Below are 56,035 nucleotides of genomic sequence, written 5' to 3'. Positions count from 1 at the left end.
CGTTGAGCGTGAGCCATGGCTTAATCCCTGCCCAATCCATTATCCCCTGTGTACCCGCAAGCTTAGTTATGCGCAGCGGCATTAGCTTACTCTCGCGAAAAATAGAGATAATCTCTTACCCACGGTGCTGGGTCTTCACTGCGCATCTTGATGGTATATCCCACCGATTCCAGCTTGGCACGCACCTCGTCACGCGTACGAAGTTCGTCCGGTCCACCTAGATCGGCAATAAAATCATGGCACGAAAAACACCCGCGTTTGAGGTCGGCGAACAACCTGTTCATTCCCAACACGGCCAAACGCTCGGCACCCTCAATGTTCATCTTGACGAAGCTTACACCGTCCAATCCTAATTCGTGGATCAACGAATCCAGCGACGACGCCGCCACCGCTATATTTCCGCTCAACATAATAGAACTCGCGACATGGTGCTCGGCGGTGCCAATCAACGCCTCTCCATCGGTATCAATGATCGCTCGCTGAACCGCGGTAACATTTTTCAGGCCGCTTCGATCTATCGTGCCTTCAAGACAAGCGAACGTCTCGGGGTGGGCTTCAATCGCGATCACACGTCCGGTCTCTCCAACCAATCGCGAAAAAATGACCGCATCGTCGCCAACCCCTGCTCCGACATCGATGATCGTGTCACCTTCTTTTGGCAGGTAATCCCAACACCATAGGTCCATTACGCGCCTCTCAACCGTCTCAAAACTCTCCAAATGGATCGACGAGTTGACAAAAGTTGCCTCGGGCTGAATGTTCAACCACCTGCCCGCCCCATCCACACGAAAGGTTTTATCCGGATGAAGCCAGGTGGCAAACTTAGCGAGATGAGGACGGAGCGTCGGACTATCCATCCGCGACAAAAGGTTGAAAGCCTTGACCAGTATCATCAGTGAATAACTCTCTTGCGATAAGGCGGCCTGCCTCAGTTAAGTTCGAATCTGCGAGCTGAAACGGCCCGATTTCGGTATGCCCGTTCATCACGCATAAAAGTTCGTATCATTTAGGAATCTAGCAGGTGGAACCTCCAGCGAAATTGCGCGGCAGCGTGCTCTCGATCAACGGATGTTCGACGCGAGGTGTGCGAAGATTATATTCGGACTTAAGGGGATGGAAAAGATTAAGTAGATCTACTTTTTTTTCTGAGAATAAATGGTCATATATCGAGCCAAATAAGTATTGGGTGGAATATAGCGAATGGTATTTTACAACAAAGTCTCGTGACGCCATGCCCAGCCTCTTGCGAAGCTGTGGGTTTTCTACCATAACGCGGATATTTTCTCTAATGTTTTCTGGCGTTGTCGACAAGATCGGGCACTCGTCAAGAAATCCATATCGACGAAACACTCGAGTGTAATATTCCTCGCTCATATTGGCTAAAACTGGAAGACCCGATGCCATACCCTCCATCGAATTCAATGCGTAGCCGGTCATAATGCATTGGTCGAGCAAGAAGTCTACGCCCTTCATGACCTCCCGGACTTGGCTGTTCGGAATTCCTTCAAGCAAGACAAGCTCTACCTTGAGCCCTTGGGCCTTAAGCTCCTCAACGGCTTGGATGATGAATTCCGTTCCCTTGAATCCGCGATGGTTTGGCGCGTGAAGGAGACGCACGACGCCGTTCGTCCCGTCGTGATCGGAATAGTCGGATTTCGGCGTCCAGTGATCTGTGTCGACTGCATAAACGCTGTGCGTCGTGACATCCCATCGTCCAATGCCATCCATCATGTAGCCACAAAGAATGATGTCAGCGTTGCGGACCCAGTAGCGTATGCGGGTGACGGTTTTTTCCTCTTCAAGCGCAAAGTGCGGATAGGACGCCAACAAACCATACCTCAGAGACGGGTCTGAGACCTTCGAATACAGATAAATGTCACCGCCGAATCCAATAACGACAAATTTCGTTCCACTGAGGCGAAAGAAAAAGCTTTCGATCCACCATAGGCCCGAAAGACCCAGTGAAAAGCCCCAAAAAGATCCGTGAACAACCTTCCCGCGCCGAAGTGCATAAATGAAGGCCAAGCATGATCCAAGTGCCCATCGCAGTGATTTGGGCAGCGGCAACGGAACGAAATCTACATAATACTTGTCGAAGTCTTCAGGCGCATTGATCGCATACCGATCGGACATCAAGGAAACGCTTTTATGCCCGGCCTGCTTCATCGCCTTGGACCAGTATTTGTTTCCAATCCCCGGCTCCGGACCCCAAATAAGCAGGTCATGCCGACGGCCTGGGAATATCGCAGCGATTAGAAATACTGGAACAAAGGCGATAATAATAAGGTTCCAGAACAGCCTTTTATACCAACTAATTCTCATTTTACGAACAGCCTTTTTAGATGGATTCAGGGCACAGACATCGCGACAAGGCCATTTCTGATTGCCCGCACGAATAACTCTCCCTAGTAAGATTTGTGCCTAACGTGTTGATTCGATAGATTATATATGATTATCGGGCGGTGACACGACTAGCCATCGGCGAGCCACTGCTCGACGTTGAGCAAGGACCATATCAACAGGCGGCGGTTTTGCACACCGTCCAAGTGTTCGGTGACCAGGCCCTGCACTGCGTTGCGATCGAGGAGATCATAGATCCGCGCGTTTTTGTTGAAGAGCGCCGATTTGACGAAATCGATACTCTCTCCCTTGAACCAGCTTGCATCGGGGGCAGAGAAGCCTTTTTTCTCAGCCTGGGTGACGTCGTCGGGGATGAAATTCTTCATCGTGTCACGGAGTACCTGTTTGCCGTCCTTGGTCTTCTGGAAGAACTTGCCCTGCTTGTTGCCGGGTTCGTTTTCGTTGATGCGTACGACCTCTTTCAGGTTATTGAGCTTCAGATGCACCGGGCAGCGCATCGCGAAATCAACCAGGTCATTGTCGAGGAACGGCACGCGTGTTTCGAGGCTGTGCGCCATGCTGAGCTTATCTTCGACAACGAGCAGGCCATGCAGGAAGGTCTTGCATTCGAAATAGAGCGAATGGTTTATATAGCGCTCGGGGGTCGCCAGTCGATCGTCGTGGTGTTTGAAAACGTTGCGGAATATATCGCGCGTCGACACATCCTTAACATCGCCCCAGACCGGAGCGAAGATCTTCTTGATGTCGTTGTTGGGGATCAATCGCTGCCAAAACAGATAATATTTATCGATATAATCTTCGAAATCGTCGTTCACGACCGCGCGGTAGTAACGCCACGGATAACCGCCGAACAATTCATCGCCGCCTGCGCCGCTCAGCACCACCTTGACGAACTTGCTAGCAAGTTGCGCGGCATAGAAATTGGGATAGCTCTGGCCGACGCGCGGCTCTTCGAGGTGCCGGGCGATCTTGCCCATCGCGCGTTCCATGTCCCCCGCCTTCAGGACCATCTCGTAATGTTCGGTCTTGAAGTGATAACTCATTGCCTCGGCCTTGGTGCGCTCGTCGAAGCCCAGTTCGATGCCAGAGGCCGAGCTCAGGTCGAAACCACAGGTAAAGGTCTTGAGATAGGGGAATGACTGCGCCGCGACCGCGGTGATCGATCCCGAATCCATACCGCCGCTCAGATAGCTTCCGAGTTCGACGTCGGACACCAGCTGGCGCGTGACCGCCTGGCGAAACAGCCGGTCAAGCTCCTCGCGATATTCGGCATCCGAAGCAGGTTTGTCGGGTTCGGAGAAGTCGAAGTCCCAATATTGCGTGACCTTGAGCTGCGCGTCTTTGCGCGAGCAGTCGAGCGTCGCGAAATGCCCCGGCGGGAGTAGCTGAATTCCCTCGACCAATGTCCGGTCAGTAAAGATGTTCTGGAAGGTGAAATATTCGAGCAACGCCTTGTGATCGACCCGCCGCTCGATCCGGCGATCGGTCAGGATCGCTTTCTGTTCCGAGCCGAAGGCAAACAGGCCGCCCTGGTTGTAAACATAGAGCGGCTTGATCCCGTAACGGTCGCGCGCCAACGTAAGGCGCTTTTCGCGGCGATCGTAGATCGCGAAAGCAAACATGCCATTGAAGCGATCGAGCGCTTCCGTACCCCATTCAGCGAACGCATTGAGCAAGACTTCGCTGTCGGTTTGCGAGCGAAACCAGTAACCCTTCGCCTCTAGTTCGGCGCGCAGCTCGCGAAAATTGTATATTTCTCCGTTATACGTGAGAACGAACCGATGGTCGGCGCTGACCATTGGCTGGTGCCCCGCGGGCGACAGGTCGATGATCGCGAGACGACGATGCCCTACGCCAACGCCGCCCTCGATCCACTGGCCCTCACCGTCGGGACCGCGATGGGCAATGGCATTGGTCATGCGCCGAAGCGTTTCGGGCGAAACCGCCTGGCCATCGAGATTTACAATCCCAGCGATACCGCACATCGATTTATACCTTCATATCAAACGCGATATCGTCGATCGAACCCCAAACCGCTGGTAATGGTCAACCGTCGCAATTAGCGTCGTCGAAAAAGTTCAAACGACAATTGCCGCCGTTAGCGGAACCGCCCCGAATGGCAGGCCTCTTCGCTGTGTACGAACAGGTCGCGGAAGCCAGCCTCTTCGATCATCGCAAGAAATTCGTCACGGGTATAGCGGAATGCCGTACTTGGCGCATACCAGTCGTAATTGATCATCTTCGATGCTTCGAAACCGTGTTGTGGGTTCCAAAAGCATTTCAGGAAATTCCAGTAGAAGAAGCGCTGGATATCCTGGCGCCCCCCCTGGATGCCGAGCACCGGCATTGCGGGGACATCGATTTCTATCTCGAGTTCCGACAAGGTCTTGCCAAGCTGCGTCAGCTGGTCACTCAATTCCCAGACCTGCTTGGCACTCAACTGCTTGGTATACTCGCGCAGGTGCTCGTCGAGCAGCTCGCGCGGCAAGGCCTTGGTCGCATAAACATACGTGTTCAGCTGGCCGCCGGGAGCGATGATGCGACGGAACTCGCGTGCCGTGGCCGGCGGGTCGATCGTATGATGGAGTACCTGATCGCAGCTGACGAGGCTGATCGTGTCATCCTTGAAAGGCGTATTGGCAATATCGCCGCGCACGAAGATCATGTTGGCCCGATCGCCATAGCGATCGGCCGCACGAAAAATCGATTCCGACAAGTCCATCGCGATCACGGTCGATTCAGGTGCCAGTCGCGCAAACCAAGCCGCCTTGTACCCCGGACCGCAACCGGCATCGACGATCACGCTGTGCTTGCGCAGGTCGGCGGCCAGCTCGGCCTCGTCGGCATAGCCGTAACACCGTAAATACCAGTCGAACTGAAACTGCTTCCAGCCTTCGGAATCGACATCATCCTGCGCAAGGCTAGTCCATTTGTCGGAGAAGGCCGCGCTCGTCTGCCGATCATTTTCGGACGAACCGAATTCGTGCGCGACATAAACGCCGTTCGAAAGCTCGGGAACATCGCGGAAAATCGACCTTGCGATTTCGGTGATCGTCATCGGATCAATCCTTCGCCCGGATCAAATCTCGACGCCCGACTTGGCTCGCCGATCCTCGACCTCGGCCTTGTGCGACGCGCGCCAGTCAATCAGGCGCTTGAGCCCTTCGCGAAGGTCTACCTCGGCGGTGAAGCCGATCTGTTCGATCGCCTTGGCCGGATCGCCGATGCGGTTGCGGACCAAGGTCGCAGTGCTTCGCGGCGCATAATTGATCTCGCCATCGGTGCCGGTCAGTTCAATCAGCATTTCGGCCAGTTCCTTGAGGCTGGTGCGCTTGCCCGTGCCGACATTGTAGAATTCGTCGGTCGCATCGGCCTGCATCGCGCGCACGTTGGCGAGTGCGCAATCCTCAACTGCGACGAAGTCGAACGCTTCCGAACCGTCGCCGAGGATCGTCGGGTTGTCGCCGCGATCGATCGCGTCGAGCATCTTCATGATCACCGCTATATAAGCACCCTTATAATCCTGCCGCGGGCCATAGACGTTCATGTAGCGCAGGCCGACAAAGTCCAGATCATAGCGATGATGGAAGGCGCGCAGCATGGCCTCGCCGGCGATCTTGGTCGCGCCGTAGAAGTTCTGGTTGTTGAACGGATGCTCTTCGCTCATCGGTTCGGTCACCGCATCGCCATAGACCGAAGCCGAGGACGAATAGACGAGACGCTTGACGTTCTTTTTGACGCACGCTTCCATGACGTTGAACGTCCCGCGCACGTTGACGTCGAACGCCGAACGCGGATAGTCGTGACATTGCAGCAGCCAAAGCGCAGCAAAGTGAAACACGCCGTCGGCGCCGTCAAAAGCGCTTTCAAGAATGTCGGTATGCATGATGTCACCACCGACGTCGTAAACGCGCAAACGCTTATCGGCGATTGAATCGCTTAGGTTTTCCATCCGGCCGCGGACGAAGTTGTCATAGACTATGACTTCGCCGACGTCTTCGCGTAGCAAACGATCAACAGTGTGCGACCCGATCAACCCACCGCCGCCTACTAGGACGAGTTTTTTGTCTTTGAAATTCATCGGTTTTCTCACGTAATATTGGCAAAGTCCGCTAGTCGGCGGGCAAGTGGGAAGGCGCTCGTAAAGGCCGGAGAAATGGCGTTAAGCACATGCGTTGAATGAGGTCCAGCCTCGACGAGAAAGTCGGTAACCAGCTCGCCACTGCGTTTATCCAGCATTTGCGCGCGAATGCCGACCTTGTCGCACGGCAGCAGATGCTCTGGACGCAGTCGCGGCAAGATCTTGCGCGCTGCCTCGGCGAACCACGGCTTGAAATAGCGCCGCCCTTCCTGCCACGCGAGGCGACGGAAACCGTTGCGGCCCGCAATATATTGCCCGGCAAGGTGGCTCAGTATTCGAACCAGCTCCACCGGCCTGACATCGTCGAGCCCATGATAATTTTCGCGCCCGAAGCCGGGCACCGACGTCGGACCGATATAGACGGTCCCGTCGATCGCGGTCGTCGTGTGAACGCCGAGAAAGGGCACGCGCAGGTCGGGCACGGGGTAGATCAGGTGATTGATCGTAAACCCCGCCGCCGGGTCGAGCTTCCAGTAGAGGCCCTTGAACGGCAGCAAGGTGAAATTTTTGCCGACCCCGAAGCGGTGCGCAACGGTATCGGCATGAAGCCCCGCGGTATTGAAGACATGGTCATAGGCGATTGTCGTGCTGCCCCACACGATCGTCCGCGCTCGGGCATCGACCGCCTCAATCGTCCCGCCGCAGCGGATCTCGATCCCGGCATTGCGGACATCATCGACGATGCTGGCGAGCACCGCTTGCGAACTGACGACCGAAGTCTGCGCGACGAGCAGTGCTTCGCCGGTGGCAGATCCCGCTTCGGGTTCAAGCCGTGCAAGTTCAGCACGATCGAGCCGCCGGACCGTAACGCCGTTCTGCGGTCCGCGCTGTTCGAGCATGTCGAGCTGGGCTCCATCGCCATCATTGACGGGAACGAGGATCTTGCCGATCGGGTTGAGCGGCAGGCCGCGTTCCTGGCAATAGGCAGCCATCTCCCGCGCGCCTTGGCCACAGACCTGTGCCTTGATCGAGGCGGGAGGGTAATAGATGCCGCTGTGCAGGACGCCGCTGTTGCGCCCGCTCGAATGTCGGCCCGGCTCGGGCTCTTTTTCGAGAATGACGATGCGCGCGTCGGGTCGGCGGCGCTTGATCTCGAGCGCCAGCGTGAGGCCGACGATTCCCGCGCCGATAACCAGGAAATCGTATCTCTCGGCCATCAATTCGTGCCGCGCAGCGCCTCCACCAGCGCCGCAACCACGCGGTCCTGGTCTTCGACGCAAAGATAAGGGTGCATCGGCAGGCTCATGACGGTGGCCGCCGCGGATTCAGAGCGCGGCGTAGCACCGCCGCCCGAGATATTGCTGTAGGCCGGTTGGCGGTTGAGCGGCAGCGGGTAATGGACCGCAGTTGGCACACCGGCTATCTTGAGCGCATCCTGCACCGCCGCACGATTGCGGACGAACACAGTGTATTGCGCGTAAACGCTGGTCCGGTCGTCGCGCTGCACGACGCGCCCGATACCTGCCGCGTCGAGCAGGTCGTTATAGCGCGCGCCGATCGCGAGACGCTGCTCGATTTCCCAATCGAAGCGACTTAGCTTGCCCAAGATAACCGCACATTGCAGCGTGTCCATCCGCCCGCCGACACCGACGCGGGTATGGACATAGCGTTCAGACTGGCCATGGACGCGAATTTCGCGGCACGCCTGCGCAAGCGCATCATCGGCAGTGAAGATCGCGCCACCATCGCCATAGCAGCCGAGGGGTTTCGACGGGAAAAAGCTGGTGCAACTGATCGTCGCCAGGCTGCAGCTCTTGCGCCCCTTATAGTCGGCGCCGAAACTCTGTGCGGCATCGTCGATCACCGCAATATTGTGTGCCTTCGCGAGCTGGGCGATCTCGTCCATGTCGGCGGGCTGGCCATAGAGCGAAACCGGGATGATCGCGCGCGTTCTGGGGGTGATCTTGTCGGCGATCAGCCGCGCGTCGATGTTGCACGTGTCGCTCTCGATATCGACGAAGACGGGCGTAGCACCGGCCAGGACGATCATCTCGGCAGTCGCGGCAAAGGTGAAGGGCGTTGTGATCACTTCGTCGCCACACCCGATGCCGAGCGCCATCATCGCGATCAGCAGCGCTTCGGTACCGCTCGATACCGATATGCAATTCCCGCCACCGGTATAATCGGCAAGCGCGGCCTCCATTTCGGTGACTTCGGGCCCCATGATATATCGACCGTGATCGAGCACGCGCTGGATGCCCGCGTCGATGTCGGCGCGAGTGTCGCGATATTGCGCGGCTAGGTCGATAAAGGGCATCATTTCGTGAGACATGCCAGCCGTCCGCCGGAGAGAGTGTAACGATCGCCGGTGTGTGGGCATGTCGCCTCGCCGTCGCCTTCGAGCGGCAGATCGAGACGCTCGCCAAAGCGGCTCATCCAGCCGATCTGGCGTGCCGGGACTCCCGCAACGAGTGCGTAATCGGCAACATCGCGATTGACCACGGCGCCGGCACCGACAAAAGCAAATTCGCCGACTGTCACGCCGCAGACCAATGTGCAGTTCGCGCCCAGGCTGGCCCCACGCCGCACCAACGTATCGCGATATTCGTCCTTGCGTTCGACCAGCGAGCGCGGATTGACGACATTGGTGAAGACCATGCTCGGCCCGCAGAAGACGCCGTCCTCGATTGTAACATTGTCATAGACCGAAACGTTGTTCTGGATCTTGCAGTCGTCGCCGATCACCACGCGATTGCCGACGAATACGTTCTGGCCGAGAGAGACGCGCTTGCCGATCCGCGCACCGCCGCAGACGTGGACAAAATGCCAGACGCGCGATCCCTCGCCGATCGTCGCGCCGTCATCGACAATGGCACTGTCGTGGCAGGCATAGCTCATGATGCGCGCGCAAGCGCCGCGGCGACAAATGGATGCACCTCGCCATGCGTACGATCGGGCGAAGCGCCGCGAATATGCGCAACGGTCTCGATGGCACCGCGACTGGCATTGGCGCCAAACCCCTTGCCTTCTAGGATCAGTTCATAGCTGCGCGTATGTAGGTCGGCAAAACCACCGGAAAACTCGATCTCGTCGCCGTCGATGGTGATCGATCGATACGTCCGCTGACCCTCGGCACGACACGTATCGGGCAAGGCCCGCGCGTCGATCGAGAGGAACCAGCGCACCCGGGCATTTTCATATTCCAGGTAGCCAGCCGCCTCGGTTTCGGTCGCGAGGTGGACGCGGTTGTCCTGAAGGTCGCCGAATAGGTAGTTGAGCATGTCGAAGAAATGGACGCCGATATTGGTCGCCACGCCGCCTGATTTATGGCCGTCACCCTTCCACGAATGGAGATACCACTGACCACGCGAGGTGATGTAGGTGAGATCGACTTCGTATTTCCCGTCCTTGCTTTCGGTCGCGACGCGGTCGCGCAACGCGACGATCGAAGGGTGGACGCGCAACTGGAGGATCGTGTTGACCTTGCGGCCCGACGACTGCTCGAGGTCGGCAAGCGCATCAACATTCCACGGATTGAGCACGAGCGGTTTTTCGCAGATCGCGTCGGCATCGTTGCGCAACGCAAAGCGGATATGCGAATCGTGCAGGTAATTGGGCGAACAGATCGACACGAAATCAACCTTTTCGCCGCTATCCGCACGGCGCAGCTTGTCGATATGCCGGTCAAAGCGCTCGAACTCGGTAAAAAAGCTGGCTTCGGGAAAATAGCTGTCGATGATCCCGACGGAATCGCTCGGGTCAAGCGCCGCGAGAAGCGTGTTTCCCGTTGCCTTGATCGCTTGCATATGGCGCGGAGCAATATAGCCGGCGGCGCCAATCATCGCGAAATTGTGCGTCATGCTGGTGCGCTTTCCCCATCGTCACTGGCCGGGGGGCTCCCGTTCCAGCTTCGGGTGTTTCGCCCTTGGCACTTCAAACGCATCCATTATTCCTCGACGTCAGGGTCTCGACCCAAGTTGCTGGCTCTTTAGGAAATAGCCCTTCGCGCCGCAACGGAAACCTTGCCGACGCAAGCTTGCGAAATTCGGCGATTTTCCAGCCTTTCCCTTGCCTGATATGGCAATGTCGCTTAGGGCGCTGGCCTTGGCCGGATTTGTTAACTCATGGGAAATTGGGCACCAACCGTGAATCTGACCACGTACGAATACAAGCGCGCCCAGGAAGGCCTGTCCAGCTCCCCCTGGTTCCGCTTGCAGACACTTACCGGTCTCTTCATCTGTGCCGGTCTTCCCTACATTGTTTCCATCGTGATCCGGCGGCTTCCGTACGATCGTGATCCGCCCAGTCTCAACACGCTGATCGGCGCCACGCTCGCGGTGATGCTTGGCATCTATTTCTCGCGTCGCCTGACCTATTTCCCGGGTACGCGACAGCGCGAAAGCGTGCTTCCTGCTTTTCTCCTGTCGTTCGGCGTCGTGGCGGTCGCGCTGCTGTTGTGGCGGCTCGATTACAGCCGCATCCAGCTGGCAACCAGTGCGATCATGTCGATACTTTTCTTCAGCCTGCCCAATATCTTCGGGCGGCAGTGGGAACAGACCACCTTCCACGTCGTGCCGGTCGGGGCCGTTGGCCGCCTCAAGCGGATGGCGGGCGTGTCTTTCGTCACGATGGCGGAACCGGCTCTGCCCGATCGAGCAAATGCCGCGATTGTCGCCGACTTTCGCGCCAGTATTCCCCCAGAATGGGAACGCACGCTCGCTCAGGCCGCGTTGCAAGGCTATCCCGTCTACCATGTGAAGCAGCTCGTTGAATCGCTGAGCGGACAGGTCAAGATCGAGCATCTGTCCGAAAACAGCCTCGGCTCGCTCATTCCCAATCTCGGCTATCGCAAGATCAAGTCGCTGGTCGATGTCATCGCCGCCCTCGTTGTGTTGCCTTTCGTCCTCGTCATTCTCGTCCCCTGCGCCATCGCAATCCGGCTCGATTCTCCCGGGCCGGTCTTTTTTCGTCAGAAGCGCATGGGCTTTCGCGGCAAGGTGTTCACCGTCATCAAGTTCCGGACGATGGCCTGGCATCCTGAACCTACGGCCGATGACGCGCGCAATGCTGCCGTTACGCAGGACGGCGACACCAGGATTACCCGCGTCGGAAGCATCTTGCGCAAGTTCCGCCTCGATGAATTGCCGCAGATATTCAATATCTTGCGCGGCGAAATGAGCTGGATCGGCCCGCGCCCCGAGGCGGTCCAGCTATCGCAATGGTATGAGGACGAACTGCCCTTCTATTCATACCGGCACATCGTCCTGCCTGGCATTACCGGCTGGGCGCAGGTCAACCAAGGCCATGTCGCCGATCTCGAAGCGGTCGGCACGAAGCTGCAGTTCGACTTTTATTACATCAAGTATTTTTCGGCCTGGCTCGATATCCTGATCACGCTGAAGACCGTGCGTACGATGCTGACGGGGTTTGGCGCCAAATAGGCCCGGTCGCCTCTCGGCATCCGCCCAGCCATCGCGCACTCGCTTCGTCGCGCGCCAGATTCTATGGAACCCGTGATGACCCAATCGATCGACACAATGCTGGCTCGCCTCCTTGGCCCGCGCGGCTTTACCACCGACGCCGACACGGTGACGCCGTGGCTCACCGACTGGCGGGGGCGCTATCATGGTGCGGCCCGCGCGATGCTGAGCCCTGCCGACACGAGCGAACTCGCCGAAACGGTCCGCCTGTGCGCAGCGCATCAAATTGCGCTGGTTCCGCAAGGCGGCAATACCGGCATGGCGGCGGGCGCGACCCCGGACTCCAAGGGCGACGCGATGCTGCTGTCACTGCGCCGGCTCGACACGATCGATACCAGCCGCATCGCCGACGGCTTCGTCGAATGCGGCGCCGGTGTTATCCTTGAGCGACTGCACACTGTCCTGGCGGACCAAGGTGCGCGCTTCCCCCTCAGCCTTGGTGCCAAGGGATCGGCCACGATCGGCGGGCTCGTCGCGACCAATGCCGGGGGCACACAGGTGCTTCGCCACGGCAACATGCGCGCGCTCGTCGCGGGGATCGAGGCGGTGATGGCCGACGGGACGGTGCTCGACGAACGTGCCCCGCTCAAGAAGGACAATCGCGGCTATGCGCTGCGCGATCTGATCGTCGGCTCCGAAGGGACATTGGCGATCGTATCGCGCGTCGTCCTGCGAACCTCCCCGGCGATCATCGACCGCGCGACAGCCTGGGTCGGCGTCGCCAGCGCAGACGCGGCCTATCGCCTGCTCCGCGCGCTCGACGGACAGCGCGAACAGCTCGAGCAGTTCGAAATCATCCCCGATCTCGCGCTCGAGAGCGTCCTCGGCCATGTCGCGGGTACGCGCGCGCCGCTTGCCGGGCGGCATGCCTGGCATGTCATCGTCGAACTCGTGCGCGAACGGCCCGATCAACGCGAGCCGCGTGAGCAGCTCGAAAACGCGTTGGCAAAGTCGATCGAAGCGGGCTTGGTCGAGAACGCGGCGATCGCCTCCAGCGGCCGCGAAGAAGCCGAATTCTGGCGGATCCGCGAGTCGATTTCCGAGACCGAACGCGCCCATGGCCCCGCCTTGCAGCACGACGTCAGCGTCCCGGTCGCCGACATGCCGCGCTTCATCGCGGAAACTTCCGCCCGCGTCGAAGACCAGTTTCCGGGGACCACCGCCCTCGCCTTCGGCCATCTCGGCGACGGCAACGTCCACTTTCACGTTCGCGCGCCCGAAGACGCCGTCGCCGAGCGCTGGCACGACGAGTGCGGGGAGGCGATCAGCGACATGGTCTATGACATGGTCGATTCCTTTGCCGGCTCGATCTCGGCCGAACACGGCATCGGCCGGGCCAAGCTGCGCGACCTGTCGCGCCACGCATCGCCCGCGCGCCTCGCCAGCCTGACGGCGATCAAGCGCGCGCTTGATCCGCACAATATCTTGAACCCCGGCGCACTGATCCCCGCCGAAGGAAGCAACACCTAATGACCGGCATCGGCACCCATCTACTCGAACTTGGCACGCGCATAATCGGCAGCAAGGACGCGCTTGAACTGCTTGTCGATCTTTCGCCCGACGCGCTGCACATTCACATGTCGCTGCTCGTGCTGTTCGCCATCGCGCTGATCCTGCGGCGGCGGCCCGACGACTGGCGTCCGTGGCTGGTCCTGCTGGTCCTCGAGATGATCAACGAGACCAACGACATCCTCCACCATTCGATGCGCGTGCCGCTCGACGACCGCGCCGCCGCACTCCACGATCTCCTCAACACGATGTTCTGGCCGACTCTGATCCTGATCTTCGGACGACTGCTGTTTCCGCCACCAGTCCCGATGATTATCGAACCGGATCCAGATACGCGCGATGACGACGCGACCGACCCCTCACTGACTATCATCGAGCACAGATAGAACGCGCTCGACGCGCCCGGTGACAGCCGCATCGCCTTGCATTGGATGCACGCGCCACCTACCAATCCGCGACATGCCAACTGACGGACTGCAATTATGAAGATTACGATGATCGGTGCGGGCTATGTCGGCCTCGTTTCGGGCGCCTGCTTTGCCGATTTCGGCCACGAAGTGACCTGCGTCGACAAGGACCCGACGAAGATCGACGCGCTGCTCGGCGGAATCATGCCGATCTACGAGCCCGGGCTCGAAGCGCTCGTCGCGAGCAACGTCGCGGCCGGTCGACTGTCGTTTTCGACCGACGTGACGGCAGGGGTCGCCGGGGCTGATGCGGTGTTCATCGCGGTCGGCACACCCTCGCGACGCGGCGACGGCCATGCCGATCTCAGCTACGTCCACGCCGCTGCCAAGGAAGTCGGCGCAGCGATTGCGGGCGATTGCGTCATCGTCAACAAGTCGACCGTTCCTGTCGGCACCGGTGACGAGGTCGAACGCATCGTCCGCGAAGCCGTCGGCGACACGCACCGCGTCGCGGTCGTATCGAACCCAGAATTCCTGCGCGAAGGCGCGGCGATCGGCGATTTCAAGCGCCCCGACCGAATCGTTATCGGGTCCGAAGACGACTGGGCGAGCGACGTCATGCGGCAAGTCTATCGCCCGCTATTCCTCAACGAAGCCCCAATCCTGTTTACCGGCCGGCGCACCGCCGAACTGATCAAATACGCCGCCAACGCCTTCCTCGCGACCAAGATCACCTTCATCAACGAGATCGCCGACCTGTGCGAAGCGGTCGGCGCGGACGTCCAGGACGTCTCGCGCGGCATCGGCCTCGACAACCGGATCGGCGCCAAATTCCTCCACGCCGGTCCCGGCTATGGTGGCTCGTGCTTCCCCAAGGACACCCTGGCGCTGCTAAAGACCGCGCAGGACAACGACGTACCGATGCGGATCGTCGAATCGGTTGTCCAGGTGAACGACAATCGCAAGCGCGCGATGGGACGCAAGATCGTCAACGCGCTCGGCGGCGATGCGCGCGGCAAGAAGGTCGCGCTACTTGGCCTGACCTTCAAGCCCAATACCGACGACATGCGCGACGCGCCAAGCCTCGCCATCGTCCAGTCGCTGATCGACGCGGGCGCCAGCGTCTCGGCATACGATCCCGAAGGCATGAAGGTCGCCGCCGACCTGCTGCCCGATGTGACGATGGCCGATACCGCCTATGCCGCGGTCAAGGACAGCGACGCGGTTGTGATCGTCACCGAATGGGACGCCTTCCGCGCGCTCGACCTTGCCGAGATCGCGCGGCTGGTGCGCACCAAAGCGCTAGTCGACCTGCGCAATATCTATCGCCGCGCCGACGTCGAGCGGCACGGATTTGCCTATCACGGCATTGGAATGCCCTGACCATCGCAGCAGGGCCAGACAGCGGGGGCAGTCGATGAATGAAATGAAGAACGACGCCGAACGCATTGTTCCGGTTATTCTTTCTGGCGGGTCTGGGACACGACTATGGCCGCTCTCGACCGTCGAACGGCCCAAGCAGTTCCTCGCGCTGACCGACCCGGTGCAAAGCATGTTCCAGCTGACGCTGGCGCGCTGCGCCGATCCAAACCTGTTCGCCGCGCCGATCATCGTCGCCAATGCGCGCCATGGCGTCATCATCGGCGAACAACTCGATGCGTGCGCCATCGCCCCGCGCGCGATCATCCTCGAGCCTGCACCGCGCAACACCGCGCCCGCGATAGCACTGGCCGCGTTCGAAGCGGGCGACGACGCACTCCTACTCGTAATGCCGAGCGATCACAGGATTGCCGACACCGCCGCCTTCGTTGCCGCCGTCACCAGCGCCGCACCCGCTGCGCGGCAAGGTGCGCTCGTCACCTTCGGCATCGAACCGACGCATGCCGAAACCGGCTATGGCTATATCGCCCGGGGCGACGCGGTTGCCGACCACCCGGGCGTCTTCGCGGTCGATCGCTTCGTTGAGAAACCCGATGCCGACCGGGCCCAGGCGATGCTCGACAGCGGCGACTATCTCTGGAACGCAGGAATTTTTCTGTTTTCGGCGCGCCGCTACCTCGACGCGCTGGCGCACCACGAACCCGATATCGAACGCTGCGCGCGCTCCGCGGTCGACCGCGCAGAGCGCACCGGCGCGATCGTCACCCCCGATGCCACGACCTTCGAGACCAGCCCGTCGCAATCGATCGATTATGGCGTCATGGAGCGATCCGATAATGTCGTCACCGTACCGCTGTCGTGCGGCTGGTCCGACGTCGGCAGCTGGGATGCGATCGCCGATCTCGCTGGCGTCGACAGTGCGGGCAACTATGTCCATGCCGAGGGGCTGCGCGTGTCCCTAGCCGGCGTCAGCGACATGATCGTCGTCGCGACGGGCGACGAGGTGATGATTGTCCCGCGTGGCCAGTCTCAGCTTGTCCGGGGCCTGGCCGAAGCGTCTCGCGAAAAGACCAAATGATGACCGCACTAGACCTCCTAGATACGCTCGAAGCCGAAGCGATCCATATCGTCCGCGAGGCTTTGACGAGCGCCAGCAACCCGCTGTTGCTGTTCTCGGCGGGCAAGGATTCGGCGGTCCTGCTCCATCTCGTTGTTAAAGCTTTCGCTCCCGCGCTCCCGCCGGTGCGGCTGCTCCACGTCGATACGACCTGGAAGTTCGCCGAGATGTATCGCTATCGCGACGCGGTCGTGCGCGCGAACGGGCTCGAGCTCATCGTCCACCGCAATCCGCAAGCCGTCGCGGAGGGGATCAATCCGTTCGATCACGGCGCGCTGCACACGACGATGTGGAAAACCGACGGTCTCAAACAGGCGCTCGACGCACTCGGGTGCGATCTCGCGCTGGGTGGCGCGCGACGCGACGAAGAGCGGACCCGCGCCAAGGAACGCATTTTCTCGCTGCGCAGCGCGCGCCATGGCTGGGACCCACGCCGCCAGCGCCCCGAATTGTGGCACCTGTTCAACACCCAGGTCCAGGACGGCGAAAGCCTGCGCGTCTTCCCGCTGTCCGACTGGACCGAGATCGACGTCTGGCGATACATCGAACGCGAAGGCATCGCCCTGCCCGACCTCTATTTCGCCGCACCGCGCCCGACGGTGATCCGCGACGGCAACCTGTTCGTCGTCGATGATGATCGCTTTCCGCTCGATGGGGAAACACCGGTCGAGCGCGTCGTGCGGTTCCGCTCGCTCGGCTGCTACCCGCTGACCGCGGCGATCGAGAGCGACGCGCGCGACTGCGCCGCGATCATCACCGAACTCGTCGAGAGCGATGCGGGCGAACGCGCCGGACGGACGATCGACCGCGAGGATTCGACGCTCGAAGGCAAGAAGACCGAGGGATATTTCTAATGAGCGCGACGCGCGTCAAAATCGTCGCGTGCGGCAGCATCGACAACGGCAAGTCGACGCTGATCGCGCGGCTGCTGCTCGATACCGGAAAACTGACCTCCGACGAACGCGAAGCCGCGCTGCGCGGCGGCGACGGCGCAGCGCTCGCCAGCCTGCTCGACGGCCTCGCCGCCGAACGCGAACAGGGCATCACGATCGACGTCGCCTACCGCTATTTCGCGACCCCACGCCGATCCGTCGTGCTGATCGACTGCCCGGGCCACGAACAATATACCCGCAACATGGTCACCGGCGCGTCGAACGCCGATCTCGCACTCGTCCTCGTCGACGCGACGAGCGGAGTGACGACGCAAACGCGCCGCCATTGCCGCATCGCGCATCTTCTCGGGATCGAGGATTACATTTTCGCGCTCAACAAGATCGACCTCGTCGCCGACCCTGCGAAGGTCTTTGCCGAGCACAGCCGGGCGATCGATGCCCTGGCGGGCGAGACCGGCCTGGCGCGCCACAACATCGTCCCCGTCGTCGCGACGAGCGGTGCCAATGTCGCGTCGCGGGCAAGCGACATGCCGTTCTACACCGGGCCGAGCGTCCTTGAGCTGGTCGAGGATTTTGCCCCGGCCGAGACCACCGAAGCCGGCTTTCGCCTGCCGATTCAGACGGTCCTGCGCGGCGATGGTTCGGTGCGCCGTCTCGCGGGAACTGTTGCTTCGGGCGCGGTCGCGATCGGCGATGTCATCGTCGTGCTGCCCGGCGAGCAACATGCAACGATCGCCGCAATCCATGTCGGCACGACGGCGATCGACCGCGCAGTCGCCGGACAGTCGATCGCGATCACGCTCGATCGCCAGGTCGATTGCGCGCGCGGCGATGTCATCACCACCGCATCCGATCCGGCGATCGTCGCCGACCAGTTCAAGGCCGATATCGCCTGGCTCGGCGACAAGCCGATGCTCGCGGGCAGGGCCTACACGCTCAAGCTCGCGACGCAGAGCGTTTCGGCGACGGTCCACCAGCCCGATTACCGGCTCGATATCGAGACCGGCCAGCATCTCGCCGCGCGCACCTTGCGCAAGAACGACATCGGCACCGCGATCGTGACGACCGGCCGCGACATCGTCAGCGATCCCTATAACGACAATCGCATCATGGGCGGTTTCATCCTGATCGACCGCGAGACGGGCGATACCGTCGCCGCGGGGATGATCCGCCATTCGCTCAGCCGCTCGCAGAACATCGCCTGGCAACAGGCGTCGGTCGATCGCGACGCCCATGCGCGGCAAAAGGGGCAGCGAGCCAAGATCCTGTGGTTCACCGGCCTGTCGGGCGCGGGCAAGACGACGATCGCCAACCTCGTCGAACAGCGGCTCTATGCCGCTGGGCTGCACAGCTTCCTGCTCGATGGCGATAATGTCCGCATGGGCCTCAACAAGGATCTCGGTTTCACCCAGGCCGACCGGGTCGAGAATATCCGCCGCGTCGGCGAGGTCGCCCGGTTGATGACCGACGCCGGCCTGATCGTGCTTGCCACCTTCATCTCGCCCTTCCGGGCCGAGCGCGAGCTGGTCCGCGCGATGGTCGGCGACGGCGACTTCATCGAGATATTCATCGATACGCCGCTGGCGATCGCCGAGGATCGCGACGTGAAGGGTCTCTATGCCAAGGCGCGGCGCGGCGAGATCAAGAACTTCACCGGCCTCGACAGCCCTTATGAACCGCCCGAAGACCCGCAAATCCGCGTCGATACCACCGCAATGACCGCCGTCGAGGCAGCCGAGCGGATCGCGCGCTACCTGCTGCGCGAACTGGGTACGATCGATGACTGACCTTGTCGATTTCGCGGCGTCGGTCGCGCGCGCCGCGGGCGACTTGCTGCTCCGCATCCGCGAACGCGGCGACCTGGCCGGCCGCGCGCTCGGCGATCGCGGCGATGCCGAGGCCAACGCGCTGATCCTCGCGATGATCTCCGAACGTTATCCCGACGACGCGATCCTGTCCGAGGAATCGCGCGACGACCTCGCCCGGCTCGATTGCCGCCGCCTGTGGATCATCGACCCGCTCGACGGCACGCGCGAATATCGCGAAGGACGCAACGACTGGGCGGTCCATATCGGTCTCGCGATCGACGGCGCCGCTGCGGTCGGCGCAGTTGCCCTGCCCGCTGAATCCTTGATTTTCGCTTCGAGCAGCGATCTCCCTCGGCCCGATCCGAAAAAATCGCGCAACATCGTCGTCAGCCGGACGCGCCCGCCGGCGATCGCCACGACGATTGCCGACGCGCTTGGAGCAACGATCATCGCGATGGGATCGGCGGGTGCCAAGGCGATGGCGGTGGTCCGCGGCGATGCCGACATCTATCTCCACGAGGGCGGCCAGCACGAATGGGACAATTGCGCGCCGGTCGCGGTGGCGCAGGCGGCGGGGTTGCACTGCTCGACGCTGACCGGCGCGCCGCTCGCCTATAACCAGCGCGAGCCGACGACGCCGACGCTGCTGATCTGCCGCGCCGAACTCGCCAGCGAGGTGCTCGCGCTCATCGATCGCGACGGCTCCCCGGAATGATCTCCCGACGCTTTTGCGCAATTCCTTAATCTGCTGGAAACCGCGCTGCGCTAGGCCTAGCACGGCTAATCACCAACGGGGGCGACAGGTGCGTGCGCAAGACTAGGATCATGACGGTGTTCGGTACGCGCCCCGAAGCGATCAAGATGGTTCCCGTGGTCCACGCCTTGCGGACGCGAGAGGACCTCGACGTGTCGGTCTGCGTCACCGCACAGCACCGCGACATGCTCGATCAGGTGCTCGCGATCGGCGGCATCACCCCCGACATCGATCTCGACCTGATGCGTGATGGCCAGTCGCTCGACGAACTGGGATCACGGCTCCTGAGCGGTCTCGGCCCCGTCTTCGACGAAGAAAAGCCCGATCGCGTCCTCGTCCATGGCGACACGCTGACGACGATGATGGCGAGCCTCGCCGCCTATTTCCGCAAGATCCCCGTCGGCCATGTCGAGGCGGGATTGCGCAGCGGCGACATCCACCATCCCTGGCCCGAAGAGGTCAATCGCCGGGTCACCGCTTGCATCGCCGACCTCAATTTCGCACCGACGCAGCGCGCCGCCGACGCCCTGCGCGCCGAAAACGTCGCCCCCTCCTCGATCCACGTCACCGGCAACACCGTCATCGACGCGCTGTTCGCGACCCGTGCGAAGGTTGCGGATGACCCCACGCTGGCCGCGTCGCTCGATCCTGTGCTGAAGCGCTTTGCGGGCAAGCGGATCATCGCGGTCACATCACACCGGCGCGAGAATTTCGGCGACGGCATGGCGGCGATCGCCGACGCCGTCGCCCGCATCGCCGAACGCGAAGACGTCGCGATCATCTTCCCCGTCCACCCTAACCCGCAAGTGCGCGGCCCGATGGAAAGCGCCTTGGGCGGGCATGATCGCATCGCGCTGATCGATCCTTTGGATTATCCGGGGTTTGTGGCGTTGCTTGATGCGTCGCATATTGTCCTGACCGATTCGGGCGGGGTGCAGGAAGAGGCGCCGAGTTTCGGCAAGCCGGTGCTCGTCATGCGCGAGACGACCGAGCGGCCCGAGGGGATCGAGGCGGGCACCGCCTTGCTCGTCGGGACCGACGCCGAGCGGATCATCAGCGAAACCTTTCGCCTGCTCGACGACGAAGACGCCTATGCCGCGATGTCGCGCGCGCACAACCCGTTCGGCGACGGCCACGCCGCCAGCCGCATTTCGGAGATTATTGCCAATGCCCATCGCTGAAGGCCAGAAAACCATCGTCATGGGGCTGGGCTATATCGGCCTGCCGACCGCCGCGCTGATCGCGCGTTCGGGCATCGAGACGATCGGCGTCGACGTCAATGAACACGTCGTCGAAACGGTCAACAAGGGCCAGGTCCATCTCGAGGAGGTCGATCTCGACGGGCTGGTGCGCGGCGTCGTCGAACGCGGCACGCTGCGCGCCTCGCTCGAGGTCGAACGGGGCGACAATTTCCTCATCGCGGTGCCGACCCCGCTCGGCGCCGATAACGACCCCGACATCAGCTACGTCCTCGACGCCGCCGCCCGGATCGCGCCGTTCCTCGAGCCGGGCAACCTGATTATCCTCGAATCGACCTCGCCGGTCGGCACGACCGAGCAATTGTGCGCGGCGATCGCCGAAGCGCGAAGCGACCTCAAGGTGCCGGGCCATTGCGACGGCGCCGCCGACATCTTCATCGCCTATTGCCCCGAGCGCGTCCTGCCGGGACGGATCCTGGCCGAGCTGGTCGCCAACGACCGCTGTATCGGCGGGATCACGCCGCGCTGCGCGCGCCGCGCAATGACATTTTATCGCAATTTCGTCCGCGGCGAATGCGTCACGACGACCGCGCGCGCCGCCGAACTCGTCAAGCTGGTCGAGAACAGCTTTCGCGACGTCAACATCGCGTTTGCCAACGAGCTGTCGATCATCGCCGACGGCATGGACATCGACGTGTGGGACGTCGTGAGGCTCGCCAACCGCCATCCGCGCGTCAACATCCTCCAGCCCGGACCCGGCGTCGGCGGCCATTGCATCGCGGTCGATCCGTGGTTCATCGTGGCCGGCGACCCCGCCAACAGCCGCCTCATCCGCACCGCGCGCGAGGTCAACCTGGCCAAGACCGACCACGTCGTAACGCGCGCCAGGGCGATGATCTCGGCCTTGCCGGACGATATGAAGGTCGCGCTGTTCGGCCTTGCTTTCAAACCGAATATCGATGACTTTCGTGAAAGCCCCGCGCTCGATGTCGCGGTCGCGCTCGCGGCCGAGTTCGGCGATCGCATCGCCATCGTCGAACCCTTTGCCGAGGCGCTGCCCAAGCCGCTGGCGGGGACCAAGGCGCATCTCGTCGCGCTCGACGATGCGCTCGACCAGTGCGGCGCGATCATCCTGCTGGTTGATCACGATGTCTTCAAATCGATCCCGCTCGGCGAGCGTCGCGACAAGATCGTCTACGACACGCGCGGACTGTGGCCCGACCAGCCGGTGCGGAGCAACTGGACCGAACGTCGCGCGCCGTCGTAGGTTGCTGGCAAAGCCCATGAAACTGCGCCGTCACTTCGTCGAAAAAATATGGGGTCGCACCGATATCGCGGCCCGGTTCGGCGCGCCCGGAGGACAGCGGACCGGCGAGATCTGGTACGAAGGCGCGCCCGACGATTTCGGCCTGCTCGCGAAATATCTCTTCACCAGCGAAAAGCTGTCGATCCAGGTCCATCCCGACGATGCCCAGGCCGCCGCACGCGGCCAGCCGTCGGGCAAGACCGAATGCTGGTACATCGTCGCCGCCGGACCCGATGCGACGATCGGCATCGGCACGGTTGCGCCGGTTTCACCGGCCGAACTGCGCGCCGCCGCTTTGTCGGGCGCGATCGAAGACATGATCGACTGGCGCCCCGTCGCCGCCGGAGATTTCTATTACGTCCCGCCCGGCACGATCCATGCGATCGGACCCGGCGTGACGATGGTCGAGATCCAGCAGGCCGCCGATATCACCTACCGCCTCTACGATTACGGCCGACCGCGCGAATTGCACCTCGATGACGGCGTGGCGGTGGCGCGTGCAGCGCCCTTCCCCGCCGGCCAGTTCAACCACGTGCCGCTCGATCGCGATGCGATGCTGGTCGACGCCGCGCCCTTCGCGGTCGTGCTGTCGGGGGCCGATCTTGCCGGTGTACCCGACGATCGCCGCCTGCTCGTCGTGCCGCTCACCGGGATAATCGCGGTCGATGGCGAGAGCGGCGGCTGCGGCGACTGTTTTCACGTTGCCGATAGTGCGCAGATCGAGCCGTCGGCCGACGCGCGGATGCTCGTGGCCTGGCCGCGCGCCTAGCGCCATTGGCCGCGCACGATGCGCCCGCTCGCCGGACAATCAAACAATCGCTAAACAAGAGGGCGTATCGCCTGCTAAAGAGCGGCGGGCGACCGGGGGCGCGGCATAAACGATATGGCTAGAATGCAGCGAACAGACGCGAGATCGGCCGTAACGCACGACGCGCCAGCGCCAGTGACGGGCAAGCGCACCGCGCGTCATCGCCTTGCCGTCCTGCTGGTGCTTGCCGATATCGCCGCGATCAGCCTCGCCTTTTCGTTCGCTTGCCGGATCTGGCTCGGCGTGCTCGACCCCGGTGAGGTCGGCCCCGTGCTGGCGGCTTTGCTGCCGATCTACCTCGTCGTCGCGCTCAGCCGCGATGCCTTTTCGGCCGATGCGACGAACGATTTCCTGATCGGCTATCGCCGCGCTTTTTTCGCGCTCGTCGTCGCGACGGGATCGATCCTGCTGATCGCCTTTTTCCTCAAGGTCAGTATCGATTTTTCGCGCATGGTAATGGGCCTCGGCGCAATCGGCAGCACTGCGACGATCGCCGCCGCGCGCTATAGCGTCGCCCGCTCGGGGCGCCGCCGCCTTGGCGACAGCCCTTATGCAACGCTGGTGATCGACGCGACGGGCGAGCGCCCGGTTCCCGCCGGGGCGATCGATGCCGGCTCGCTCGGCCTATCACCGACGCTCGACAGCGCCGACCAGGCCAGCCGCCTTGGCGATCTCGCGCGCGGCCATGATCGCATCATCGTCCGATGCAACCCCGCCGATCGCGCGGCGTGGGCGGTGGCGCTCAAGTCGCTCGCGATTCATGGCGAAATCGTCATGCCCGAACTCGACGCACTGTCGCCGCTCGCGCTCACCCGGATCGACGGCAAGACCGGCCTGTTGCTCAGCTCGAACCCGCTCAGCATTTCGCAGCGCACACTCAAACGCGGCTTCGACCTCGTCGTCGTCGCGCTGCTGCTGCCCGTCGCGCTGCCGATCGCACTGCTCGTCGCGCTCGCGATCGTTCTCGACAGCCGCGGCCCCGTGCTGTTTCGCCAGCAACGCATCGGCCTCGACAACCGGCCGTTCGACATCCTCAAGTTTCGCTCGATGCGCCACGAAGCGAGTGACGCAAAGGGCACGCGATCAACCGCGCGCGACGACGATCGCATCACCCGCGTCGGCCGCTTCATCCGGCGGACCAGCCTCGACGAGCTGCCCCAGCTCGCCAACGTCATCGCCGGCGACATGAGCATCGTCGGGCCGCGCCCGCATGCCGAAGGATCGCGCGCCGGCGACGCGCTGTTCTGGGACGTCGATGCGCGCTACTGGCATCGTCATGCGGTCAAGCCGGGGCTGACGGGCCTCGCGCAGGTCCGCGGCCATCGCGGCGCGACGCATACCTCGGGCGCGCTTTCCGACCGGCTCCAGGCCGATCTTGAATATGTCGCGAACTGGTCGCTGGCGCGCGATGTCGGCATCCTCGCCCGCACGCTTCGCATCCTGGTCCACGCCAATGCCTATTGAAGCGCGATGAGCGTCGAACTCGACGAAGTGCCCGATCGCGACGCGATCAACCAGGAGGCGCTGGCAACCGACCACCTGATGGCCGATCTCGGGAAACGGACGCGGCGCGGCGGCGCGATTGCGATCGGTGCCCAGGTCACGCGCCTCGCCATCCAGTTCGCCACGCTGGCAATCCTCGCGCGGCTGCTGCTGCCCGACGATTTCGGCGTCATCGCGATGGCCGCGGCGATCACCGCATTTGTCGCGATGTTTTCCGAACTCGGGCTGGCGGCGGCGACGGTACAGCGGACCGAAATCGACCAGGACACCGTCAGCGGCCTGTTCCTGATCAACCTCGGCATGGGCCTTGCGGTGATGCTCGCGGTGATCGCGTTGGCGCCGCTGGCGGCATGGTTTTTCGACGATCCGCGCGTGCTCAACGTCATCATCGCAATGGCGCTGCCGGTCCCGCTGCTCGCCGCCAGTCGCCAGCACGCCGCGCTGCTCCAGCGCGGCATGCGCTGGGCCGCGCTCGAAGTGACGACGATCGTCGCGCAGGCGGTCGCCGCGCTGGTCGCGATCGGCATCGCGTGGCAGACCGACCTCGGTTACTGGGCGCTGGTTGCGCAAAGCTGGACCGCGGGGCTGCTGACTTTCGGCCTGCTGTGGCTGGCCTGCCCGTGGCGGCCCAGCCGCGTGCGCGACTGGAGCCAGGTCCGCGGCGCATTGGCGTTCGGCCTGCACCTCACCGGCTTCCAGTTCCTCAATTACTTCCACCGCCAGTTCGACGACCTGCTCGTCGGGCATCGCTGGGGATCAATCGAGCTGGGCTTTTACAACCGCGCCTACATGCTCCTGCTGCTGCCGACGCACGTCATCAACGGTCCGATCGGATCGGCGGTCATTCCCGCGCTGAGCCGGATGCAGGACGATCCCGCGCGCTGGCGCCGGACCTTCCTCGACGCATTGGGCCTGATCACGATTATCGGAGTCGGCATTTCGGCGGTGTTCACCGCGACCGCCGAGCCTCTGGTTGCCTTCATATTCGGACCCGGATGGGAAAAATCGGGCGAGATTTTCGCGCTGTTGTCGCTTTCGCTGTTCGTCGCGGCACCGATGAACTCGGTCGGATGGATTTACGTCTCGCTCGGCGAAACGCGCCGGATGATGCAGTGGGCGCTGCTCACCACGCCGGTGTGGATCGGCGCGTTCCTGCTCGGCCTGCCTTATGGTGCGAAGGGGGTCGCGGCGACCTACAGCGTCGCGGTCTGGTGCCTCGCCCTGCCCTGTTTCGCCTATGCTGCGGCCAAGGCGCCACTGCGGCTGCGCGAGATGACGGCGGTGCTGGTTCCGCTCATCGCCAGCGGCATCGTCGCGAGCGCGGCGATCTGGTGGACGATGGGCGACTGGATTGCCGCGCAGGGCCCGATCGGTCTGTTTGCCGGTGGCGCCGCGTGTGCCGCGATCTACGGCGTGCTCGTCGCGTTGCTCGTCGCATGGCTCGATCGCTATTCGAGCTTGAAGCAGCGGATGCTTGCCCTCATCACGCCATACACGACACGATTGCGCAGGAGCAGAACCCTTTGACCGTTCGCGAAACACTAGGCCGATTGCTGCGCAGGCGGCGCGAACCGGACTTCGTCCGATCCGACCAGTATTGGCAGGATCGCTATGCCACCGGCGGCAAATCGGGCGCGGGTTCGGTCGGGCGCCTCGCCCGGTTCAAGGCCGATGTGCTCAACCGGTTCGTCGCCGACCACGCGATTACCAGTGTGCTGGAACTCGGTTCGGGTGACGGCAGCCAGCTCGAGCTGGCGGCCTATCCCGATTATACCGGGATCGATATTTCCGAGGCGGCGGTCGCGATGTGTCGCAAGCGCTTTGCGGGCGATTCCGCCAAGCGCTTCCTGACCGCGATCCCCGAGGGACAGAGCTACGACCTGACGATGTCGCTCGACGTGATCTATCACCTGATCGAAGATTCGACCTTTGCCGACTATCTTGCCGCGCTGTTTGCCGCTTCGCGCGAGTGGGTGGTGATCTATTCGAGCAACATGACCCACGCCGAGGCGATCGAGCGCTTTCCCGAATTCGCCGCGACGCGCCACGTCACGCATCGGCGGTTTTCCGACTGGGTCGATGAAAACCAGCCGGGCTGGACGTTGTTCGAACGGATTGCCAACCGCTTTCCATACGACACCGCCAATCCCGACAAGACGTCGTTTGCCGACTTCTACGTCTATCGCAAGCGCCAGGACGGACCGGCCGGGGGCGACTGATGCTTGCGATCATCTCGCACGCGTTCGACCAGCCGTCGGAAACCTTCATCCGCGATCATGTTGCCTGCCTCGCGCCGGGCGACACCGCGCTGGTGGCGCGCAAGGGTAGCCCGCCGGCCGGGTTCGACGGGCCGTTCCTGGCGCTGGGCGGCAAGACGCATGCGCCGCTCTATGTGCTCGACTATCTCGTGCGGCGCGCACTGGGCCTCGCTCGCAAACCGCGACCGGCGTGCATGACGCGGCGCGAAACGGCGCGGCTGCAAGGCTTCCTGCAGCACCACAATGTCACCACCGTGCTCGTCGAGCACGGCCATGTCGGGGCCGAATTCGCCGACGCGCTGTGCGCCGCCGGAGTGCGCCTGTTCGTCCATTTCCACGGCCATGACGCCAACATCCTGGCGCGCTTCGCGGGCTTTGCCGAGCGCTATCGCGCGCTCTTCGCGCAGGCCGACGGGATCGTCGTGACATCAACGTTCATGGCCGATCGGCTGGTGGCGCTGGGCTGTCCCGAGGCGAAGTTGATCGTCTGTCCGGTCGGAATCGACACGCGCCGCTTTGTCCCCGCACACGACCGGCCGGTAACGAAACGGATCGTCGCGATCGGCCGGCTGATCCCGCTCAAGGGTCCACTCGAGGCGATCTCCGCCTTCGCGAAGGTTGTCGAGAGCCATCCCGACGCGCACTTCGACGTGATTGGCGACGGCCCCTTGCGGCAGCGGTGCATCGATCATGCGCGCGCGCTCGGCGTGAGCGAGCGCGTACACTTTCACCTCGCCCAGCCGGTCGATCGTGTCGTCGAGCTGCTGCAGGGCGCTTCGGTCTTTATCCAGCACGGCATGACGCAGGCCGACGGCGCGGCCGAGGCGTTTGGCCTTGCCCCGCTCGAAGCCGGTGCGTGCGGCTTGCCGGTGGTCGTAACGCGCCACGGCGGCATGGCCGAAACCGTCGTCGACGGGCGGACCGGGATGCTGGTGGCCGAGGGCGACATCGATGGCATGGCGCAGGAAATCGTAGAGCTGCTCGCCGATCCGGCGCGCGCGCAGGCGATGGGCGCGGCGGGGCGCGAACGGGTGCTGACGCATTACGATCAGGGCGATTGCTGCCGCCGTCTGGCGCAAGCGATGAATCTCGCCGCGAAAAACGCCTAGGCCTGGCCGAGTAGCGTTCGCCACGCGCCGACCAGCCGGTCGGCGACTGCCTGCGCAGAGAAACGGTCGAGCACATGCGCATGGGCGGCCTCGCCCATCGCGGCGGCCGCATCGGGGTGGGTGACGAGATCGACGATCGCCTGTGCCAGCGCTGTGCGATCGCCGGGTGCGACCAGCCGGCCGGTCGTGCCGTCGATGATCGTTTCGAGATGGCCGCCCTGCGCGCTGGCGACGATCGGACGCCGCGCGATGGCCGCTTCGAGCGGTAACCTGCCGAAACCCTCGGGACCGATCGTCGGGCCGACAACCACGCTGGCGCGCGCGAGCCTCCGGTAGATGTCGTCGCGTGGGGCAAAACCGAGCATCTCGACATGGCGGCCAAGGCCCATCGCCTGCGCGCGCGCAACGATGGCGTCATGGAGCGGTCCGCGCCCGGCAAAGACGAGTTTGAAGGTATCGAGGGCGTCGGCAAGCTGCGGCAGGCAGTCGATCAGCACCATCGGCCCCTTGGCATCGCGCAAATGGCCGACGAACAGGATTTCGGGCGGGTCGGCGCGCACGACACCGTCGGCCGCGCGCGCATAGTCGGCGACCGGGGGATGCGGGTTGCCCAGCGCCATCGCAATCTGGCCAACGCCCGCGCGCGCCAGCTGGTCGACCAGATAGTCGCTCGTCGTCAGGACCGTGTCGATCCCGGCCAGCGCGGCGTGGCGCAGCGTGATCGCCTGCGCCATTTCGCGTTCGATCATGCCGCGCTGCGGTTGGCCGAGGTCGCCGACACAGCCAAAGGCACAGGTCGCGCACGCACGCTCGCCGACCATCATGCGCTGGCGCGGATGGCCGCAGAAGAAGCGGTGGTCGCGCACCATCGCGACCGTCCTGGCAGACCCGGTATCGAGCGTCGGCGACAGCATGATGCTGTCCTTGTTGTCGAAATGGACGATGTCGGGATGCCAGTCGTCGATCGCCGCCTGGATCAGGCGCGAAGGCGGCGAGCGTCGATCATAGGCTTCCTCAAGCCGACCGAAATGATCGCGATCGAATGCCGCCAGCATGGCGAGCAGGACGACGCGCCCCAACCGCCGACCAATGCCAGCGAAAGATTGCGCCAGATAGGCGACAAGCAGGCCGAGCGCGACGAACGGGCCGATCAGCCGTTTTTGCCAGCGCCCCATCGGCGACAGGCGCGCCTTGATCTGGCCGAGGCGGACGGGCCAGCCGTCCTCCGAACCGACAAAGGCAACGGGAATCCCGTCGAACGTCGTCCGGCGGACGCCGGCGCGGTCGCTCAGCGCGATGACGCGGCATTCCCATTCCACCGGATCGAGCGCCTTGAGCGTATCGTGCAGGCTGAGTTCGGCGCCGCCTGCGATCTCGGGCGGATAGCGATCGCTGACGACAAGGACGCGGCGACGGTCGGTCATTGCGCCCTGGCCTCGAGCAATGCGACGACGAGCTCGCGATAGGCCGTCTGCATGCCGGCTTCGGTGAAATGGTCGAGAACATGCGTCCGCGCCCGTTCGGCGAGATGCGCGGCGAGTGCGCGATCGGCGATCATTGTACCAAGCGCCCCTGCGAGCGCCTGCGGGTCGCCCGGCGGCACCGTCAGCGCGGTCTGGCGGTCAATCGAAATGTCGCTGACACCGGTCGGCAGGTTGCTCGCCACGACGGGCGCGCCGACCGCCATCGCTTCAAGCTGGGCGATCCCGAAGGCCTCGGTAATCTCGGTCGAGGGAAAGGCGAAGATATCGATCGTCGCAAGCAGGCCGAGCTTTTCGTCGTGCGAGATGCGACCAATGAAATGGACGCGGGGCCCGATGCCGAGGTCGCGCGCAAGCGCCCGGGCAGCGTCACTTTCGCTCCCCTCACCCGCGACAATGGCGTGGACACCGGGCATCAGCGCGAGCGCGCGCATCAGCACGTCGAGGCCCTTGTAGCGCGCATGGCGTCCGACGAAGCCGACCACCGGCGCATCACCGGCGAGCGCCTGGCGACGCTCCCGCGCGGCGCTGCGGGCGGCATCGGCCACGACGCAATCGTCCGGATCGATCCCGAGCGGGATCGCGACGATATCGCAGGCGACGCGGATATCGGCCGATACCTGCGCATTCTTCATCGAGGTCACGACGACGCGATTGGCGCGCGCGAGCAGCCGGTCGTAGAGCCAGCGCGACGGTGCGCGGAGCATCGGGCGGCCGTGCATGTCCATGTGGTGGACGACGACGAGCCGCGCGCGGTCGCCAAGGATGAGGCGCCGCACCAGCCAGGCGAGATTGGCGAGGATGTTGGGCGTGTGGACGATCAACACGTCATAGCGGCCGCGCAGCACCGCGAGCGCATAGCCGAGGCTGATCGGTTGCGAGGCGAGCACGATTTGCGTGGCGAAGCGGCGTACCCTGACGCCTGCCATGACCTCTTCGCTACCACCCCCGTCATGGGCGAAGGCGAACACTTCGACATCGGCGTTACCGACCAGCGCCTCGGCGGCGATCCGCGTGACATGTTCGATACCGCCTTCGAACGGAGCATAATATTTCCCGAGCACGCGCACTTTTGGCCTGGCGGCAGGCGGTGCCGAACGGGAGACGGCGGGATCGCGGCGGTCCATGACTGTTCGATCCCCCCATCGGCCCGATTATCGTTGCCCAGTTTATCATTGGCAAAGCGGCGGCTTGGCTTCAATCCTTGGCGCAAAGCTGGCAGATGGTCCAGCAGCCAGTCACCCCATGAGGACCCTATACGCATGGCCATCGACACGAGCGACACGCGATCGACGCATCCGGCGGTGCTCGTCACCGGCGGGGCGGGCTATATCGGCAGCCACGCGGTGCTCGCGCTGCGCGATGCGGGCTGGCCGGTCGTCGTGATCGACAACCTCGTCACCGGCTTCCGCTGGGCGCTGCCCGACGATGTCCCGCTGGTCGAAGGCAATGTCGGCGACGGCGCGCTCGTCGCGCAGACGATCCGCGATCACGATGTCGGCGCGATCATGCATTTCGCCGGATCGGTGGTCGTGCCCGATTCGGTCTCCGACCCGCTGTCCTATTACGCCAACAACACGGTCAACAGCCGCGCGCTGATCGAAGTCGCTGTGCAAGAAGGCGTGCCGCATTTCATCTTTTCATCGACCGCCGCGACCTATGGCATTCCCGAGAGCATTCCGGCGCGCGAAGACGACCCGACGCGGCCGATCAATCCCTATGGCTGGTCGAAGCTGATGACCGAACAGATGCTGGCCGACACCGCCGCGGCGCACGCCATCAATTATTGCGCGCTGCGCTATTTCAACGTCGCCGGGGCCGATCCGCAAGGCCGCACGGGCCAGTCGACGACGGGCGCGACGCACCTGATTAAGGTCGCCTGCGAGGCGGCGCTCGGCAAGCGCGCCGATGTCGCGGTGTTCGGTAGCGATTTTGCCACCCCCGACGGCACCGGCGTGCGCGACTATATCCATGTCAGCGACCTTGCCGCCGCGCACGTCGCCGCGCTCGACACGCTGATCGCCGAGCCGGCCCGCAGCCTCGTGATGAACTGCGGCTATGGTCACGGCTTTTCGGTGCTTGAGGTGCTCGACGCGGTCGATCGCGTCGCGGGCACGACGCTCGCCCGCCGCATCGAAGGCCGCCGCGCGGGCGATCCCGATGCGCTCACCGCCGACAATGCGCGTATCCTCGCGACGCTCGACTGGACGCCGCGCTACGACAATCTCGACACGATCGTCGCCGATGCGCTTGCCTGGGAAGCTGAACTCGCACGCCGGGGCGTCAATTGAGCGGTCCTGCCGCCAACGCCGCCGGCCCGATCGTCATCCACGGCGCGGGATCGATCGGCGCCTATGTCGGTCTTTCATGGCAACTTGCCGGCGGCGACGTCCGCCTGCTCGGACGCCCGTGGCTCGCCGAGGCGGCGCAGGCGGCGGGCCATCTCGCCCTGTCCGATTATGCCGGGCACAGCGCCGAGATCGCCGCCGCAGAGCTCCACATCACGAGCGATCCCGCGGTGCTCGGCGAGGCCGGGCTCGTCGTGCTGGCGATCAAGGCGACCGCGCTCGACGGCGCGATAGCCGAACTCAAGGCGCATTGCCCATCCACAACGCCGATCGTCGCGCTGCAGAACGGTATCGGCCCGCTCGAGGCGCTGCGCGCAGCGCTGCCCGATCACCAGGTCTTCGGCGGCGTCGTGACGCACAATGTCGTCGTCATTGGCGGCGCGCGCTTTCACAAGGCGACCGCGGGCAATATCGTCGTCGAGGCATCGCCCGCGCTCGGCTTGCTCGAGACTATCGCGCACAGCCGCTTTGCGCCGGTTGCGTTCAGCCACGACTTCGCCGCGGTCCGCTGGGGCAAGCTGTTGATCAATCTCAACAACGCCGTCAATGCCGCTTCGGGAATGGGCCTGCGCGCACAGTTTCTTGATCCAAAATGGCGCAAAATGACTGTGGGCGCGATCCGCGAGGGGATGAAGGTCGCCCGCGCCGAAGGAATCCACCCCGCACCGACGGGCGTCGTCTCGCCGCAGCGGCTCGCGCTGATGCTGTCGTTGCCGCAATGGCTACTCAAACGCCTGCCCTTGCTGGCTAAAATCGACGCCAAGGCGCGCTCGTCGATGGCTGACGACGTGACCGCGGGCAAGCCGACCGAAATCGCCTTTTTGAACGGCGCGATCGTCGATCTCGGTCGTCGTCACGGCATCGCGACACCGGTCAACGATGACCTCGTCGCGCGGATCGGCGCGATGCGCGGGCTTGCATCGCCCGAGGGCTGACCCATATTCGCGGCCATGAGCAACGAACAACACGGCCTAATCCAGTGGCATGGCACCACAATCCTTTCGGTCCGCAAGAACGGCAAGGTCGTCATCATCGGCGACGGCCAGGTCTCAATGGGCCAGACGATCATGAAGCCCAATGCGCGCAAGGTGCGCCGTCTCCACGACGGCAGCGTCATCGGCGGGTTCGCCGGTGCGACCGCCGACGCCTTCACGCTGTTCGAGCGGCTCGAGCGCAAGCTCGAACAGCATCACGGCCAGTTGATGCGCGCCGCGGTCGAGCTCGCCAAGGACTGGCGGACCGACAAATATCTGCGCAACCTCGAAGCGCTGATGATCGTCGCCGACAAGGACATCACGCTCGTTCTCACCGGCAATGGCGACGTCCTCGAACCCTATGAAGGCGTGACCTCGATCGGATCTGGCGGCAATTACGCGCTGTCGGCGGCGCGCGCGCTGATGGATTACGAAGAGGACGCCGAGGTTCTGGCGAACAAGGCGATGAAAATCGCCGCCGACATCTGCGTCTATACCAACGGGAACACGACGGTCGAAACGATGGAGAGCGCAACGTGAGCGCCGATCCGACGGGCTGCACCAGCCTGACCCCCAAGGCGATCGTCGCGGCGCTCGATCATCACATTATTGGTCAAAGGGCGGCCAAGCGTGCGGTTGCGGTCGCGCTGCGCAACCGCTGGCGCCGCCAGCGTGTCGATGCCGAATTGCGCAACGAGGTGACGCCCAAGAACATCCTGATGATCGGCCCGACCGGTTGCGGCAAGACCGAGATTTCGCGCCGCCTCGCCAAGCTTGCCGATGCGCCGTTCGTCAAGGTCGAGGCGACCAAGTTCACCGAGGTCGGCTATGTCGGCCGCGACGTCGACCAGATCGCCCGCGACCTCGTCGAGGATGCCGTCCGGCTCGAGCGCGACCGCCGCCGTGAAGCGGTTCGCGAAGCTGCGTCGAAGGCGGCGATGGAGCGGCTGCTCGACGCGCTCACCGGCAAGGGATCGAGCGAGGCGACGCGCCTGTCGTTCCGCGAAAAGATCGAAGCCGACCAGTTGAACGATGCCGAGGTCGAGATCGAGGTCACCGACGCGCCCGCGATGCAGATGGACATGGGCGGCATGGGCGGCAATGTCGGGATGATCAATCTCAGCGAAATGATGGGCAAGGCGATGGGCCAGAAACCCACCAAGCGCCGCAAGCTCAAGGTTCCCGAGGCGTGGGACCGCCTGGTCGAGGAAGAGCAGGACGCCCGGCTCGACCAGGACGATGTCGCGCGTGTCGCGCTGTCCGATGCCGAGCAGAACGGGATCGTCTTTCTCGACGAGATCGACAAGATCGCGGTCAGCGACGTGCGCGGCGGGTCGGTCAGCCGCGAGGGCGTCCAGCGCGACCTGTTGCCGCTGATCGAAGGCACGACCGTCGCGACCAAATACGGTCCGATCAAGACCGACCATATATTGTTCATCGCCTCGGGCGCGTTTCATGTCGCCAAGCCGAGCGATTTGCTTCCCGAATTGCAGGGGCGCCTCCCCATCCGCGTCGAGCTGCGCGCGCTGACCGAAGAGGATTTCGTTCGCATATTGAGCGAGACGCGCGCGTCGTTGCCCGAACAGTATCTCGCGCTGCTGGCGACCGAGGACGTCACCGTGACGATGACCGACGACGCGATCGCCGCGGTCGCCAAGATTGCCGCCGAGGTCAACGAGAGCGTCGAGAATATCGGTGCCCGGCGGCTGCTGACGATCATGGAGAAACTGTTCGAGGACTTGAGCTTCGAGGCCGAGGATCGCGGCGGCGAGAGCATCATCGTCGATGCCGCCTATGTCGAGGCGCAGCTCCCCGAAATCGCGCGCGATACCGACCTCAGCAAATATATTCTCTGAGCGCGCTACCCGGTCAGGCCCTCCTGGCCCGAAGCGTCAGCCTAGCCTGCCCGCCGTTCGGCCCACCATGCCATGCGCTCGGCGATGCGTTTTTCGAAGCCCTGGTCCTTGGGCGCATAATAGTCGCCCGGCTGCATCTCCGCGGGCCAGTAATTGGCGCCTGAAAAGCCGCCGTCCTCGTTGTGGTCGTAGCGATAGCCCTCGCCATAACCGAGCTCCTTCATCAACTTGGTCGGCGCGTTGACGATGTTCATCGGCGGCATCAGCGATCCGGTTGTGCGCGCGTCCTTCCACGCCGCCTTTTGCGCGGCATAGGCGGCGTTCGACTTGGGCGCGGTGGCGCAATAGAGGCACGCCTGGACGATCGCCAGCTCGCCTTCGGGTGACCCCAGAAACTCGTACGCGTCCTTGGCCGCGAGGCATTGCACCAAGGCCTGCGGGTCGGCGAGGCCGATATCCTCGCTGGCGAAGCGGACGATCCGGCGCAGCACGTAGAGCGGCTCCTCGCCCGCGACGAGCATCCGCGCGAGCCAGTAGAGCGAGGCCTGCGGATCGGACCCGCGCAGCGATTTGTGCAGCGCCGAGATGAGATTGTAATGCCCCTCGCGATCCTTGTCATAGACCGCGACGCGGCGCTGGAGAAACTTGGCCAGCCCCGCCGGATCGAGCGGCGCGTCGAACTCGACCGAGAACAGCGTCTCAGCCTGGTTGAGCAGGAAACGCCCGTCGCCGTCGGCCGAGGCGATCAACGCCTCGCGCGCGTCCTTGGTCACCGGCAGGTCGCGCTCGACCAGCGCCTCGGCGCGCGCCAGCAGCGCATCGAGCGCGGCGGCATCGAGCCGGTGGAGGACGAGCACCTGCGCGCGGCTGAGCAAGGCGGCATTGAGTTCGAAGCTCGGGTTTTCGGTCGTCGCGCCGACCAGGACGACGGTGCCGTCCTCGACATAGGGCAGGAAACCGTCCTGTTGCGAGCGATTGAAGCGGTGGATCTCGTCGACGAACAGCAATGTCTGCTGTCCGGTGCGGGCATATTCGCGCGCCTCGGCGAAGATCTTGCGCAGGTCGGCAACGCCCGAAAACACCGCCGACAGCGCGACGAACCGTAGGCCCACTGCGTCGGCAAGCAACCGCGCGATGCTGGTCTTGCCCGTCCCCGGCGGTCCCCAGAAGACGATCGACGACAGCTTGCCGGCATCGACCATCCGGCTGATCGTCCCGCCCTCTCCGGTGAGATGATCCTGGCCGACGATGTCGCCGAGCACCTCTGGTCGCAGCCGGTCGGCGAGCGGCGCGCTGTCGGGGCGCGCGTCGGCGCGCTGCGGTTTGTCGGAAGCGAAGAGATCGGCCATCGCTGTGAAATAGGCGTTCGCGACCGATAGTTCCACTCGCAAGGTGTGACGGCGCGTTTGCAAGGCCGTTCGGTTGCGCTACGAGCGGCGCGCGGAGAGGAAATCCATGTCGACCGAGACGCCAACGACTGACCCGGCCAGGACCGCCGACAGCTTCATCTCGCGCCTGCTGCTGGCGAGCGCGGGGGCATTGGTCGTGCTGGTCCTTCTCGCATCGCTCGGCCGCCTGCCGCTGTTGGCGCATGCCTTCCTGGTCCGGCAGGATATTGCGATCACGCTGACGCTCGCGATGCTGTTCGTCGTCTTCGCCCCGCTGATAGCGCGTTCGCGCGACCAAAACCCCCTGTTCGCGCTCGAACGGCGCCATGTTGCGATCGCATCGCTGATCGTCGTCATCGTCTGCCTGGTCGGGTTCCAGACCGTCTTGTGGGGCCGCGACCTCAGCCGCGACGAACAGATGGCGATGTTCGACGCGCGGACCTTTGCCGCCGGCCACTGGATCGGCATCATCCCCGAGAATTGGGTCGGGTTCCGCCCCGCGCTCAACACGATATTCATGCAATCGGGCCTTGCCGGGTCGGCGTGGGCATCGGATTACCGGCCGATCAACTCGGCGCTGCACGCGATCGGCCAGCTGCTCGGCTATGCGCACATCGTCGGACCGCTGTTCGGCGCGCTGGGCCTGTGGGCGACGTGGCGCTGCGCCCGGCTCATGTGGCCGGACGGCAGCGGGTCCGAGGCAGTGACGGTCAGCGTCGTCACGCTGCTGCTCAGTGCGCAGTTCCTGCTCAACGCGATGACCGCCTATGCGATGGCGCCATTGCTCGCGCTCAACATGGTCTGGCTGCTGCTCGTCTGGCGCGACGACAAGCCCAGTCATGCCGGCGCGTTGGCGATCGGCTTTTTTGCCACCGGCCTTCACCAGGTCCTTTATCATCCGCTGTTCGCCTTTCCCGTCGCGGCGGTGTTCCTGATCCAGCGCCGCTGGGGCCTCGCCGCGATCTATGCCCTCGCCTATCCCGCCTTCATCCTGTTCTGGGAGATGTTTTCGGGGCTGCGGGCCGACTGGGCCAGCGTATTGCCGATGGCGGGCGCTGCTGCCGGTCCTGCAACCGGCGCTGCCGGCGGATTGCTCGACCAGGCGCGCAACCTTGCGGGCGAATTCGGCTGGGGGTCGGTGACGATCCAGGCCGCCAACCTCGTGCGCTTGTTGAGCTGGCAGCATATCGCCTTCCTGCCGCTGCTGATCGCGGGCGGCGTGCGCGCCTGGCGGACGCGCGACACCCGGCTGCTGACGCTGGTTGCGATCATCGTGCTGACCATCGCGATCAAGCTCGTCCTGCGGCCCTATCAGGGCCATGGCTGGGGCTATCGCTATCTCCACGGCGCGCTCGGCGCGATGTGCCTGTTGTGCGGGGCCGGCTGGATCGAGCTACGGCAACGCGGCATTGCCCATGCACGCGTGTTCATCACCTTGTCGCTGGTGACGCTGGTGACGATCATCCCGCTGCGCTTCTACCACGCATATGAGTTCGCCGGAGCGTTCGCGCGGCCTGCCTTTGCCGCGATGGAATCGGGCGCGGATATCGCGATCGTCGACAATCTCGCCGCGCCGTTTTCGCAGGACATCGTCATCAACGATCCCTTTGTCCGCAACCGCCCGGTGATGCTGCTCGCCTCGGGGGTCAGCCCCGCGCAGATGGCCGCATTATGCCGCGATTATCGTATCACGACGGTCGACCGACGCGACCTTGCCGCGGTCAATGCGTTCTTCAGGCGGCCGCTGGCGGCCACGCAGCCGAGCCGGAGCGACGCGACGATGGCGGCGGCGGCGCAATGCCGCGCCGATCAGCGGTCGCGTTCGGCGAGTTCGAGGTAAAGATCGACGATCCGCTGGTTGACCGCGTCCCAGCTGTAATCCTCGCTGCGCGCCTCGCCGGCGAGGCCCGCCGCGGTCCGCGATGCGGTGTCCTCGCAATAGGACGCCAGCGCATCGGCATAGGCGGCGATATCGCGCGGCTCGACCAATCGCCCGGTGACTCCATCGACAACCAGGCTGGCGCTGCCCGTGGCACGCGCGGCAACGACGGGCACGCGGCACGACATCGCCTCTAGCGTCACGTTGCCGAAGGTTTCGGTGACCGAGGGGTTGAGGAAGATGTCGATCGAGGCGACCGCGCGACCGAGGTCGTCGCCCTTCTGGAAGCCGACGAAATGCGCGTCGGGGAGCAGTTCCTCGAACTTGGCGCGCGCCGGTCCGTCGCCCACGACGATCGTCGCGAAATCGGTTCCGCGCGCCTTGAGCGCATCGATCGCCGCGGCAAAGACGTCGAGCCCCTTTTCCATCACCAGCCGGCCGACAAAGCCGATCACGGGCGTCCCGTCGGCAATGCCGAGCGAACGGCGCCATGCCATGTCGCGGCGTGCGGGATCGAACAGGTCCTTGTCGACGCCGCGGCTCCAGATGCCGATGCGGTCGTTCATCCGCTCTTCGCGCAGCACGTCGGCCATCGATTCGGACGGCGCGACGATCGCATCGCAGCGGCGATAGAGGTTGCGCTGGTAGATCGTCAGCAGCGGCTCGAGCGCGCCGAGATGGTAATAGCTCAGATAGGTCTCGAAGCGCGTGTGGATCGACGCGAGCGTCGCGACATCGTGCTTGCGCGCCCACGAAACGGCTTTCTGCGCGAGAAAGTCGGGGCTCGCGATCTGGACGACATTCGGCGCGAAATCGGCGAGGTCCTGCCGCACCGACGCTGGGATAGAATAGGGAAAGCGGTATTCCTCGCGCCCCGGGATCGCGAACGAGGGAACGCTGACGAGATCGCCGGTCGGTTCGAACGCCGGATGTTCGACCGTCGGCGAATAGACCCGCACCGCCGCGCCCTGCGCAAGCAGATAGCCGACCAGCCGGTTGAGCGCCTGGTTGGCGCCATCGCGGACGTAATTATAGTTGCCGCTGAACAGGGCTATTCGAAGGTCGGTCGCGCGCATCGCGCCTCGTTAAGGACAAAGCGGGTGCGAGGCAATCGAAGTTGGCGCGGCCCCGTCGGGGCGATTAATGGTCTAAATCAGCGCTAAGCCTCGACCTTCGCGGCGGGCGGATGAAGCCGGACGCGCGACACGCGGCGGTAGTCGCTGGCCAGGATCTCGAGCCGCCAGCCGCTGTCGTGCTGGAGGATCTCGCCCGCCTTGGGCACGTGCCCCGCAAGCACGAAGGCCAGACCGCCAAGCGTATCGACATCGCCTTCGACCTCGGCCAGGCGCGGCGAGACGGTGCGGGCAAGGTCGTCGAGCTCGACGCGCGCATCAGCGTCCCAGACGCCGTCGTCGCGCGCGACCAGCTCCTCGACCGGCTCGTCGTCATGCTCGTCCTCGATCTCGCCGACGATTTCCTCGACCAGGTCCTCGATCGTCACCAGACCTTCGGTGCCCGAATATTCATCGACGACGATCGCGAGATGGGTGCGCTTGCTGCGCATCTCGGCGAGCAGGTCGAGCACGCCCATCGACACCGGCACGTACAGCGGCTGGCGGATCAGCGGCGACCAGTCCTCGTCGCCCGAATCTTCGGCCAGGCGCGCGAAGACGTCCTTGACGTGGAGCATGCCGACGATCGAATCGAGGCTACCCTGATAGACCGGCAGGCGGCTGTGGCCCGCCTCGGCGAACTGCGCGACGATCTCGCCAAAGCTCGATGTCGCCGCGATGGCGATAATGTCGGCGCGCGGGACGGCGACGTCGTCGGCGGTTTCCTCGCCGAAATGCAGCATGTTGCGCAGCATCTGCCGCTCGAGCGGGGTAAGGTCGGTCGACGGCCCCTTGGCCGAGGCGGTGCGCGCGTCGTCGTCATGCTCGTGATCGTCGATGACGTCCTCGAGCTGCTCGCGCAGCGACTGTTCTTCACCATCACCGAATAGCAGGGCCTTCAGGCCCCGCCATATTCGTCCCGAACCCTCGTCGGTATCGCCCGCATCACTTGCGGGCAGGGAAACGTCATCGGCCATCGGCGTCAATCTCGTCCTGTTCATAGGGGTCATGCAAACCGAGACGGTGCATCACCCGGGCTTCGATCCGCTCCATCGTCTCGGCCTCGTCATCGTCCTGATGATCGTGGCCGAGCAGATGCAGCGCACCGTGGGCGACAAGATGGGTTACATGCGCGTGCAATGCAATCCCGCGCGTGGCCGCCTCGGCGCTGCACACGCCAAGCGCGAGCGCGATATCGCCGAGCAAAAGCGCGGGCGCACGCGCTACGGCGGCGGCAATATCGCCGCCGACCTGCGGGAACGACAGGACATTGGTCGCGCTGTCCTTGCCGCGATAGTCGCGGTTGAGCAGGCGGACCGCTTCGTCGTCGGTCAGCAAGACCGACACCTCGACCGGCGTGTCGCCCGCAACGAGCTGGGCCAGCCCGGCCTCATCGAACGCGGTCGCGACCGCCTCGTATGCCAGCGTTTGCCAGTCGTGCGCCGGCCAGTCGGCGGCTGCCTCGACTTCTACCTCAAGCACGTCGTCGCTCAGGCATCGGGGCCTTCATAGGCCTCGACGATCTTGCCGACGATCGGGTGGCGGACGACGTCGCTGGCGTTGAAGCGCATCACCGAGATCCGTTCGATCCCCTCAAGCTTGCCGACCGCGTCGGCGAGGCCCGACGAGCCCGGCAGCGGCAGGTCGACCTGCTTGGGATCGCCGCAGACGACCATCCGGCTGTTCATGCCGAAACGCGTGAGGAACATCTTCATCTGCGCGGTCGTCGTGTTCTGTGCCTCGTCGAGGATAACGAAGGCGTCGCTCAGCGTGCGTCCGCGCATGAAGGCGAGCGGCGCGATCTCGATCTCGCCCGAGGCGATCCGGCGCTCGACCTGTTCAGCCGGCAAGGTGTCGTAAAGCGCGTCGTAAAGCGGGCGCAGATACGGATCGACCTTTTCCTTCATGTCCCCGGGAAGAAATCCCAGGCGTTCGCCCGCCTCGACTGCGGGGCGCGACAGGATCAGCCGCTGGACGCTGCCGGTGATCAGCTGTGCGACCGCCTGGGCGACCGCGAGATAGGTCTTGCCCGTGCCTGCGGGGCCGAGCGCGAAGATGATGTCGTCGCGCGCCAGCGCCTGCATATAGGGCACCTGCCCCGCCGAACGCGGCACGATCGTCTTCTTGCGCGTGCGGATGATGACCTGCGGCGGCTCGGCGGCATCGTTGCGGACGATGCCCTTCAGCGGCGCGGCTCCGGTCATCGCGATGATCGCCTCGACCATGCCGCTGTCGATGTCCTCGCCGCGCAGCAGCCGGCTGTAGAGACCTTCGAGCACTTCGCGCGCACGCGCACAGGCCGAGGCTTCGCCCTCGATCTGCAAGCGGTTGCCGCGCGCCGCGATATAGACGCCGAGCCGGTTTTCGATCGCGACGAGATTCTCGTCGAACTCACCGAAGATGCGCCCGAGCAATTGCGGCTTGTCGAACTCGATTTCGATCCGGGCACGATCGCCCGCCGCTGCCTGCACCGCCTTTTTGGTCATTAAGCCGCTACCTTCCGTAATTCGCGTCCCGCCAGGCTGTTGGGCCCGGCCGAGACCAGTTCGACTTCGACGAGATCACCGATCGCAAGGCCCGTTCCGTCGAGATGGACCGATTGCAGCCACGGCGACTTGCCGATCAGCTGGCCCGGCTTGCGCCCCGTGCGTTCGAGCATGATCGCGCAGGTCCTGCCGACCGATGCGGCGTTGAACGCCTGCGACTGCTGCGCAAGCAGCGCCTGGAGCCGCTGCAAGCGTTCGTCCATCACCTCGGGGGCGATCTGGTCGTCCATCTCGGCGGCGGGCGTGCCGGGACGCGGCGAATATTTGAAACTGAACGCGGCGGCGTAGCGTGTTTCGCGCACGATGCTCAGCGTGTCCTCGAAATCCTGGTCGGTCTCGCCCGGGAAGCCGACGATGAAGTCGCCCGAAATCGCGATATCGGGGCGTGCGACGCGCGCACGCTCGATGATCTCGAGATAGGATTCGCGGCTGTGGCTGCGGTTCATCGCCTTCAGGATCCGCGTGCTGCCCGATTGTACCGGCAGATGGAGATAGGGCATCAGCGAGGGCACATCGCGATGCGCATCGATCAACCCCTGCGTCATGTCATTGGGATGGCTCGTCATATAGCGGATGCGCGCGAGCCCGGGCAAAGCGTCGAGCGCGCGGATCAGCCCGTCGAGCCCCTGCCCGTGGCCGCGTTCGTCGTCGCCGGTCCAGGCATTGACGTTCTGGCCGAGCAGCGTGATCTCGCGCGCGCCGCCTTCGACCAGCGCGCGTGCCTCTTCGACGATGTCGCCGAACGGGCGCGAGATTTCGGCGCCGCGCGTATAGGGCACGACGCAATAGGTGCAGAACTTGTCGCATCCTTCCTGGATCGAGAGGAAGGCGCTCGGTCGCGGCTGGACCGGGCGGCGCGGCAAATGGTCGAATTTCGAAATTGCCGGCATGTCGGTATCGACCGCGGTTTCGCCGCGCGCCGCGCGCGCGACAAGCTCGGGCAGCCGGTGATAGGCCTGCGGGCCGACGACGACTCCGACACTCGGCGCGCGGCGGGCAATCTCGCCGCCTTCGGCCTGGGCGACGCAGCCGGCGACGGCGATGATCGGCGTCGTCCCGTCGTCGCGCCGCTGGCGGCCAATGTCCGAATAGACCTTCTCGGCGGCTTTTTCGCGAATATGGCACGTGTTGAGGACGACGAGGTCGGCGTCTTCGCCGTCGCCGGCGGCGGTCATGCCGCGCGCGCCAAGCAGCTCGCCGATGCGCTCGCCGTCATAGACGTTCATCTGGCAACCATAAGATTTTACGCGAAAAGTCTTGGGATCATGTGCGGGGCTTTGAGTCATGGGCTCGCTATAGGCGCATGGCGGACGGGGGAAAAGCACTGTCGCCGCGTCGGGGAAATAGCGCGCGATCGATCGCGGCCTGCGCTGCGGCGGCGGCGGACTTGCGATCGCAAATTTGGTCGCCATCGAGCGGGTCGAGGAAACGAATGACCAGCTTCGCGCGGCCGCGCCGCGACAGCAGGCGCTTGGCGTTGTCGCCCGCGCTTTCGGGATCGAGCCAGGCGAACTCCTCGGCCTGCGCCCCGTAATCGAGCGCGACCGGCTGGATTTGTAGTGCGTCGGGCCCCGGAGCCGCGGCGGCGAGCAACGAGGCGCGAAACGGCAACAGCGCATCGCCCGGCCCCGTTGTCCCCTCGGGAAACAGCGCCACCGGATAGCCGCATGCAAGCGCCTGACCGAGCGCATCGGCCTGCTGCGTCACCTCGTGGCGGTTCTGGCGCGCGACGTAGACGGTGTGGTTCTGATCCGCGAGCCAGCCGACCAGCGGCCAGTCGGCGACCTCGGACTTCGACACGAACGCGGTGCGCCCTGCCCCGCCGAGCGCCAATATGTCGAACCAGCTCAAATGGTTGGCAACAAACAGGACGTTGCGCCTGAGCGGCCGGCCGACGATCTCGACATCGAGACCCGCGGCCCATGCCGTCCAGCCGAGATAGAGATTGGGGATATGGGTGCGAAGCCCGACCCATTTGGTCAACAAATGCGGGAGGATGAGAATCAGCAGCACCGCTGCCATCAGCGCGATGCGCGCATAGCCGCGCACGCTCAGCCGGACGTCAGTCCTTGCGATCGATGGCGACGCCATAGAGCTCCATGCGATGATCGACGAGGCGATAGCCCAGCCGTTCGGCGATCTGCTTTTGCAGCGCCTCGAGCTCGGGATCGACGAATTCGACGACCTTGCCCGTTTCGACATCGATCAGATGGTCGTGATGCGCCTCGGGCGCGGCTTCGTAGCGCGCGCGTCCGTCGCCGAAATCGTGGCGATCGAGAATTCCCGCCTCTTCGAACAGGCGCACCGTGCGATAGACCGTGGCGATCGAGATGCCCTTGTCGATCGCCGAAGCGCGCTGATAGAGTTTCTCGACGTCGGGATGATCCTCGGCCTCCGAAATCACGCGCGCGATGACGCGCCGTTGCTCGGTGATGCGCAGGCCTTTTTCGGCGCACAGGGTTTCAAGATCGATACTGCCGGTCATTATCATCGGATATAGACGCGGCCTGCAGCGCGGGCAAGGCGAGCGAGCCGTATCAATCGTATCGCCGCCAACGACCGGTTCGATTGGCGAGCATCAAGAAAACGGGGGCGCGATTCGCATCGCGCCCCCGGGAATCGTTCGGCTTTGTCGGGCGGGGCTTATTTGCCCTTGCCGCGCGCCTTGCCTGCGTTCTTGGTGCCGAGGCCGATTTTCATCGCGAGATCGCGGCGTTGGGCGGCATAATTCGGAGCAACCATCGGATAATCCGAAGGCAGGTCCCATTTCTGACGATACTCATCGGGTGTCATGTCGAAATTGGTGCGAAGATAGCGCTTGAGCATCTTCAGTTTCTTGCCGTCTTCAAGACAAACGATATAATCGGGCTTGATCGACGAGCGGACCGAGACGGCCGGCGTAAGCGGCTCGGCCGGAGCGGATGCGCCGCCAGAAACCGAGGCAAACGCGCTGTGGACGCTGCTGATAAGCAACGGCAAATCAGAAACGGCAACGCTGTTATTGCTGACGTGAGCCGCGACGACATCTGCGGTAAGCGTCACAAGCATTTCATTCAAATCGCTATCTTCGGTCACAATATTTCCTTAAAAATTCGGGGGGAACTATTCCGCAATTAATCCTTGCGATATTTTCTTTGGGTTCACTAACACGCCAGGAAGAGGCTGACAATACACCGATTTGGACTAATCGAGACCGGACGTCATGGTGATTGCGGCGCTGCGGGCATTACCCTCGCCCGAATAATAGGCTTCGCGTCGCCCGATTTCAATGAAACCGAGGTCGCGATAGAATTCGATCGCGCTATTTCCTTCGCGCACTTCGAGAAAGGTGCGCTCGACTCGACCCGCCCTGCATTCGTCAAGCCAGCGCCCGACCAGCGCACGGCCAATACCCGATCGACGACTGCGGCTGGCGACGGCTAACAACATCATCTCGCTTTCACTTGCGAGCGTCCGCGATAGAAAGAATCCGACTGCATCGCCGGCAACGCTTGCGACGAGCAAGCGATATCCGGGCAGTAAAAGCGTCGCGCGGCACTGGTCGCTGGTCCACGCCTCGCCGTGACGCGGATCGAACGCATCGTCCATGATCCGCATGATGGCATCGATGTCGCCGATCGATGCTTCGCCGATCTCGATCGCACGCGTCACGCCGACGGGCCCTCGTGCCCCAGCGTCGGCTTTGCCATCGGCGTCGCGTCGGGCGCGCGCGCATAGAGCGGTGCCAGCTTCGTGCCGAGCAACATGCCGTCGATCATATCGGCGTATCGCGCCGAGGGATGGAGCGGACAGGCGCGGCCCGACCCGCGCAAGGCAACAAATTCGGTGGCGCGCGAGCCGACGACCACTTCATGATCGAAGGCGATTGCCTCGGCCGGGAGCAGCGAGCGCGTTGCCGCGGGCGTGGCGGTTGGCGCGATCGGGGTCGCGAGCCATTCGCCATGCCCCCCCTCCATCACGACGAGCAAGGCCTGCCCCGCCAGGTCGCGATCGAGCGCCCGCGCGGTCGCCGCGACGAGCGATGAGGTTTCGAAACCAAGGACTTCGGCACCCCACGCGATCGCCAGCGCGCGCGCGGCGGCGATACCGATGCGTACGCCGGTGAAGCTGCCGGGGCCGAGATCGACATGGATCTCGTCCGCCCTGCCGCCATCGGGCAGCTCGGCGATGCGCGGGACGAGTTGTTCGGCATGGCCGCGCCCGATGACTGCATCATAGCTGTCGAGCAGCACGCCGTCCTCGAACAGCGCGAGCGACAGGGCTTCGGTGGCGGTTTCGATGACGAGGCGGCGCATACGGGTCGCTCTAGCGGTTTAGCGGATCGAATTGAACTCGGTGAAATCGGGTCGCGGGCTGCGGTCGAAAATCGTATCGCGATCGCCATAGCCGAGCGTCGCGATGAAATTGGCCTTGTGACTGGTGCCGGCGAAGAATTCGGCATCGACCTTGTCGGCATCGAAGCCCGACATCGGCCCGGTATCGAGCCCCAGCGCACGCGCCGCGATGATCAGATAGGCGCCCTGCAGCGAGCTGTTGCGAAACGCGGTATCGGCAATCATCTTGGGCTTGCCGACGAACCAGCTCCTGGCATCGGCATGCGGGAACAGGCGCGGAAGCTCCTCGTAGAATTCCAGGTCCATGCCGATGATCACGGCAACCGGCGCCTTGCGGATCTTCACCGCATTGGCTTCGGAGGCGCAATCGGCGAGCGCGTCCTTCGCCGCCTGGCTGGTGCACCAGACGAGCCGCGCAGGGAGCGAATTGGCCGATGTCGGCCCCATCTTCATGAGGTCCCAGATCGCGGTCAGCTGCTCTTCGGAGACCGACGCGTCGCGATAGCCGTTATACGTACGGGCTTTGCGAAAAATCTGGTCGAGCGCCTCGGCGCCGAGCGGGTCGGTCATGGAAATCCTTGAAGGTTACGGTAAGGCGCGGTGCGGCCGATCAGACCGCGTGGACGTCGGTCACTTCGGGCACGTAATGTTTGAGCAGGCTTTCGATGCCGTGCTTCAATGTCGCGGTCGATGACGGACAGCCCGCGCAGGCGCCCTGCATCTTGAGATAGACATGGCCCTTGTCGAAGCCGCGATAGACGATGTCGCCGCCGTCGCCGGCCACGGCGGGGCGCACGCGCGTCTCGATCAGTTCGCGAATCTGCGCGACGATTGCGGCGTCGGCTGGATCGTCGTCGAGGCCGCCCTCATCGCCGGGCACCGCGATATCGCCCGCGCTGCCGGGCCGGAACAGCGGCATCTGCGCCGAGAAATGCTCGGCGAGCAACGCCACCACTTCGGGCTTGAGCGGCGCCCAGTTGACCTCCGGCGCGACGGTGACCGAGACAAAGTCGCGGCCGAAAAAGACGCCGGTGACGTCGCCGAGGGTAAACAGCGCCTCCGCCAGCGGCGAGATTTCGGCCTCATCCGCATCGGCAAAGTCGCGCGTGCCGCTTTCCATCACGGTCGTGCCGGGAAGGAATTTGAGCGTCGCAGGATTGGGTGTGGTTTCGGTCTGGATCAACATGACTGCCATGTGGCGAGCCGGGCGCGACTAATCAAGACCGGGCGGTCATATCACTGCCGCTAACTATATTTCCCGTCACCGCGACTCTCTGCTATAGTCACCTGACAACAGAACAATAATGTTCGTCGCAAGGGGAAATGCCATGACAAATGCCGGATATCGATACGAGTTCGACTGGGAGCTCGCGCAGGCGTGGGGCACGAAACTGCTCATCATTCTCGCCATACTCGTCGTCACCTGGGCACTCGCCAAGGCGGCCAAATGGGCGATCGAAAAGATTGCCGAAGCACTCCCCGTTCTCCAGCGCCATGACGGCACCGGACAGACCGTCGCCTCTTCGCTCGGAACGATTGCCGCGCTGCTGATCTGGCTCGTCGGGCTCGTTGCCGTGCTGCAACGCCTTGGCCTCGACGAAGCGCTGCTGCCGCTCCAGTCGATGCTCAACCAGATCGCCACCGCGATCCCCGCGATTGTCGTCGCCGGCCTCGTCTTCGCGCTCGGAGTCATCCTCGCGCGGATCGTCCGCCGCCTCGTCGTCACCGCGCTGACCGCGGTCAACCTCGACGGCTGGGCCGCGCGCGGCGGTGTCGACAATGTCGTCGCCACGTCCAACATCAGCCGGATCATCGGGACGATCTGCTATGCCGTGATCATCATCTTCTTCGCGATCATGGCGCTCGGGATCCTCGATATTCCCGTCATCTCCGATCCGTTGACCAGAATGCTCGAACTGATCTTCGCGGCGATCCCGCGGGTTATCGGTGCGGCATTGCTGCTCGGCATCGGCTACATGATTGCCCGCTGGGTCAGCGAAATGCTCGAAGCACTGCTCGTCGACATGGGCTTTGACCGCGCGGTACACGGGATGAGCCTGCTGCCCGCCGATCGTTCGCCCGCCCGGCTGGTCGGCAAGATCACGATGATCGCCATCATGATCAGCTTCGCCATCGCCGCCACCCGCCTGCTCGGTTTCCCCGAGCTGACGAGCATCCTCGATGAGGTCCTCGCAATCGGCGGCAACATCGTCTTCGGCGTTGCCATCATCGCGGTCGGCTTCCTTGTCGCCAACCTGCTTGCCAGCCTGGTAGCCGGCGCGACCGAGGGCGGACAGCTCGTGGTCAACGTCGTGCGCTATGCGACGATCGGCCTGTTCATCGTGATGGGCCTTTCGCAAATGGGTCTCGGCGGACCGATCGTCGAGATCGCCTTTACCGCGATCGCGATCGGCGTCGGCGTAGCGATTGCCCTCGCTTTCGGGCTTGGTGGCCGCGACGAGGCAGCTCGCATCCTGCGCGATGCACGCGACAAGGCCGATGAGATGCCGAGCGGCAGCGCGTCGGTCGCCGAGCGCCGGGTCCCGCCGCGCAAGACGCCCGCAGCGCGCAAATCGCCGCCGCAGGGCTGATCCTGCCACAAAACAACAAAGGGGCGGGTGTCGTTGAACACCCGCCCCTTTTGTTTGCTCGGCGCTGACGGTTGCTCACCGATACGCTAGGACACGGCGATGCGCAGCTTCTCCCAGTTCGCCTGTTTCGACTGGTCGGGCCAGGCGGTTGCCCGCCCGAAGGGGCTGGCGCTCGCCACGATCGACGGCGCGCGCGGCGCGCATCCGCGTCTGCACTGGCCCGATGGCGGCTGGTCGCGCGGCGCGGCGCTCGACTGGCTGATCGATCGCGCCGACCAGGGCAGCGATATGCTGATCGGCCTCGACCTGTCGCCGACCTTCCCGTTCGTCGATACGGGCGCCTATTTTCCCGGCTGGAGCGACAGTCCCGTCGATGTGCGGTCGCTGTGGGCGCTGGCCGACGATCTGTGCCGCGACGATCCGCATCTTGGGGCGAGCGGCTTTGTCGGACATGCGGAGGCACGGCGCTATTTCCGCCACGGGCGCGGCGATGTCGGCGACCGGTTCGGACTGACGGGGATCGGCCGTTTGCGCGCAGTCGAGCACCACCAGCGCGCCACGCGCCAGGCCAACAGCGCAAGCTGCTTCAACCTTGTCGGGGCGGCGCAGGTCGGCAAGTCGAGCCTCACAGGGATGCGCGTGCTCCACCGGCTGGCGGGGAGAATCCCGGTCTGGCCGTTCGACCCGGTCCCCGCGCACGGCCCGCTGATCGTCGAAATCTATACCTCGATGGCGGCGCGCGCGGCAGGGCTGCCGGGCAACCGTTCGAAAATCCGCGACCGGGCGACGCTGACGACGGCGCTTGAGGCGTTCGATGCGCCGCCGCCGGTGCGGCTGGCGCGCTATGACGACCATTCGACCGATGCGTTGCTTACCGCCGCATGGCTGCGCCACGTCCATCGCCGTCCCGAATTCTGGGCCCCCGAAGCGCTTTCACCGCATATTGCGCGCGTCGAGGGCTGGACCTTCGGCGTGGTTTGAAGCATGGGCGGAACGCCGGCGCCGGATTAGCTCAGCTGGTAGAGCAACCGCCTTGTAAGCGGTAGGTCGTCCGTTCGAGTCGGACATCCGGCACCATCATACAAAAACGGTCCGGGGGACCGTTTTTGTATGATCCCGAAGCGAAGCGAAGGGTCATACCCGTCCGGGGGACGGTTTATGATGATCCCGAAGCTTGGCGCTGGCCAGTACTGCCCGCAACGCACCATTAACCCTGTTTCCGAGTCGCGCTTTAACCGCGATCGGCGATGCTGCGGCGATGATCCGCATATTGCTCCCCGCCGCGCTTGTCGCGCTCGCCGCCCTCGCCTCGGGACCCTCAGCACAAGCGGGTTCGACCGAAATCGCGGGCCGCGCGAGTGTCATCGACGGCGACACGATCGAACTGGGTTCGACACGCATCCGCCTGTACGGGATCGATGCGGTCGAGGCCGCCCAGACCTGTACCACCGATGGTCGCGTCTGGCCCTGCGGCCAATATGCGACCGGAAAGATGAAGGCGTTGACCGGCACGCGTGCGGTCGTGTGCGAAGCGCGCGATACCGATGTCTATGGCCGGACGGTCGCGCAATGCCGCGTCGACTCGGTCGATATCGCGGCGGCGATGGTCGAGGATGGCTGGGCGACCGCCCTGCCCCATTTCACGACGCAATATGTCGCGCTCGAAGGTCTCGCCAAGGCGGGACACAAGGGGATCTGGAATTCGACCTTCGATCTTCCCGCGGCCTATCGCGCCGCCAATGCTCCGGCGTCGCCGCGTGTCACGCGTCCGCCCGCAACCGCGCGCGCCGCGCCGCCGCGCGCAGCACGGGCCGAATATGCGTCACGCGCCTGCGCCATCAAGGGCAACCACAGCCGCCGTGGCGAATGGATCTATCATCTGCCGGGGACCAAATATTACGATGTCACGCGCGCCGAGGAATTCTTTTGCAGCGAGGCGCAGGCGCGCGCCGCGGGATATCGCCGCGCGCGCAACAACTGACACGCCGGCCTGTCTCGTCTTCGCAATTATCGGGTACAATCGAGCGATTCTGTTGCTCGGCTCCCGCGCCTTTGATGGCACGGACGCTGGCCTGACTCGTCTTCGCAATTATTGGCTAAAGTCGAGGGATTCTGTTGCTCGGCTCCCTCGGGGCCGCCGGTTTCCGATCCTGTTGCCCGGCTCGGTCCAAGCCGCGTTCTGTTAGTGTAATATCAGGGCGTTAGCCCATCAATTACGCTGCAAGAGCAAGTGCTTCGTTATCGTTGGCACTTATGGGTTTTGAGCCTTTAACGGGTTACTCAGCCCGGGCAAAAACTGCGCTTTTGAACACACGTCGATCCTGGTTCGGCCCCATCGGGAACCCCGCTTTCGCGCGATTTCTGGTGGAGCCGCCGGGTACTGCCCCCGGGTCCGCTGCGCTTATTGCACGCAACAATTTATCGCCATAGCCGGCCGAAACCGGCTCCACCGATATAGGGCGTTGCGATGAACGGCGCAATAACGCGCACGAAAAAGGGCCGCGCCTTTCGGCACGGCCCTTTCGCAGTCCAAAGTCGTAAAGACTTACATGGCGTCTGCGCTGTTGCCAGCGGCATCAGCCGGAGCGGCTTCGTTCATCGTGCCGTCGACCATTGCGTCGTTGGTCATGGCCGAACCGTCAGCATTCATGTCGGCGGTGTCGGTTGCCATCGCGTCATTGGTCATGACTTCGTTGGTCGTGGCTTCGTCCTTGGCCGAATCGCAAGCGGCGAGCGCGAGCGGTGCGAGGAGCGCTGCAATGATGATTTTTTTCATGGTAAAGGACCTGTACTTTCTGTCTTGTTATAAAGGGTTTGATCGAACGGCCGGGAGGCCCCCCTGCCGGTTCGTATCACGCCATACGCGATATGACATATCGGTGACAAACTTATTCGCGTGAAGCCGCTATGGCCGGGCCTTCAAGGCATCGCGTATTTCGGTCAGCAACTGCACCTCGCTCGGCCCCGACGGCTTCGCCTCTTCCTTGGTCGCCATCCGGTTCGCCGCGCGGACGATCAGGAAAATGATGAAGGCAAGGATGACGAAGTTGACCAGAACGGTGATGAACTGGCCATAGCCAAGCAGTGGAACGCCCGCTTCCTTGAGCTGCGCATAATTGTCGAGCGATCCCTTATAGCCATCGGGAATCGCGCCAAGCCGGACGAAATAGCTCGAAAAATCGAGCCCGCCGAACAGCCAGCCGACGACCGGCATGATGATATCCTCGGTCAGCGACGTCGTGATCTTGGCAAACGCCGCGCCGATGATCACCGCTACCGCGAGATCGAGCACATTGCCGCGCGCGATGAAATTCCTGAATTCGTTCAGCATCCCGTCCTCCGCCAACGACACGCGGCGATTGCAACCACGTGCCGCCTGTCCTATTAATATGATACACGTCGCCCACCAGCCAGTCGGAGCATCCCATGATCGCCAAATCGTTCAAACTCGCGCTTGCAGCGACCCTGCTCACCCCGCTCGCCGCCTGCGGCATCAACTCGGTACCCACCGCCGAAGAAAACGCCAAGGCGAAATGGGCCGATGTCCAGGCCGCGTTCCAGGCACGCGCCAACCTCATTCCCAACCTCCAGGAAATCGTCCTGTCGTCGTCCGAGCAGGAGCGCGAGACGCTCAACGACGTTATTAGCGCGCGCGCCAGGGCAACCAGCCCGCAGATCCAGCTCAACCCCGACGACCTGTCCGATCCGGCCAAGGTCGCGGCCTTCCAGGCGGCGCAAGGCCAGCTGTCGAGTTCGCTCGGGCGGCTGCTTGCAACGGTCGAGGCCTATCCCGAGCTCAAGAGTCAGGACAATTACGGGCGTTTCATGACGCAGCTCGAAGGCAGCGAGAACCGGATCCGCGTCGCGCTCAAGGACTACAACGAATCGGTCCGCAATTATAATACGACGATTCGCACCTTCCCCGACATCATCGGTGCCAAGGTCATCCACGGCGCCAAGCCGATGGTCACCTATGATGCACCGACCGAAGGCGCCGAAGTCGCGCCCACGCTCGACATGCGCGAGAAGTGATCGCGGCGAGAAACTCTGCCATGTCGCTGTCGCGCCTTGCCCCGAGGCTGGCACTGCTGCTGATCGCGTGCGTTGCGGCGCTGGGCGTGTCGGCCACGGCGAGGGCACAGGATTTCCCCGATCGCGGCACCGCGCCGGTGGTCGATGCGGCGAACATCATCGATCCCGCCGCCGAGGCCGAGCTGACGACAAAACTCGACGCGTTCGAACAGCGCAGCCAGCGCCAGTTCGTCGTCGCGACGATCCCCGACCTGCAAGGCTATGACATTGCCGATTACGGCTATCAGCTTGGCCGCAATTGGGGCCTGGGTGACAAGCAGCGCAACGACGGCATCTTGCTGATCGTCGCGCCCAACGAGCGCAAGGTCCGGATCGAGGTCGGCTATGGCCTTGAGGCGGTGATCCCCGACGGCCTCGCCTATGACATCGTCGAAGGCGACATATTGCCGCGCTTTCGCGACGGCGACATGACCGGCGGCATCGTTGCGGGCGCCGATCGCATCATCGCTCAGCTCGAACTGCCACCCGAGGAAGCCGCCAAGGTCGCGCAAGAGGCAACCGCTCGGCAATCGTCATCGAAGGGCGGGCTGCCGATCGGCATGATCATCTTCTGGGGCGTCGTCATCGTCTTCTTCGTCCTGCCGATGCTCGGCGGCGGCAAGCGCGGCCGGCGCTATCGCCGTAGCGGGATTGGCAATGTGATCCTGTGGTCGGCGCTCAACAGCATGGCCAATTCGGGACGTGGCGGCGGCTTCGGCGGCGGTGGCGGTGGATTCGGTGGCGGCGGCGGATTTTCGGGCGGCGGCGGCAGCTTCGGCGGCGGCGGTGCATCGGGGGGATGGTGACATGACCGACGCGCACGAAACGCCGGCCCTCAGCGTAGCCGAGCATAATGTCGTGACCGCCGCGGTGACCGCCGCAGAGCGCGCCAGCGACGGCGAGATCGTCACGATCATCGCCGATCGCTCGGACGGCTATACCGATGTCGCGCTCGCCTGGGCGGCGGCGATAGCATTCCTCGCGCTCGCGACACTCGCGATCTGGCCCGATGACATGCTCAGCCTCTATGACCGGCTGACCAATTCATGGACACAGGATTGGACGCCGCGCGGGATTTTCGCACTGGCCACCACCGCCGCGGCGATGAAATTCGGCTTCATGCTGCTGATCCAGCTGTGGCCGCCGCTCAAATACCTGCTCGTTCCCGCGCCGATCAAATCGAGGCGCGTGCGCGGCCGCGCGATCGACCTGTTCAGGGTTGGCGCAGAGAAGCGCACGGTCGGGCTGACCGGCGTGCTGATCTATCTGTCGATGCGCGAACACCGCGCCGAGATCGTCGCCGACGAGGCGATCGTCGCCAAGGTGGCGCCCGAAGTGTGGGGCGAGGCAATGGCGGCGATGCTGGCCGAGGTCAAAACCGGACAGGTCGCGGCGGGCATGGCCGAGGCGGTCCGCCAGATCGGCATCATCCTCGCCGAGAATTTCCCCAAGAGCGACACCAATCCCAACGAGCTGCCCGATCGGCTGATCGAACTTTGATCGACGCCGATGCGCCTGAAGAGGTGATGTGGGAAGGCCGTTTCATCGCGGCCAAGCGGCGTGGTCGGTGGGAATATGTTGCGCGCACGCGCGGCATATCGGCTGCGGTCATCCTTGCGATCGACGCTGAGCGTCACGTCCTGCTGGTCGAACAATATCGCGTCCCGCTCGGGCGGCGCTGCCTCGAACTGCCCGCCGGGCTGATCGGCGACGATGGCGCCGAGGAGGCGCCCGAAAAGGCCGCGGCGCGCGAGCTCGAGGAAGAAACCGGCTATCGCGCCGAACAGATAACCTCGCTCGGCGACTATTATTCCTCGCCGGGGATGGTCTCGGAAAGCTTCACGCTGGTGCGCGCTACGGGCCTGGCGAAAGTGTCGGAGGGCGGCGGGGTCGATGGCGAGGATATCACCGTCCACCGCGTGCCGCTCGCCGATATCGCCGGCTTCGTCGCGGACAAGCGCAGCGAAGGCGTGGCGATCGACGTCAGGCTGTTGATGCTGCTCGGACCGGGTCTCGCCGACCTCGCCTAGCGCATCGGCTCAGCGGAAATTGTCGGCGTAGGCCTGCAGCTTGAGCTTGCGTTCGGGGGCCGGAATGACGTGGAAGACGATGCCGTATTTCTCGGCATAGGCGCGTGCCTCATCGCAGCTGGCAAAGCCCAGCCGGACCTGGCTCTGCGTGTCGCCGCTGCCTGCCCAGCCGGTCAGCGGATCGGGCTTTTTCGCCTCGGCAGGTTCGAATTCGAGCATCCATTCGTCGGTCAGCGCGCGGCCCGACTGCATCGCATTCTTGGGTCGCTGAAAGATCCGGGCCGCCATAGAGTGTTCCTGTGCTGGGTCGCGTTGAGCGTCGCCGCGATGCCGCACCGCATTGCCCCCCGTCAAGACTTTCGACGCGCATCGGCGTTCTTGGTCCGCACCGTCGCGCGCGCCGAGGCGGGGTCGTCGGGCCAGGGATGGCGCGGATAGCGCCCGCGCATGTCCTTGGCGACGTCGGCCCAGCTCCCCCGCCAGAAGGCAGGCAGGTCGCGCGTCGCCTGGATCGGGCGCCCGGCGGGCGAAGTCAGCTCGATCAGCAGCGGGCGCGGCGGATCGCCGACATGCGGATGGCTATCGAGCCCGAACACGGCCTGGGCGCGGACCGCGACCTTGGGATCGGCACCACCATAATCGATCTCGTGCCGCGTGCCAGCGGGCGTTTCGAACCAGCGCGGCGCGATCCGGTCGATCCGCTGCATCGCATTCCAGCCGGCCAGCCCCTGCAGCGCGCTCACCAGCGCATCGGGCGCGATATCGCGCAAGCGGCGCGCGCCGTCGAGCGCGGGGGCGAGCCAGTCGTCGAGCGTGGCGAGCAAATTCTCTTCGCCAAGCGCGTCGACGCCGGCATAGCCAGCGCGCGTCAGCAGCGCCTGCCCCGCCGCACCCCATGGCAGGCAGGCGAGACCGTTGGCGGCGACATGCGCGAGCAGCGCTGCGGCAGCCTGCGCAGGGTCGGGGCTCTGCGCGGGTTCGCTCGCGAGGCGGATCGCGCCGAGGCGGCGTTCGCGCAGTGCCTGGACGCGGTCTTCGGCGGCGTCGTAGCGCGTGACGATCCGCGTTTCGGCCTCGGCATCGATCAGGGCGGCGACATCCCTATCGTCGAGCCGCGCTGCCGAAACGATCCGCGCGCCGCTCGCGCTGCCCTGGACATCGGCGACCGCGAGCCACGACGCGTGCGCCAGCGGCTGGTCGGCCGGCAGCGTGAAGCCACGCCCGCCGACGCTGGTCCAGCGGCTGCCGTCGCCGCCGCCACGCCGGGCGACGCGATCGGGAAAGGCTGTCGCGACGAGCGCGCCGATCGACATGGGATCGCCACGCGTCTCGCCTGGCCCCGCCAGCTTTTCGATGCGCCGGGCGAGCGCACGCGCGGCATCGGCGGCGCGTCCGCGTTCGCGCCGCCAGCGCGTGAGGCGTGTCTCGATATCGCAATCGCGCCCGCCGAGC

The 56,035-nt window shown here is 64.0% G+C and carries 56 protein-coding genes, 1 tRNA gene and 1 other RNA gene (2 of these 58 only partly in view); 28 read left to right on the top strand and 30 right to left on the bottom strand.

What is annotated here, in order from left to right; genetic code table 11:
* The 10 genes from FSZ31_RS05955 to FSZ31_RS05910 all read right to left on the bottom strand — a co-directional run.
* A protein-coding gene (locus FSZ31_RS05955) for an oligosaccharide flippase family protein (RefSeq protein ID WP_147122204.1) crosses the window boundary here: on the bottom strand, positions 1–17 show its beginning. It extends 1,432 nt beyond the left edge of the window; the window shows 17 of its 1,449 coding nt (coding positions 1–17); it begins with the start codon at positions 15–17; its stop codon lies beyond the left edge, outside the window.
* A gap of 69 nt (positions 18–86) precedes the next feature.
* Positions 87–893 (bottom strand): FkbM family methyltransferase, encoded by an 807-nt coding sequence (locus tag FSZ31_RS05950; RefSeq protein ID WP_147122202.1) that lies wholly within the window; start codon positions 891–893, stop codon positions 87–89.
* Positions 894–1,014: 121 nt separating this feature from the next.
* Positions 1,015–2,322 carry a glycosyltransferase family protein gene (locus tag FSZ31_RS05945; RefSeq protein ID WP_147122201.1) on the bottom strand — a complete coding sequence of 436 codons (1,308 nt, stop codon included), beginning with the start codon at positions 2,320–2,322 and terminating at the stop codon, positions 1,015–1,017.
* 149 nt (positions 2,323–2,471) lie between these two features.
* Positions 2,472–4,346 (bottom strand): asparagine synthase (glutamine-hydrolyzing), encoded by a 1,875-nt coding sequence (gene asnB / locus FSZ31_RS05940; protein ID WP_147122199.1) that lies wholly within the window; start codon positions 4,344–4,346, stop codon positions 2,472–2,474.
* Between the two features lie 113 nt (positions 4,347–4,459).
* A complete protein-coding gene (locus FSZ31_RS05935) occupies positions 4,460–5,419 on the bottom strand; it encodes a class I SAM-dependent methyltransferase (protein WP_147122197.1) in 960 nt (319 codons plus the stop codon).
* A 21-nt stretch (positions 5,420–5,440) separates the two neighbouring features.
* Positions 5,441–6,442 carry an NAD-dependent epimerase/dehydratase family protein gene (locus FSZ31_RS05930; RefSeq protein ID WP_147122194.1) on the bottom strand — a complete coding sequence of 334 codons (1,002 nt, stop codon included), beginning with the start codon at positions 6,440–6,442 and terminating at the stop codon, positions 5,441–5,443.
* 8 nt (positions 6,443–6,450) lie between these two features.
* Entirely contained in the window at positions 6,451–7,659 is a 1,209-nt protein-coding gene (lhgO, locus tag FSZ31_RS05925; protein ID WP_147122192.1) for an L-2-hydroxyglutarate oxidase, read from the bottom strand.
* Positions 7,659–8,774, bottom strand: a complete 1,116-nt coding sequence (locus tag FSZ31_RS05920) for a DegT/DnrJ/EryC1/StrS family aminotransferase (RefSeq protein WP_328592389.1) — start codon at positions 8,772–8,774, stop codon at positions 7,659–7,661. Before FSZ31_RS05920 ends, lhgO begins: the two co-directional genes overlap by 1 nt.
* Positions 8,759–9,340, bottom strand: a complete 582-nt coding sequence (locus tag FSZ31_RS05915; RefSeq protein ID WP_147122190.1) for an acyltransferase — start codon at positions 9,338–9,340, stop codon at positions 8,759–8,761. Before FSZ31_RS05915 ends, FSZ31_RS05920 begins: the two co-directional genes overlap by 16 nt.
* Positions 9,337–10,302 (bottom strand): Gfo/Idh/MocA family protein, encoded by a 966-nt coding sequence (locus FSZ31_RS05910; protein ID WP_147122188.1) that lies wholly within the window; start codon positions 10,300–10,302, stop codon positions 9,337–9,339. Before FSZ31_RS05910 ends, FSZ31_RS05915 begins: the two co-directional genes overlap by 4 nt.
* 408 nt (positions 10,303–10,710) lie before the next feature.
* Between FSZ31_RS05910 and FSZ31_RS05905 the strand changes: the two genes are divergently transcribed.
* The 15 genes from FSZ31_RS05905 (at position 10,711) to FSZ31_RS05835 (ending at position 27,973) form a co-directional block, all read left to right on the top strand.
* A complete protein-coding gene (locus FSZ31_RS05905; RefSeq protein ID WP_161595959.1) occupies positions 10,711–11,883 on the top strand; it encodes a sugar transferase in 1,173 nt (390 codons plus the stop codon).
* A 75-nt stretch (positions 11,884–11,958) separates the two neighbouring features.
* Positions 11,959–13,392: an FAD-binding oxidoreductase gene (locus FSZ31_RS05900; protein ID WP_147122184.1), complete on the top strand. Its 1,434-nt coding sequence runs from the start codon at positions 11,959–11,961 to the stop codon at positions 13,390–13,392.
* The gene (locus FSZ31_RS05895; RefSeq protein WP_147122182.1) at positions 13,392–13,817 is read left to right on the top strand and encodes a hypothetical protein; all 426 of its coding nucleotides are present in this window, start codon (positions 13,392–13,394) and stop codon (positions 13,815–13,817) included. Before FSZ31_RS05900 ends, FSZ31_RS05895 begins: the two co-directional genes overlap by 1 nt.
* Positions 13,818–13,913: 96 nt before the next feature.
* On the top strand, positions 13,914–15,221 hold the full coding sequence (locus tag FSZ31_RS05890) for a UDP-glucose dehydrogenase family protein (protein WP_147122180.1): 1,308 nt from the start codon (positions 13,914–13,916) through the stop codon (positions 15,219–15,221).
* A gap of 34 nt (positions 15,222–15,255) precedes the next feature.
* Complete coding sequence (locus tag FSZ31_RS05885) at positions 15,256–16,296, top strand: mannose-1-phosphate guanylyltransferase (RefSeq protein WP_236643675.1); 1,041 nt, start codon at positions 15,256–15,258, stop codon at positions 16,294–16,296.
* Positions 16,293–17,189, top strand: a complete 897-nt coding sequence (gene cysD / locus FSZ31_RS05880; protein WP_147122178.1) for a sulfate adenylyltransferase subunit CysD — start codon at positions 16,293–16,295, stop codon at positions 17,187–17,189. The genes FSZ31_RS05885 and cysD overlap by 4 nt, the downstream gene beginning before the upstream one ends.
* Positions 17,189–19,015, top strand: a complete 1,827-nt coding sequence (gene cysC, locus FSZ31_RS05875; RefSeq protein WP_147122176.1) for an adenylyl-sulfate kinase — start codon at positions 17,189–17,191, stop codon at positions 19,013–19,015. The genes cysD and cysC overlap by 1 nt, the downstream gene beginning before the upstream one ends.
* Positions 19,008–19,751, top strand: a complete 744-nt coding sequence (locus FSZ31_RS05870; RefSeq protein WP_147122174.1) for a 3'(2'),5'-bisphosphate nucleotidase CysQ — start codon at positions 19,008–19,010, stop codon at positions 19,749–19,751. The genes cysC and FSZ31_RS05870 overlap by 8 nt, the downstream gene beginning before the upstream one ends.
* A gap of 110 nt (positions 19,752–19,861) precedes the next feature.
* Positions 19,862–20,971: a non-hydrolyzing UDP-N-acetylglucosamine 2-epimerase gene (gene wecB, locus FSZ31_RS05865; RefSeq protein ID WP_147122583.1), complete on the top strand. Its 1,110-nt coding sequence runs from the start codon at positions 19,862–19,864 to the stop codon at positions 20,969–20,971.
* On the top strand, positions 20,958–22,256 hold the full coding sequence (gene wecC, locus FSZ31_RS05860) for a UDP-N-acetyl-D-mannosamine dehydrogenase (RefSeq protein WP_147122168.1): 1,299 nt from the start codon (positions 20,958–20,960) through the stop codon (positions 22,254–22,256). The genes wecB and wecC overlap by 14 nt, the downstream gene beginning before the upstream one ends.
* 16 nt (positions 22,257–22,272) lie before the next feature.
* A complete protein-coding gene (locus tag FSZ31_RS05855) occupies positions 22,273–23,064 on the top strand; it encodes a class I mannose-6-phosphate isomerase (protein WP_147122166.1) in 792 nt (263 codons plus the stop codon).
* Positions 23,065–23,238: 174 nt separating this feature from the next.
* Positions 23,239–24,567, top strand: a complete 1,329-nt coding sequence (locus FSZ31_RS12990) for a sugar transferase (RefSeq protein WP_236643674.1) — start codon at positions 23,239–23,241, stop codon at positions 24,565–24,567.
* Between the two features lie 6 nt (positions 24,568–24,573).
* Positions 24,574–26,133 (top strand): lipopolysaccharide biosynthesis protein, encoded by a 1,560-nt coding sequence (locus FSZ31_RS05845; RefSeq protein WP_147122164.1) that lies wholly within the window; start codon positions 24,574–24,576, stop codon positions 26,131–26,133.
* Complete coding sequence (locus FSZ31_RS12815; protein WP_161595958.1) at positions 26,130–26,825, top strand: class I SAM-dependent methyltransferase; 696 nt, start codon at positions 26,130–26,132, stop codon at positions 26,823–26,825. The genes FSZ31_RS05845 and FSZ31_RS12815 overlap by 4 nt, the downstream gene beginning before the upstream one ends.
* Positions 26,825–27,973, top strand: a complete 1,149-nt coding sequence (locus FSZ31_RS05835; protein WP_147122160.1) for a glycosyltransferase — start codon at positions 26,825–26,827, stop codon at positions 27,971–27,973. The genes FSZ31_RS12815 and FSZ31_RS05835 overlap by 1 nt, the downstream gene beginning before the upstream one ends.
* Here the strand turns inward: FSZ31_RS05835 and FSZ31_RS05830 are convergent.
* Both FSZ31_RS05830 and FSZ31_RS05825 read right to left on the bottom strand, forming a co-directional pair.
* The gene (locus FSZ31_RS05830; RefSeq protein ID WP_147122159.1) at positions 27,970–29,397 is read right to left on the bottom strand and encodes a glycosyltransferase family 4 protein; all 1,428 of its coding nucleotides are present in this window, start codon (positions 29,395–29,397) and stop codon (positions 27,970–27,972) included. The genes FSZ31_RS05835 and FSZ31_RS05830 overlap by 4 nt on opposite strands.
* Positions 29,394–30,581 (bottom strand): glycosyltransferase, encoded by a 1,188-nt coding sequence (locus FSZ31_RS05825; RefSeq protein WP_147122157.1) that lies wholly within the window; start codon positions 30,579–30,581, stop codon positions 29,394–29,396. The genes FSZ31_RS05830 and FSZ31_RS05825 overlap by 4 nt, the downstream gene beginning before the upstream one ends.
* A gap of 135 nt (positions 30,582–30,716) precedes the next feature.
* On the opposite strand from FSZ31_RS05825, the gene galE reads away from it, so the two are divergent.
* Genes galE through hslU form a run of 4 tightly spaced genes read left to right on the top strand, consistent with a single transcriptional unit; the run spans position 30,717 to position 34,632 of the window.
* Complete coding sequence (galE, locus tag FSZ31_RS05820; RefSeq protein ID WP_147122155.1) at positions 30,717–31,745, top strand: UDP-glucose 4-epimerase GalE; 1,029 nt, start codon at positions 30,717–30,719, stop codon at positions 31,743–31,745.
* Positions 31,742–32,737: a 2-dehydropantoate 2-reductase gene (locus FSZ31_RS05815; RefSeq protein WP_147122154.1), complete on the top strand. Its 996-nt coding sequence runs from the start codon at positions 31,742–31,744 to the stop codon at positions 32,735–32,737. The genes galE and FSZ31_RS05815 overlap by 4 nt, the downstream gene beginning before the upstream one ends.
* Before the next feature lie 15 nt (positions 32,738–32,752).
* Positions 32,753–33,316: an ATP-dependent protease subunit HslV gene (gene hslV, locus FSZ31_RS05810; protein WP_147122152.1), complete on the top strand. Its 564-nt coding sequence runs from the start codon at positions 32,753–32,755 to the stop codon at positions 33,314–33,316.
* Positions 33,313–34,632 carry an ATP-dependent protease ATPase subunit HslU gene (hslU, locus tag FSZ31_RS05805; protein WP_147122150.1) on the top strand — a complete coding sequence of 440 codons (1,320 nt, stop codon included), beginning with the start codon at positions 33,313–33,315 and terminating at the stop codon, positions 34,630–34,632. The genes hslV and hslU overlap by 4 nt, the downstream gene beginning before the upstream one ends.
* 41 nt (positions 34,633–34,673) lie before the next feature.
* On the opposite strand, the gene FSZ31_RS05800 is transcribed toward hslU, so the two are convergent.
* Positions 34,674–35,981, bottom strand: coding sequence for a replication-associated recombination protein A (locus tag FSZ31_RS05800; protein WP_147122148.1), 1,308 nt, complete (start codon positions 35,979–35,981; stop codon positions 34,674–34,676).
* 106 nt (positions 35,982–36,087) lie between these two features.
* On the opposite strand from FSZ31_RS05800, the gene FSZ31_RS05795 reads away from it, so the two are divergent.
* Entirely contained in the window at positions 36,088–37,860 is a 1,773-nt protein-coding gene (locus tag FSZ31_RS05795; RefSeq protein WP_147122146.1) for a hypothetical protein, read from the top strand.
* On the opposite strand, the gene FSZ31_RS05790 is transcribed toward FSZ31_RS05795, so the two are convergent.
* The 12 genes from FSZ31_RS05790 to FSZ31_RS05735 all read right to left on the bottom strand — a co-directional run bounded on the left by FSZ31_RS05790 (position 37,830) and on the right by FSZ31_RS05735 (position 47,077).
* Positions 37,830–38,975 (bottom strand): glycosyltransferase family 4 protein, encoded by a 1,146-nt coding sequence (locus FSZ31_RS05790; RefSeq protein ID WP_147122145.1) that lies wholly within the window; start codon positions 38,973–38,975, stop codon positions 37,830–37,832. The genes FSZ31_RS05795 and FSZ31_RS05790 overlap by 31 nt on opposite strands.
* Before the next feature lie 83 nt (positions 38,976–39,058).
* Positions 39,059–39,988 carry a hemolysin family protein gene (locus tag FSZ31_RS05785; RefSeq protein WP_147122143.1) on the bottom strand — a complete coding sequence of 310 codons (930 nt, stop codon included), beginning with the start codon at positions 39,986–39,988 and terminating at the stop codon, positions 39,059–39,061.
* Positions 39,978–40,493, bottom strand: a complete 516-nt coding sequence (gene ybeY, locus FSZ31_RS05780; RefSeq protein WP_147122141.1) for an rRNA maturation RNase YbeY — start codon at positions 40,491–40,493, stop codon at positions 39,978–39,980. Before ybeY ends, FSZ31_RS05785 begins: the two co-directional genes overlap by 11 nt.
* Before the next feature lie 8 nt (positions 40,494–40,501).
* The gene (locus FSZ31_RS05775) at positions 40,502–41,497 is read right to left on the bottom strand and encodes a PhoH family protein (protein ID WP_147122139.1); all 996 of its coding nucleotides are present in this window, start codon (positions 41,495–41,497) and stop codon (positions 40,502–40,504) included.
* Positions 41,497–42,843 carry a tRNA (N6-isopentenyl adenosine(37)-C2)-methylthiotransferase MiaB gene (gene miaB / locus FSZ31_RS05770; RefSeq protein ID WP_147122137.1) on the bottom strand — a complete coding sequence of 449 codons (1,347 nt, stop codon included), beginning with the start codon at positions 42,841–42,843 and terminating at the stop codon, positions 41,497–41,499. Before miaB ends, FSZ31_RS05775 begins: the two co-directional genes overlap by 1 nt.
* Positions 42,844–42,850: 7 nt before the next feature.
* Positions 42,851–43,648: a lysophospholipid acyltransferase family protein gene (locus FSZ31_RS05765; RefSeq protein ID WP_147122135.1), complete on the bottom strand. Its 798-nt coding sequence runs from the start codon at positions 43,646–43,648 to the stop codon at positions 42,851–42,853.
* Positions 43,620–44,042 carry a Fur family transcriptional regulator gene (locus tag FSZ31_RS05760; RefSeq protein ID WP_147122133.1) on the bottom strand — a complete coding sequence of 141 codons (423 nt, stop codon included), beginning with the start codon at positions 44,040–44,042 and terminating at the stop codon, positions 43,620–43,622. The genes FSZ31_RS05765 and FSZ31_RS05760 overlap by 29 nt, the downstream gene beginning before the upstream one ends.
* A 158-nt stretch (positions 44,043–44,200) precedes the next feature.
* On the bottom strand, positions 44,201–44,632 hold the full coding sequence (locus tag FSZ31_RS05755) for a MucR family transcriptional regulator (protein WP_147122131.1): 432 nt from the start codon (positions 44,630–44,632) through the stop codon (positions 44,201–44,203).
* A gap of 108 nt (positions 44,633–44,740) precedes the next feature.
* The gene (locus FSZ31_RS05750) at positions 44,741–45,208 is read right to left on the bottom strand and encodes a GNAT family N-acetyltransferase (RefSeq protein WP_236643673.1); all 468 of its coding nucleotides are present in this window, start codon (positions 45,206–45,208) and stop codon (positions 44,741–44,743) included.
* A complete protein-coding gene (tsaB, locus tag FSZ31_RS05745; RefSeq protein ID WP_147122128.1) occupies positions 45,205–45,852 on the bottom strand; it encodes a tRNA (adenosine(37)-N6)-threonylcarbamoyltransferase complex dimerization subunit type 1 TsaB in 648 nt (215 codons plus the stop codon). The genes FSZ31_RS05750 and tsaB overlap by 4 nt, the downstream gene beginning before the upstream one ends.
* Before the next feature lie 18 nt (positions 45,853–45,870).
* Complete coding sequence (locus FSZ31_RS05740; RefSeq protein WP_147122126.1) at positions 45,871–46,461, bottom strand: malonic semialdehyde reductase; 591 nt, start codon at positions 46,459–46,461, stop codon at positions 45,871–45,873.
* A 40-nt stretch (positions 46,462–46,501) separates the two neighbouring features.
* Positions 46,502–47,077 (bottom strand): NifU family protein, encoded by a 576-nt coding sequence (locus FSZ31_RS05735; RefSeq protein ID WP_147122123.1) that lies wholly within the window; start codon positions 47,075–47,077, stop codon positions 46,502–46,504.
* Between the two features lie 142 nt (positions 47,078–47,219).
* Between FSZ31_RS05735 and FSZ31_RS05730 the strand changes: the two genes are divergently transcribed.
* The 4 genes from FSZ31_RS05730 to FSZ31_RS05715 all read left to right on the top strand — a co-directional run bounded on the left by FSZ31_RS05730 (position 47,220) and on the right by FSZ31_RS05715 (position 50,463).
* On the top strand, positions 47,220–48,482 hold the full coding sequence (locus FSZ31_RS05730) for a mechanosensitive ion channel (protein ID WP_161595957.1): 1,263 nt from the start codon (positions 47,220–47,222) through the stop codon (positions 48,480–48,482).
* A gap of 99 nt (positions 48,483–48,581) precedes the next feature.
* Entirely contained in the window at positions 48,582–49,463 is an 882-nt protein-coding gene (locus tag FSZ31_RS05725) for a hypothetical protein (RefSeq protein WP_147122120.1), read from the top strand.
* 20 nt (positions 49,464–49,483) lie between these two features.
* Positions 49,484–49,559, top strand: a tRNA-Thr gene (locus FSZ31_RS05720).
* 181 nt (positions 49,560–49,740) lie between these two features.
* On the top strand, positions 49,741–50,463 hold the full coding sequence (locus FSZ31_RS05715) for a thermonuclease family protein (protein ID WP_147122118.1): 723 nt from the start codon (positions 49,741–49,743) through the stop codon (positions 50,461–50,463).
* 158 nt (positions 50,464–50,621) lie between these two features.
* Here the strand turns inward: FSZ31_RS05715 and ssrA are convergent.
* The 3 genes from ssrA to mscL all read right to left on the bottom strand — a co-directional run bounded on the left by ssrA (position 50,622) and on the right by mscL (position 51,813).
* Positions 50,622–50,966, bottom strand: a transfer-messenger RNA (tmRNA) gene (gene ssrA, locus FSZ31_RS05710).
* Positions 50,967–51,027: 61 nt separating this feature from the next.
* Positions 51,028–51,258, bottom strand: a complete 231-nt coding sequence (locus FSZ31_RS05705; protein WP_147122116.1) for a hypothetical protein — start codon at positions 51,256–51,258, stop codon at positions 51,028–51,030.
* A gap of 129 nt (positions 51,259–51,387) precedes the next feature.
* The gene (mscL, locus tag FSZ31_RS05700) at positions 51,388–51,813 is read right to left on the bottom strand and encodes a large conductance mechanosensitive channel protein MscL (RefSeq protein WP_147122114.1); all 426 of its coding nucleotides are present in this window, start codon (positions 51,811–51,813) and stop codon (positions 51,388–51,390) included.
* A 95-nt stretch (positions 51,814–51,908) separates the two neighbouring features.
* Between mscL and FSZ31_RS05695 the strand changes: the two genes are divergently transcribed.
* From FSZ31_RS05695 to FSZ31_RS05680, 4 genes are read left to right on the top strand one after another with little or no spacing between them, the layout of a single operon-like run.
* The gene (locus tag FSZ31_RS05695) at positions 51,909–52,514 is read left to right on the top strand and encodes a LemA family protein (RefSeq protein ID WP_147122112.1); all 606 of its coding nucleotides are present in this window, start codon (positions 51,909–51,911) and stop codon (positions 52,512–52,514) included.
* 20 nt (positions 52,515–52,534) lie between these two features.
* Entirely contained in the window at positions 52,535–53,359 is an 825-nt protein-coding gene (locus FSZ31_RS05690; protein WP_147122110.1) for a TPM domain-containing protein, read from the top strand.
* Between the two features lies 1 nt (position 53,360).
* Positions 53,361–54,053 carry a TPM domain-containing protein gene (locus tag FSZ31_RS05685; protein WP_147122107.1) on the top strand — a complete coding sequence of 231 codons (693 nt, stop codon included), beginning with the start codon at positions 53,361–53,363 and terminating at the stop codon, positions 54,051–54,053.
* 26 nt (positions 54,054–54,079) lie between these two features.
* Positions 54,080–54,583 carry an NUDIX hydrolase gene (locus tag FSZ31_RS05680; RefSeq protein ID WP_147122579.1) on the top strand — a complete coding sequence of 168 codons (504 nt, stop codon included), beginning with the start codon at positions 54,080–54,082 and terminating at the stop codon, positions 54,581–54,583.
* A gap of 9 nt (positions 54,584–54,592) precedes the next feature.
* Here FSZ31_RS05680 and FSZ31_RS05675 read toward each other — a convergent pair whose 3' ends face one another.
* Both FSZ31_RS05675 and hrpB read right to left on the bottom strand, forming a co-directional pair.
* Positions 54,593–54,871 (bottom strand): ETC complex I subunit, encoded by a 279-nt coding sequence (locus FSZ31_RS05675; RefSeq protein ID WP_147122105.1) that lies wholly within the window; start codon positions 54,869–54,871, stop codon positions 54,593–54,595.
* A gap of 62 nt (positions 54,872–54,933) precedes the next feature.
* Positions 54,934–56,035, bottom strand: the 3' end of a protein-coding gene (gene hrpB / locus FSZ31_RS05670; RefSeq protein ID WP_147122103.1) for an ATP-dependent helicase HrpB. The gene runs 1,355 nt beyond the window's last position; only the last 1,102 of its 2,457 coding nucleotides appear in the window; its start codon lies off the right edge, out of view; the stop codon is at positions 54,934–54,936.

It is taken from the genome of Flavisphingopyxis soli (assembly GCF_007995095.1).
Taxonomy (GTDB): domain Bacteria; phylum Pseudomonadota; class Alphaproteobacteria; order Sphingomonadales; family Sphingomonadaceae; genus Flavisphingopyxis; species Flavisphingopyxis soli.
Note: the sequence above shows the minus strand (reverse complement) of the source record. Positions and strands in the feature narration are given on the sequence as shown.

What these genes read in the sequence shown, in the direction of transcription:
- FSZ31_RS05730 (WP_161595957.1), top strand. Translation starts at nt 47,220, where the DNA reads ATGACAAATGCCGGATATCGATACGAGTTCGACTGGGAGCTCGCGCAG.
- FSZ31_RS05690 (WP_147122110.1), top strand. Translation starts at nt 52,535, where the DNA reads ATGTCGCTGTCGCGCCTTGCCCCGAGGCTGGCACTGCTGCTGATCGCG.
- FSZ31_RS05930 (WP_147122194.1), bottom strand. Translation starts at nt 6,442, where the DNA reads ATGAATTTCAAAGACAAAAAACTCGTCCTAGTAGGCGGCGGTGGGTTG.
- wecB (WP_147122583.1), top strand. Translation starts at nt 19,862, where the DNA reads ATGACGGTGTTCGGTACGCGCCCCGAAGCGATCAAGATGGTTCCCGTG.
- cysD (WP_147122178.1), top strand. Translation starts at nt 16,293, where the DNA reads ATGATGACCGCACTAGACCTCCTAGATACGCTCGAAGCCGAAGCGATC.
- galE (WP_147122155.1), top strand. Translation starts at nt 30,717, where the DNA reads ATGGCCATCGACACGAGCGACACGCGATCGACGCATCCGGCGGTGCTC.
- FSZ31_RS05900 (WP_147122184.1), top strand. Translation starts at nt 11,959, where the DNA reads ATGACCCAATCGATCGACACAATGCTGGCTCGCCTCCTTGGCCCGCGC.
- FSZ31_RS05830 (WP_147122159.1), bottom strand. Translation starts at nt 29,397, where the DNA reads ATGACCGACCGTCGCCGCGTCCTTGTCGTCAGCGATCGCTATCCGCCC.
- FSZ31_RS05935 (WP_147122197.1), bottom strand. Translation starts at nt 5,419, where the DNA reads ATGACGATCACCGAAATCGCAAGGTCGATTTTCCGCGATGTTCCCGAG.
- FSZ31_RS05790 (WP_147122145.1), bottom strand. Translation starts at nt 38,975, where the DNA reads ATGCGCGCGACCGACCTTCGAATAGCCCTGTTCAGCGGCAACTATAAT.
- FSZ31_RS05725 (WP_147122120.1), top strand. Translation starts at nt 48,582, where the DNA reads ATGCGCAGCTTCTCCCAGTTCGCCTGTTTCGACTGGTCGGGCCAGGCG.
- wecC (WP_147122168.1), top strand. Translation starts at nt 20,958, where the DNA reads ATGCCCATCGCTGAAGGCCAGAAAACCATCGTCATGGGGCTGGGCTAT.
- miaB (WP_147122137.1), bottom strand. Translation starts at nt 42,843, where the DNA reads ATGACTCAAAGCCCCGCACATGATCCCAAGACTTTTCGCGTAAAATCT.
- cysC (WP_147122176.1), top strand. Translation starts at nt 17,189, where the DNA reads ATGAGCGCGACGCGCGTCAAAATCGTCGCGTGCGGCAGCATCGACAAC.
- FSZ31_RS05795 (WP_147122146.1), top strand. Translation starts at nt 36,088, where the DNA reads ATGTCGACCGAGACGCCAACGACTGACCCGGCCAGGACCGCCGACAGC.
- FSZ31_RS05765 (WP_147122135.1), bottom strand. Translation starts at nt 43,648, where the DNA reads ATGGCGTCGCCATCGATCGCAAGGACTGACGTCCGGCTGAGCGTGCGC.
- FSZ31_RS05740 (WP_147122126.1), bottom strand. Translation starts at nt 46,461, where the DNA reads ATGACCGACCCGCTCGGCGCCGAGGCGCTCGACCAGATTTTTCGCAAA.
- FSZ31_RS05945 (WP_147122201.1), bottom strand. Translation starts at nt 2,322, where the DNA reads ATGAGAATTAGTTGGTATAAAAGGCTGTTCTGGAACCTTATTATTATC.
- FSZ31_RS05910 (WP_147122188.1), bottom strand. Translation starts at nt 10,302, where the DNA reads ATGACGCACAATTTCGCGATGATTGGCGCCGCCGGCTATATTGCTCCG.
- FSZ31_RS05870 (WP_147122174.1), top strand. Translation starts at nt 19,008, where the DNA reads ATGACTGACCTTGTCGATTTCGCGGCGTCGGTCGCGCGCGCCGCGGGC.
- FSZ31_RS05885 (WP_236643675.1), top strand. Translation starts at nt 15,256, where the DNA reads ATGAATGAAATGAAGAACGACGCCGAACGCATTGTTCCGGTTATTCTT.
- FSZ31_RS05675 (WP_147122105.1), bottom strand. Translation starts at nt 54,871, where the DNA reads ATGGCGGCCCGGATCTTTCAGCGACCCAAGAATGCGATGCAGTCGGGC.
- mscL (WP_147122114.1), bottom strand. Translation starts at nt 51,813, where the DNA reads ATGCTGAACGAATTCAGGAATTTCATCGCGCGCGGCAATGTGCTCGAT.
- FSZ31_RS05890 (WP_147122180.1), top strand. Translation starts at nt 13,914, where the DNA reads ATGAAGATTACGATGATCGGTGCGGGCTATGTCGGCCTCGTTTCGGGC.
- FSZ31_RS05950 (WP_147122202.1), bottom strand. Translation starts at nt 893, where the DNA reads ATGATACTGGTCAAGGCTTTCAACCTTTTGTCGCGGATGGATAGTCCG.
- lhgO (WP_147122192.1), bottom strand. Translation starts at nt 7,659, where the DNA reads ATGGCCGAGAGATACGATTTCCTGGTTATCGGCGCGGGAATCGTCGGC.
- FSZ31_RS05785 (WP_147122143.1), bottom strand. Translation starts at nt 39,988, where the DNA reads ATGGCCGATGACGTTTCCCTGCCCGCAAGTGATGCGGGCGATACCGAC.
- FSZ31_RS05775 (WP_147122139.1), bottom strand. Translation starts at nt 41,497, where the DNA reads ATGACCAAAAAGGCGGTGCAGGCAGCGGCGGGCGATCGTGCCCGGATC.
- FSZ31_RS05915 (WP_147122190.1), bottom strand. Translation starts at nt 9,340, where the DNA reads ATGAGCTATGCCTGCCACGACAGTGCCATTGTCGATGACGGCGCGACG.
- FSZ31_RS05895 (WP_147122182.1), top strand. Translation starts at nt 13,392, where the DNA reads ATGACCGGCATCGGCACCCATCTACTCGAACTTGGCACGCGCATAATC.
- FSZ31_RS05760 (WP_147122133.1), bottom strand. Translation starts at nt 44,042, where the DNA reads ATGACCGGCAGTATCGATCTTGAAACCCTGTGCGCCGAAAAAGGCCTG.
- FSZ31_RS05695 (WP_147122112.1), top strand. Translation starts at nt 51,909, where the DNA reads ATGATCGCCAAATCGTTCAAACTCGCGCTTGCAGCGACCCTGCTCACC.
- FSZ31_RS05685 (WP_147122107.1), top strand. Translation starts at nt 53,361, where the DNA reads ATGACCGACGCGCACGAAACGCCGGCCCTCAGCGTAGCCGAGCATAAT.
- FSZ31_RS05705 (WP_147122116.1), bottom strand. Translation starts at nt 51,258, where the DNA reads ATGAAAAAAATCATCATTGCAGCGCTCCTCGCACCGCTCGCGCTCGCC.
- tsaB (WP_147122128.1), bottom strand. Translation starts at nt 45,852, where the DNA reads ATGCGCCGCCTCGTCATCGAAACCGCCACCGAAGCCCTGTCGCTCGCG.
- FSZ31_RS05835 (WP_147122160.1), top strand. Translation starts at nt 26,825, where the DNA reads ATGCTTGCGATCATCTCGCACGCGTTCGACCAGCCGTCGGAAACCTTC.
- FSZ31_RS05800 (WP_147122148.1), bottom strand. Translation starts at nt 35,981, where the DNA reads ATGGCCGATCTCTTCGCTTCCGACAAACCGCAGCGCGCCGACGCGCGC.
- FSZ31_RS05855 (WP_147122166.1), top strand. Translation starts at nt 22,273, where the DNA reads ATGAAACTGCGCCGTCACTTCGTCGAAAAAATATGGGGTCGCACCGAT.
- hslV (WP_147122152.1), top strand. Translation starts at nt 32,753, where the DNA reads ATGAGCAACGAACAACACGGCCTAATCCAGTGGCATGGCACCACAATC.
- FSZ31_RS05920 (WP_328592389.1), bottom strand. Translation starts at nt 8,774, where the DNA reads ATGTCTCACGAAATGATGCCCTTTATCGACCTAGCCGCGCAATATCGC.
- FSZ31_RS05680 (WP_147122579.1), top strand. Translation starts at nt 54,080, where the DNA reads ATGTGGGAAGGCCGTTTCATCGCGGCCAAGCGGCGTGGTCGGTGGGAA.
- FSZ31_RS05735 (WP_147122123.1), bottom strand. Translation starts at nt 47,077, where the DNA reads ATGTTGATCCAGACCGAAACCACACCCAATCCTGCGACGCTCAAATTC.
- FSZ31_RS05825 (WP_147122157.1), bottom strand. Translation starts at nt 30,581, where the DNA reads ATGGACCGCCGCGATCCCGCCGTCTCCCGTTCGGCACCGCCTGCCGCC.
- FSZ31_RS05715 (WP_147122118.1), top strand. Translation starts at nt 49,741, where the DNA reads ATGATCCGCATATTGCTCCCCGCCGCGCTTGTCGCGCTCGCCGCCCTC.
- FSZ31_RS05845 (WP_147122164.1), top strand. Translation starts at nt 24,574, where the DNA reads ATGAGCGTCGAACTCGACGAAGTGCCCGATCGCGACGCGATCAACCAG.
- asnB (WP_147122199.1), bottom strand. Translation starts at nt 4,346, where the DNA reads ATGTGCGGTATCGCTGGGATTGTAAATCTCGATGGCCAGGCGGTTTCG.